This is a genomic window from Streptomyces sp. NPDC026673, assembly GCF_040638135.1.
Taxonomy (GTDB): Bacteria; Actinomycetota; Actinomycetes; order Streptomycetales; family Streptomycetaceae; genus Actinacidiphila.
In genome coordinates this window covers 1-57,671 of the sequence record NZ_JBEZXR010000036.1, presented here as the reverse complement: position 1 = coordinate 57,671, position 57,671 = coordinate 1, and the positions used below count along the sequence as shown (strand labels likewise).

Annotated in this window: 41 protein-coding genes and 3 pseudogenes (1 of these 44 running past the window's edge); 27 read left to right on the top strand and 17 right to left on the bottom strand. The window is 72.6% G+C overall.

Annotated features, from left to right (window positions below):
* A protein-coding gene (locus AB0F62_RS23810) for a SpoIIE family protein phosphatase (RefSeq protein ID WP_361802477.1) crosses the window boundary here: on the top strand, positions 1-2,196 show its 3' portion. Its footprint begins 237 nt before the window's first position; only the last 2,196 of its 2,433 coding nucleotides appear in the window; the start codon falls outside the window, past its left edge; it ends in the stop codon at positions 2,194-2,196.
* Positions 2,197-2,242: 46 nt separating this feature from the next.
* Here AB0F62_RS23810 and AB0F62_RS23805 read toward each other — a convergent pair whose 3' ends face one another.
* Positions 2,243-4,336 (bottom strand): SpoIIE family protein phosphatase, encoded by a 2,094-nt coding sequence (locus tag AB0F62_RS23805; protein WP_361802474.1) that lies wholly within the window; start codon positions 4,334-4,336, stop codon positions 2,243-2,245.
* Positions 4,337-4,636: 300 nt separating this feature from the next.
* Between AB0F62_RS23805 and AB0F62_RS23800 the strand changes: the two genes are divergently transcribed.
* Together AB0F62_RS23800 and AB0F62_RS23795 are read left to right on the top strand one after the other, a co-directional pair.
* A complete protein-coding gene (locus AB0F62_RS23800) occupies positions 4,637-5,596 on the top strand; it encodes a polyphosphate kinase 2 family protein (RefSeq protein ID WP_361802471.1) in 960 nt (319 codons plus the stop codon).
* A 70-nt stretch (positions 5,597-5,666) separates the two neighbouring features.
* Entirely contained in the window at positions 5,667-8,450 is a 2,784-nt protein-coding gene (locus AB0F62_RS23795) for an HAD-IC family P-type ATPase (protein WP_361802536.1), read from the top strand.
* Here the strand turns inward: AB0F62_RS23795 and AB0F62_RS23790 are convergent.
* The 3 genes from AB0F62_RS23790 to AB0F62_RS23780 all read right to left on the bottom strand — a co-directional run bounded on the left by AB0F62_RS23790 (position 8,411) and on the right by AB0F62_RS23780 (position 12,750).
* Positions 8,411-9,511, bottom strand: coding sequence for a histidine kinase (locus AB0F62_RS23790; RefSeq protein ID WP_361802468.1), 1,101 nt, complete (start codon positions 9,509-9,511; stop codon positions 8,411-8,413). The genes AB0F62_RS23795 and AB0F62_RS23790 overlap by 40 nt on opposite strands.
* Positions 9,508-10,173 (bottom strand): response regulator transcription factor, encoded by a 666-nt coding sequence (locus AB0F62_RS23785; protein ID WP_361802465.1) that lies wholly within the window; start codon positions 10,171-10,173, stop codon positions 9,508-9,510. Before AB0F62_RS23785 ends, AB0F62_RS23790 begins: the two co-directional genes overlap by 4 nt.
* Before the next feature lie 726 nt (positions 10,174-10,899).
* Positions 10,900-12,750 (bottom strand): Na+/H+ antiporter NhaA, encoded by a 1,851-nt coding sequence (locus tag AB0F62_RS23780; RefSeq protein WP_361802462.1) that lies wholly within the window; start codon positions 12,748-12,750, stop codon positions 10,900-10,902.
* A gap of 308 nt (positions 12,751-13,058) precedes the next feature.
* Here AB0F62_RS23780 and AB0F62_RS23775 point away from each other — a divergent pair, with 308 nt between their 5' ends.
* The 3 genes from AB0F62_RS23775 (at position 13,059) to AB0F62_RS23765 (ending at position 19,068) form a co-directional block, all read left to right on the top strand.
* On the top strand, positions 13,059-15,671 hold the full coding sequence (locus AB0F62_RS23775) for a Pls/PosA family non-ribosomal peptide synthetase (protein ID WP_361802459.1): 2,613 nt from the start codon (positions 13,059-13,061) through the stop codon (positions 15,669-15,671).
* Positions 15,672-15,816: 145 nt separating this feature from the next.
* Positions 15,817-18,351, top strand: coding sequence for an ATP-dependent Clp protease ATP-binding subunit (locus tag AB0F62_RS23770; protein WP_361802456.1), 2,535 nt, complete (start codon positions 15,817-15,819; stop codon positions 18,349-18,351).
* Positions 18,352-18,456: 105 nt separating this feature from the next.
* Complete coding sequence (locus AB0F62_RS23765; protein ID WP_361802453.1) at positions 18,457-19,068, top strand: DUF308 domain-containing protein; 612 nt, start codon at positions 18,457-18,459, stop codon at positions 19,066-19,068.
* 51 nt (positions 19,069-19,119) lie between these two features.
* On the opposite strand, the gene AB0F62_RS23760 is transcribed toward AB0F62_RS23765, so the two are convergent.
* From AB0F62_RS23760 to AB0F62_RS23750, 3 genes are all read right to left on the bottom strand, one after another.
* The gene (locus AB0F62_RS23760) at positions 19,120-21,402 is read right to left on the bottom strand and encodes a SpoIIE family protein phosphatase (protein WP_361802450.1); all 2,283 of its coding nucleotides are present in this window, start codon (positions 21,400-21,402) and stop codon (positions 19,120-19,122) included.
* Between the two features lie 92 nt (positions 21,403-21,494).
* A complete protein-coding gene (locus AB0F62_RS23755; protein ID WP_361802447.1) occupies positions 21,495-22,715 on the bottom strand; it encodes a PP2C family protein-serine/threonine phosphatase in 1,221 nt (406 codons plus the stop codon).
* Between the two features lie 248 nt (positions 22,716-22,963).
* Positions 22,964-23,545, bottom strand: a complete 582-nt coding sequence (locus AB0F62_RS23750; RefSeq protein ID WP_361802444.1) for a TMEM165/GDT1 family protein — start codon at positions 23,543-23,545, stop codon at positions 22,964-22,966.
* 336 nt (positions 23,546-23,881) lie between these two features.
* On the opposite strand from AB0F62_RS23750, the gene AB0F62_RS23745 reads away from it, so the two are divergent.
* The 5 genes and pseudogenes from AB0F62_RS23745 (at position 23,882) to rny (ending at position 28,910) form a co-directional block, all read left to right on the top strand.
* Positions 23,882-24,076: a DUF3046 domain-containing protein gene (locus tag AB0F62_RS23745; RefSeq protein WP_361802441.1), complete on the top strand. Its 195-nt coding sequence runs from the start codon at positions 23,882-23,884 to the stop codon at positions 24,074-24,076.
* A 152-nt stretch (positions 24,077-24,228) separates the two neighbouring features.
* The gene (locus AB0F62_RS23740; RefSeq protein WP_361802438.1) at positions 24,229-25,404 is read left to right on the top strand and encodes an AI-2E family transporter; all 1,176 of its coding nucleotides are present in this window, start codon (positions 24,229-24,231) and stop codon (positions 25,402-25,404) included.
* A gap of 192 nt (positions 25,405-25,596) precedes the next feature.
* The gene (gene recA, locus AB0F62_RS23735) at positions 25,597-26,730 is read left to right on the top strand and encodes a recombinase RecA (RefSeq protein WP_361802435.1); all 1,134 of its coding nucleotides are present in this window, start codon (positions 25,597-25,599) and stop codon (positions 26,728-26,730) included.
* Positions 26,661-27,329, top strand: a pseudogene (recX, locus tag AB0F62_RS23730) (recombination regulator RecX); the annotation flags it as partial. The gene recA and the pseudogene recX, both read left to right, overlap by 70 nt.
* Before the next feature lie 93 nt (positions 27,330-27,422).
* Positions 27,423-28,910, top strand: a complete 1,488-nt coding sequence (gene rny, locus AB0F62_RS23725; protein WP_361802432.1) for a ribonuclease Y — start codon at positions 27,423-27,425, stop codon at positions 28,908-28,910.
* Between the two features lie 179 nt (positions 28,911-29,089).
* On the opposite strand, the gene AB0F62_RS23720 is transcribed toward rny, so the two are convergent.
* The 5 genes from AB0F62_RS23720 to AB0F62_RS23700 all read right to left on the bottom strand — a co-directional run bounded on the left by AB0F62_RS23720 (position 29,090) and on the right by AB0F62_RS23700 (position 34,193).
* Positions 29,090-30,745, bottom strand: a complete 1,656-nt coding sequence (locus AB0F62_RS23720) for an FAD-dependent monooxygenase (RefSeq protein WP_361802429.1) — start codon at positions 30,743-30,745, stop codon at positions 29,090-29,092.
* Positions 30,746-30,850: 105 nt separating this feature from the next.
* Positions 30,851-31,699, bottom strand: coding sequence for an amino acid ABC transporter permease (locus AB0F62_RS23715; protein ID WP_361802426.1), 849 nt, complete (start codon positions 31,697-31,699; stop codon positions 30,851-30,853).
* The gene (locus AB0F62_RS23710; RefSeq protein ID WP_361802423.1) at positions 31,696-32,343 is read right to left on the bottom strand and encodes an amino acid ABC transporter permease; all 648 of its coding nucleotides are present in this window, start codon (positions 32,341-32,343) and stop codon (positions 31,696-31,698) included. The genes AB0F62_RS23715 and AB0F62_RS23710 overlap by 4 nt, the downstream gene beginning before the upstream one ends.
* Before the next feature lie 113 nt (positions 32,344-32,456).
* Positions 32,457-33,377 (bottom strand): glutamate ABC transporter substrate-binding protein, encoded by a 921-nt coding sequence (locus tag AB0F62_RS23705; protein WP_361802420.1) that lies wholly within the window; start codon positions 33,375-33,377, stop codon positions 32,457-32,459.
* Positions 33,378-33,416: 39 nt separating this feature from the next.
* Positions 33,417-34,193, bottom strand: coding sequence for an amino acid ABC transporter ATP-binding protein (locus AB0F62_RS23700; RefSeq protein ID WP_361802417.1), 777 nt, complete (start codon positions 34,191-34,193; stop codon positions 33,417-33,419).
* A gap of 291 nt (positions 34,194-34,484) precedes the next feature.
* On the opposite strand from AB0F62_RS23700, the gene AB0F62_RS23695 reads away from it, so the two are divergent.
* A complete protein-coding gene (locus AB0F62_RS23695; protein WP_361802414.1) occupies positions 34,485-35,204 on the top strand; it encodes a response regulator transcription factor in 720 nt (239 codons plus the stop codon).
* A gap of 14 nt (positions 35,205-35,218) precedes the next feature.
* Complete coding sequence (locus AB0F62_RS23690) at positions 35,219-36,607, top strand: HAMP domain-containing sensor histidine kinase (protein WP_361802411.1); 1,389 nt, start codon at positions 35,219-35,221, stop codon at positions 36,605-36,607.
* On the opposite strand, the gene AB0F62_RS23685 is transcribed toward AB0F62_RS23690, so the two are convergent.
* The gene (locus AB0F62_RS23685) at positions 36,582-37,349 is read right to left on the bottom strand and encodes a GntR family transcriptional regulator (protein WP_361802408.1); all 768 of its coding nucleotides are present in this window, start codon (positions 37,347-37,349) and stop codon (positions 36,582-36,584) included. The two genes, AB0F62_RS23690 and AB0F62_RS23685, sit on opposite strands and share 26 nt — an antisense overlap.
* 275 nt (positions 37,350-37,624) lie before the next feature.
* On the opposite strand from AB0F62_RS23685, the gene AB0F62_RS23680 reads away from it, so the two are divergent.
* The 5 genes from AB0F62_RS23680 to AB0F62_RS23660 are packed head-to-tail and all read left to right on the top strand — an operon-like array spanning position 37,625 to position 43,444.
* Positions 37,625-38,785 (top strand): ABC transporter substrate-binding protein, encoded by a 1,161-nt coding sequence (locus AB0F62_RS23680; protein ID WP_361802405.1) that lies wholly within the window; start codon positions 37,625-37,627, stop codon positions 38,783-38,785.
* An 8-nt stretch (positions 38,786-38,793) separates the two neighbouring features.
* Positions 38,794-39,690 (top strand): ABC transporter permease subunit, encoded by an 897-nt coding sequence (locus tag AB0F62_RS23675; protein ID WP_361802533.1) that lies wholly within the window; start codon positions 38,794-38,796, stop codon positions 39,688-39,690.
* Positions 39,678-40,511 (top strand): ABC transporter permease subunit, encoded by an 834-nt coding sequence (locus AB0F62_RS23670; RefSeq protein WP_361802402.1) that lies wholly within the window; start codon positions 39,678-39,680, stop codon positions 40,509-40,511. The genes AB0F62_RS23675 and AB0F62_RS23670 overlap by 13 nt, the downstream gene beginning before the upstream one ends.
* A gap of 7 nt (positions 40,512-40,518) precedes the next feature.
* Positions 40,519-41,613, top strand: a complete 1,095-nt coding sequence (locus tag AB0F62_RS23665; protein WP_361802399.1) for an ABC transporter ATP-binding protein — start codon at positions 40,519-40,521, stop codon at positions 41,611-41,613.
* Positions 41,614-41,662: 49 nt separating this feature from the next.
* Positions 41,663-43,444, top strand: coding sequence for an HAD-IA family hydrolase (locus AB0F62_RS23660; protein WP_361802396.1), 1,782 nt, complete (start codon positions 41,663-41,665; stop codon positions 43,442-43,444).
* A 37-nt stretch (positions 43,445-43,481) separates the two neighbouring features.
* On the opposite strand, the gene AB0F62_RS23655 is transcribed toward AB0F62_RS23660, so the two are convergent.
* Together AB0F62_RS23655 and AB0F62_RS23650 are read right to left on the bottom strand one after the other, a co-directional pair.
* Entirely contained in the window at positions 43,482-45,320 is a 1,839-nt protein-coding gene (locus tag AB0F62_RS23655; protein ID WP_361802393.1) for a bifunctional serine/threonine-protein kinase/glutamate ABC transporter substrate-binding protein, read from the bottom strand.
* 115 nt (positions 45,321-45,435) lie between these two features.
* A complete protein-coding gene (locus AB0F62_RS23650; protein ID WP_361802390.1) occupies positions 45,436-46,419 on the bottom strand; it encodes a TAXI family TRAP transporter solute-binding subunit in 984 nt (327 codons plus the stop codon).
* Positions 46,420-46,668: 249 nt separating this feature from the next.
* Here AB0F62_RS23650 and miaB point away from each other — a divergent pair, with 249 nt between their 5' ends.
* The 3 genes from miaB to AB0F62_RS23635 are packed head-to-tail and all read left to right on the top strand — an operon-like array spanning position 46,669 to position 49,235.
* Positions 46,669-48,159, top strand: coding sequence for a tRNA (N6-isopentenyl adenosine(37)-C2)-methylthiotransferase MiaB (gene miaB / locus AB0F62_RS23645; protein ID WP_361802530.1), 1,491 nt, complete (start codon positions 46,669-46,671; stop codon positions 48,157-48,159).
* 25 nt (positions 48,160-48,184) lie between these two features.
* Positions 48,185-48,514 (top strand): hypothetical protein, encoded by a 330-nt coding sequence (locus tag AB0F62_RS23640; RefSeq protein ID WP_361802387.1) that lies wholly within the window; start codon positions 48,185-48,187, stop codon positions 48,512-48,514.
* Positions 48,515-48,539: 25 nt separating this feature from the next.
* Complete coding sequence (locus AB0F62_RS23635) at positions 48,540-49,235, top strand: hypothetical protein (protein ID WP_361802385.1); 696 nt, start codon at positions 48,540-48,542, stop codon at positions 49,233-49,235.
* 106 nt (positions 49,236-49,341) lie between these two features.
* Here the strand turns inward: AB0F62_RS23635 and AB0F62_RS23630 are convergent, their stop codons facing one another.
* On the bottom strand, positions 49,342-49,581 hold the full coding sequence (locus tag AB0F62_RS23630; RefSeq protein WP_361802382.1) for an antitoxin: 240 nt from the start codon (positions 49,579-49,581) through the stop codon (positions 49,342-49,344).
* Between the two features lie 108 nt (positions 49,582-49,689).
* Between AB0F62_RS23630 and miaA the strand changes: the two genes are divergently transcribed.
* The 6 genes and pseudogenes from miaA to hflX form a co-directional block, all read left to right on the top strand.
* Positions 49,690-50,631, top strand: coding sequence for a tRNA (adenosine(37)-N6)-dimethylallyltransferase MiaA (miaA, locus tag AB0F62_RS23625; protein WP_361802379.1), 942 nt, complete (start codon positions 49,690-49,692; stop codon positions 50,629-50,631).
* Positions 50,632-50,730: 99 nt separating this feature from the next.
* Complete coding sequence (locus AB0F62_RS23620) at positions 50,731-51,207, top strand: hypothetical protein (RefSeq protein ID WP_361802527.1); 477 nt, start codon at positions 50,731-50,733, stop codon at positions 51,205-51,207.
* A gap of 16 nt (positions 51,208-51,223) precedes the next feature.
* Positions 51,224-52,102, top strand: a complete 879-nt coding sequence (dapF, locus tag AB0F62_RS23615) for a diaminopimelate epimerase (protein ID WP_361802376.1) — start codon at positions 51,224-51,226, stop codon at positions 52,100-52,102.
* 152 nt (positions 52,103-52,254) lie between these two features.
* Entirely contained in the window at positions 52,255-54,390 is a 2,136-nt protein-coding gene (locus tag AB0F62_RS23610; RefSeq protein WP_361802373.1) for an HD domain-containing protein, read from the top strand.
* A gap of 72 nt (positions 54,391-54,462) precedes the next feature.
* Entirely contained in the window at positions 54,463-55,947 is a 1,485-nt protein-coding gene (locus AB0F62_RS23605; protein WP_361802370.1) for a M1 family metallopeptidase, read from the top strand.
* Between the two features lie 142 nt (positions 55,948-56,089).
* Positions 56,090-57,580 (top strand): annotated as a pseudogene (gene hflX, locus AB0F62_RS23600) (GTPase HflX); the annotation flags it as partial.
* A gap of 7 nt (positions 57,581-57,587) precedes the next feature.
* On the opposite strand, the pseudogene AB0F62_RS23595 reads toward hflX, so the two are convergent.
* A pseudogene (locus AB0F62_RS23595) lies at positions 57,588-57,671 on the bottom strand (Rieske (2Fe-2S) protein); the annotation flags it as partial.

The window sequence follows — 57,671 nt, the reverse complement described above, 5'->3', positions numbered from 1 at the left end:
GAGCTGCGCCGCGGCGACGGCGGGCCGGTCCCGGTGCGGCTGCGGGTGCACCCGATGGCGGCGGGCGGGGGCCTGGTCGTGAGCGCCACCGCCATGCCGGTGGCCGAACGCCGCAAGGAGGACGAGGCCCTGCTCAGGGCGCTCTTCCAGCAGCGGCAGGTGGGACTCGCCATCCACGACCTGGCACTGAAGACCACCCGCTTCAACCTCCGCCCCGGCCTCGACCTGCCCGCCGAGTCCGGCGTCCGCGTGGATCCGACGGACTGGAGCCTGGAGGACGTCCTGCTCCCCAAGGACGCGGCGGCGCTCCGCGAGGAGCTCAGGCACGTGGCCGAGACCGGCGAACCGCTGGTCGACTGGGTGCACAGCGCGCGGCGCCAGGAGTCGCCGGACGTCAAACGGGTGGCGTCCTTCTCCGCGTTCCGGCTGCACGGCACCCACGACCGCCCGGTCGGGGTCGCCGTCATCTTCACCGACGTGACCCAGGAGTACGCGGCCCGCCAGCGCATGGAGCTGCTGCACGCCGCCGCGGAGCGCATCGGCCGCAGCCTGGACGTCTCCAGGGTCGCCCGGGAACTCACCGACGTCCTGGTCTCCCACGGATTCGCGGACCTGGCGGCCGTGGACCTGACCCACAGCGTCCTGATCGGGCAGGAGCCGGGGGAGTTCCGGCTCGGTGCGCCCTTCCGCAGGGTCGCGGTGGCCTCCCCGGACGGTTCGTGGCCGCCGGAGATCCACCCCCGGGGCGCCACCTTCCGCCTGCGCAGCCTGGAGAGCGACCATCTGCGCCGGGGGGCGATCGTCTTCCGGGCGGACCTGACCTCCTGGCGGGAGGGCCTGTCCGGGGACCCCGAACGCAGCCGTCTCCTGCTGCCCGACGCGGCCGAGTCCTTCCTGGCGGTGCCGCTGATCGCCCGCGGCCTGGTGCTCGGCGTCCTGCTGATGTGGCGGACGGCCGAACTCCCGCCCTACGGCGTCGGCGACGTCGGCCTCGCCGAGGAGATCGCCTCCCGGGCCGCGCTGGGCCTGGACAACGCCCGCCGCTACACCCGCGAGCACCGCACCGTCGAGGCGCTCCAGCGCAGCCTGCTCCCCCCGTCGGTCACCGAGACCAGCGCCGTGCTGACCGCGGGCAGCTATGTGCCGGCCGGCACGACCGAGGCCGTCGGCGGCGCGTGGTTCGACGTGATCCCGTTGTCCTCCAGCCGGCTGGCGCTGGTCAGCGGGGACGTCACGGGGCACGGCCTGAACGCGGCGGCCACCATGGGCAGGCTGCGTACGGCGGTACAGACCCTCGCCGACCTCGACCTGCCGCCCGGCGAACTCCTGGCCCACATGGACGATCTCGTGATCAGGCTCGGCGACGTCGCCCCGGAGCCCGGCGAGGAGGAGGACGGCACCCCTCGCACCGGCGCGATCGGCGCCACCTGCCTGTACTGCGTCTACGACCCCGTCGAGGGCCGCTGCGAGATGGCGAGCGCCGGGCACCCCCCGCCGGTGTACGCCGCCCCGGGCGCCCCCGCCGAGGTGATCGGCCTCAAGCCGGGCCCGGCGCTCGGCGTGGACAGCCTGCCCTTCGAGCCCGTCAGCTTCGAGGTCCCCCCGGGCAGTGTGCTCGCGTTCTTCAACGAGCCGCTGATCTCTCATCCCGACGGCTCCGCCGGAGAGCGGATGGGCCGGCTCTGCTCGGTGCTCGCGGCCGACCCCGCCGGGACCCGCACACCCACCCAGACCGGCCGGGCGATCCTCGACGAGCTGCTCGCGGAGCCGCCCGGCGACGACGTGACGCTGCTCGTGGCCCGCATGCGCGACCTGCCGCCCGGCTCCGTGGCCACCTGGGAGTTCCCCGCCGATCCCGCCGTGGTGGCCCGGGCCAGGACCGCGGTGGAGAGCCAGCTGGAGCTGTGGGACCTCAAGCACCTGGTGTTCACCACCGAGCTCATCACCAGCGAACTGGTCACCAATGCGATCCGCTACGGCGGCGCCCCGGTCGGGCTGCGCCTGATCCGCGACGAGACCCTGGTCTGCGAGGTGTCCGACCCGAGCCAGACCCAGCCGCGGTTGCGTCGCGCACGGCTGTCCGACGAGGGCGGCCGCGGGCTCTTCCTCATCGCCCAGCTCTCCAGCCGCTGGGGCAGTCGCTACACCGCGGGCGGGAAGACGATCTGGGCGGAGCAGCCGCTGTCCGAGTCGTGAGCGCCGCCGGGTGCGGGCCGGCACCGGGGTCCCGGCGCTGCTCCGGTCAACCGGACCACGCGGCCGGAATCGCCTGCTCGGTCCAGATGGTCTTGCCGTCCTCCGTGTACCGCGTGCCCCACACGTCGGCGAGCTGGGCGACGATGAACAGCCCGCGGCCGCCCTCGTCCACGGTGCGCGCGTGCAGCAGGTGCGGGGAGGCGGGGCTGCGGTCGCGGACCTCGCAGGTCAGCATCCGGTCGTTGATGAGGCGCAGCCGCAGCGGGGGAATGCCGTAGCGGATCGCGTTGGTGACCAGCTCGCTGACGATCAGTTCGGTGTTGAAGGCCGTGTCGGCGTCCGCCCCCCACGCGGCGAGCCGGCTGCGGACCAGGGCCCGCGCGGTGCCGACCGCCGTGAGGTCGTCCTGGAGCGGCCAGGAGGCGACCCGGTCCGGCGGGAAGCGGCGCGTGCGGGCCAGCAGGAGCATCGGCACACCCCGGTCGACGCCGGCGGGAAGGGTGTACATGATCTCGTCGCAGAGGTCCTGGAGCGGTCGGCCGTCCCCCGGGGGCCTGCCCTTGAGCGGGGTGGAACCGCCCGCCAGGTGCAGGGACAGCACGGGCGAGCTGGTGAAGGCCAGGACGCTGCCGTCCGGGATGTCGAGTTCGGCGGCTGCGAAGGGCGTGTCCCCGGCGGCGCCCAGCCGCGGGCCGTCCGGGATCTCGGGGATCTGGGCGCTGCCGTCCGGCCGTACGATCACCGGCGCCAGGTGACCGGCCCGGGCGACCGTGCATCTGCGGGTCAGCGGGTCGTACACGGCGTAGACGCAGGCAGCGGTGAGCGCCTCCCGGTGCAGCGGGTCGGCGGGCGGCAGCGAGGCGCGCTCGGAGGCCAGGTGCGTCGTGATGTCGTCGAGCCGGGCCAGCAGCTCGTCGGGACCGAGGTCGAAGGCGCTCAGCGAGCGGATGACGGTGCGCAACTGGCCCATCCCGGCGGTGGCGTGGATGCCCTGGCCGGAGACGTCCCCCACGACCAGTGCGGTACGGGCGCCGGACAGCGGGACGGTGTCGTACCAGGCCCCCGACGCGCTCTCCTTCGCCGTCGACAGGTAGGCGGTCTCCAGCGCCGTGTGCGAGACGGGACGGCGGGGCAGCAACTGCCGCTGCACCGTCGCGGCGATGCTGTGCTCCCGGGTGTAGCGGCGGGCGTTGTCGATGCACAGGGCGGTGTGGTCGGCGAGCTGCAGCGCGATCTCGACGTCGTCCTCGGCGTACGGTTCCGGCCGGGCCGAGCGGTACAGGCTGATCAGTCCGAGGACGGCCCCGCGCAGGGACAGCGGCACCGTCAGCAGCGTGTGCGCCCCCGAGGCGCGGATCGCCAGCGCGCGGGCCGGGTCGGTGGCCAGCCAGGGCAGCCCCGCGTGCAGCCGCAGGACGCGCGGCCGCAGGTCGGACAGCGCCTGGGTGTACGGGGTCGGGTCGGGGAGGCTCCGCACGTCCCCCACCGGGTACGCCTGCGGCTGCCCGGGACCGGCGCCGCCGCGGAAGGCGGCCCGCCGCAGCGGGGTCCCCCGGGGCAGCGGCGACATCGGCGGCTCGTCACCGCGGACCACGGCGTCGACGACCTCGACCACGGCGACGTCGGCGAAGTCCGGCACCACGGCGTCGACGAGTTCCTCGCAGGTCACCACCACGTCCAGGGTGCGGCCCACGCGGTCGCGCACCGTGTGCAGAACCTCCAACCGGGCGCGTGACCTCTCCCGCTCCGTCACGTCGACCACGGCCAGCGCGACGCCGAGGACCGTCCCGTGCGGGTCCTCCAGGCGGAACGCGGAGACCGCGTAGGAGTGCCCTTCGCCGTCCCCGGCGACCGGACGCGCGCGCACCACGTCCTCGATCAGGGGAACGCCGGTCTCCAGCACCCGCCGTACGCGCCCCTCCACGTCGTCGGGGGAGACGACGGGATAGGCGTCGCGCAAATGCCGGCCGAGGAGGTCCTCCGCCCGCACTCCGCGCATGGCCGGGGTGCCCATGTTGACGCGGACGACACGCAGGTCGGGGTCGAGCAGATGCAGGCCGACCGGCGACTGGGTGAACAGGGCGTGCAGCATCGCCGTCTCCGCGTCGCCCGGGGGAACGGGCGGGCCGCCGTGCGCCACAGGTACCACCTCCGTCGGCGAACGCGCGATGGGGCACCGGACGGACGCCGCCTACGGTCGTCCTCCCAGGTTTAGTGCGAACCGCCGCACCTGGCGACCCGGGCGGCCCGGATGCCTGACGCCGCCGGGGCGCTGCCGGGGAGCCGCTGGGAGGGCGGTCATCGCGCGGCGCCGGGCCGGTTCCGCAACCCGGCCGGAGGGCCGCGCCGCCCGTTCAGGCGAACGGACCCGGCCCGGTTGACGCGCCCCACAGGGCGGCGGAATGTGACGGATATCCCTTTCCGGAAAGGCCGGTCGGCGATGGCGGACACCATGGCGGGGCGCATAGCGAAGTTCATCGAGCCGCTGCGTGTGAAGCCGGGTTCCACCGTGGACCTGGCCCGTGACTTCGACCCCGGCTACCGGGGGAGCCTGAGGAAGCGGGAGGGCGTCGAACTCCTGAGCACGGGCGTCTCGCTGCTCGCCGAGTACCAGGCGCGGCTGGCCGCCCAGGACACCTACGGGGTGCTGCTGTGCCTCCAGGCACTCGACGCCGGGGGCAAGGACGGCACCATCCGCCACGTGATGAGCGGGGTGAACCCGCAGGGCGTGCGGGTCAGCAGCTTCAAGGTGCCCTCCGCGGAGGAGCTCGACCACGACTATCTGTGGCGCTACGCGAGGCGGCTGCCCGCACGGGGCGAGATCGCGATCTTCAACCGCTCCCACTACGAGGAGGTCCTCGTCGTACGGGTGCATCCCGAGGTCCTGGAGCGTCAGAAACTGCCGGAGCACCCGCGGGGCGCGGGCATCTGGGAGCGCAGGTACCGGGAGATCAACAACTGGGAGCGGTATCTGACCGACAACGGCTTCAAGGTCGTGAAGATCTTCCTCAACCTCTCGAAGGAGGAGCAGCGCACCCGCTTCCTGAAGCGGATCGACCTGCCCGAGAAGAACTGGAAGTTCTCCGCCGCCGACGCAAGGGAGCGCCGTCGCTGGGACGACTACCAGGAGGCGTTCTCCGAGATGCTCTCGGCCACCAGCACACGCTGGGCCCCCTGGTACGTCGTCCCCGCGGACCGGAAGTGGTTCGCGCGGATCTGCGCCGCGGCCGTACTCGCCCACACGCTGATGGAGATCGATCCCCGGTACCCCACGGTCGATGACCAGGCGCGGCGCGAACTGCTCACGGCCCGGCAGGAGTTGCTCAAGGAGGCGCCCGGCGGGGCGCCGGCCGACCCGTACGCGGCCCGGCGACGGGCGAAGGACGCGCGGCAACCCTAGGCCGGCCTGGGACCGGCCCGCCCCGGCGGGCGGGGACGCGGACGCGGACGACCGGATCGGAGGCATGACGATGACGGTGCAGCCCAACCCGGAGGACCGGCGACCCGCGTCCCCGGCAGGCTGGTACGCACGGTCCCCGCAGGACGTTGCGACGGCACTCGGGGTGGACCCGGCCGTGGGACTGTCCGCGGCACGGGCGGCGGAGCTGCTGGCCGCGCACGGGCCGAACGCGCTGCCCGAGGAGAAGCCGCCGCCGGCCTGGCGGCGCTTCCTCGCCCAGTACCGCAGCTACATGCAGATCATCCTGGTGGCCGCGGCCGTGGTCTCGTTCCTGATCGCCCAGTGGGCCACCGGCATCCTCCTCGTCCTGCTCACCCTGCTGAACGCGGTCGTCGGGCTGCGCCAGGAGGGCAAGGCGGAGAGCGCCATGAACGCGCTGAAGTCGATGATGAAGGCCACCGCACGGGTACGGCGCGACGGCACCGAGTCGGAGGTGCCGGCCGAACGGATCGTGGTGGGCGACGTCGTGCTGATCGCCGCGGGCGACCAGGTCCCGGCGGACGGGCGGATCGTCCAGGCCAGCGCCCTGCAGATCGACGAGTCCGCGCTGACCGGCGAGAGCGTCCCCGCCGCCAAGGACGCCGGCACGCTCCCCGCCGGCCCCGGCAGCCCGGGACCCGGGGATCAGACCAACATGGCCTTCATGAACACCCCCGTCACCCATGGGAGCGGGGTTCTGGTCGTCACCGGCACGGGCGCGGGCACGGAGTTGGGCAAGATCTCCGGGATGCTGTCGGCCACCGCCAAGGAGCAGTCGCCGCTGACCAAGGAGTTGGACAACCTCACCCTGTGGATCGCCGCGGCGGCCGGCCTGACGATGGTCGTGATGTTCGCCCTCGGCCGCGCCCGCGGCCAGGACTGGGACGTGCTGTTCGTCAGCGCGGTGTCCCTGGCCATCGCCGCCATCCCCGAGGCGCTGCCGACGGTGACCCAGGTGATCCTCTCGGTGGGCAGTCTCAACCTCGCCCGGCGCAACGCGATCGTGAAGGAGCTGCCCTCGGTCGAGACCCTCGGTTTCACCTCGGCCATCAACTCCGACAAGACCGGCACCCTGACGATGAACCAGATGACCGCCGTCGAGGTGGTCAGCCCCACCGACCGCTACACCGTCTCCGGCATCGGCTACGGCCTGGAGGGCCGGGTCCACCACGCCGCGGGTTCCTCGGCGGGCATCGAGGACGCGATCCTGCCGTACGTCGTGGCCAGCGACGCGAAGCTGGTGGACGGCAGGGTCGTGGGCGACCCCACCGAGGGTGCCCTGCTCGTCCTCGGCCACAAGGCCGGACTGGACATCGACGCCACCAGGGAGCGGTTCCCGCGGCTGGCCACCCTGCCGTTCGACCCCGGCTACAAGCTGATGGCCACCTTCAACGCGGCCACCGACGCCTCGGGCCGCCCGGTCGTGCGGTGTTTCGTCAAGGGCGCGGCACCGGCCGTGACGGCCCGGGCCGTCACCGCCCTGTCGGCCGGCACCTCCATCCCGTGGGACGACGCGCTGCAGCGGCGCGCCCGGGAGGCCGCCGAGCGGATGGGCGGCGAGGGACACCGCGTCATGGCCGCCGCCACCCGCGACCTGGACCCGGACGACTTCGACCCCGGCGGCGACCTCCTGGCCCTGGTCACCGGGCTGCGGATGACCAGCCTCGTCGGCATGGTCGACCCGCCCCGCGAGGAGTCCCGCGACGCCGTGGCGGACGCCCAGGCGGCCCACATCCGGGTCCGCATGGTCACCGGGGACGACGTCACCACCGGGGCCGCCATCGCCCGGCAGCTCGGCATCCCCGGCGAGGCCGTGCTCGGCGCGGACTTCGCCGCGCTGCCGGAGGAGGAACGACTGGCCCGCATCGACGGCATCGGCGTGGTCGGGCGGGTCGCGCCCGAGCACAAGGTGCTGCTCGCCGACACGCTGAAGAAGAAGGGCGACGTGGTGGCGATGACCGGCGACGGCGTCAACGACGCCCCCGCCATCAAGGCCGCCGACATCGGCATCGCCATGGGCAGCGGCACCGACGTCGCCAAGAACGCGGGCCGCATGATCCTGTCCGACGACAACTTCGCCACGATCATGCACGCCGTGGAGGAGGGCCGGAAGCTCTATGACAACCTCACCAAGTACATCCGCTTCGTCCTCCTGCTGCTGGTCACCTTCGTCCTGACCTTCCTCGGCGCCACCTTGTTCAACATCGCCGCCGGCGAGCCCTTCACCCCGGCCCAGGTGCTGTGGGTGCACTTCGTCGTCAACGCCCCCTTCGGCTTCGCCCTGGGCTTCGACCAGGAGAGCCCCGGCCTCATGCGCCGCACGCCGCGCCCCCGCGGGGAGTCCGTGCTGACCAGGCCCGTGCTGATCACCGTCGGGCTGAGCGGACTGGCGATCACCGTGATCCTGCTCGCCCTGATCAAGGTGGGGGAGAGCCACTTCCACAGCGCTGCCGTCGGCAACTCGATGGCCTTCACCGCCTTCGCCCTCTGCCTGATCGTCGCGGCGTTCGAGTGCCGCAGCGAGACCGGATCGGTGTTCACGACCGCCACCTTCGACAGCAAGCAGATGAACTGGGCGGCCCTCTCCGAGTTCGTCCTCGCGGTTCTGGTGACCCAGATGGACGGCTTCCGCCGCGTCCTGGGCACCACGGAGATCAACCTGCGGCAGTTCGGCTGGGCGCTGCTGTCCGCCGTCGTGCTGCTCCTGCTGTGGGAAGTGGCCAAGCTGCCGGCCCGCCGGGCGAGGGCTGCGGAACGGGGCCGGCCGGCGCCGCTTCAGGCGCCGGTGGCCGGCAGTTCCAGCCTGAGCTCGTAGCCCCCGTCGGCCGTGGGGCCCGAGGTGACGGTGCCGCCGAGGAGCGCGGCGCGCTGCCGGAGGCCGACCAGGCCGTAGTGGGCGCTGGGCAGGGGGAGCGCGGGCCGGGTGGGGGCGGTGTTGGTGACCGTGACGCGGACGGTGCCGTCATGGCGGCGGATACGGACGCTCGCGGAGGCTCCGGGTGCGTGCTTGCGCACGTTGGTGAGCGCCTCCTGAACGGTGCGGTACACCGCGCGCTGCACCGTCGGCGGCAGCCCGTCGGGCAGGTCGGGATGGAGCTCGGCCTCGATGCCGCTGCCGCTGACCAGGCGTTCCAGGTCGGCGAGCGAGGGCTGCGGGGTCAGTTCCGTCGGCAGGCCCCCGGAGGCGCGCAGCACGCTGACCATGTGGCGCAGCTCGTCGAGGGTCTGCACGCTCAGCCGCCGGATCGTGGCCGCGGCCTCCTTGACCTCGGCGTCCTGCGTACCGACCTGGAGCGCGCCGGCCCGCACGGCGATCAGGCTGACCTGGTGGGAGACCACGTCGTGCATCTCCCGGGCCAGCTGCGCGCGTTCCTCGGCCAGGACGCTCTGCGCGGTGAGCAGCCGCTCGTGGTCCCGGGCCTCGGAGATCTCGGCGAGCCGCAGCGACAGGTCCCGCCGGGCCTGCACCAGCTGGCCGAGGAAGACCGGGGCGGCGGCCGTCGCGGCGGTGTAGCTCAAGGTGATCAGGGTCGAGGGTTCCGACAGGTCGAACTTGGGCGCGGGCCACGGCGCCATGTCGGCGATCGTGAAGGCCAGCGCGCAGCCCGCCAGCAGCCAGCGGCGCTGGGAGAGCGAGGCGAGGGTGTACAGCGCGGCCAGGGTGGCGAAGGCCGCGTCCGAGACCAGCACCGCGGGCAGCGCCAGCAGGAAGGTGGTCAGCGGCAGCCGACGGCGCAGCATCAGGGCGACGGCACCCCCGAGGGCGCAGCCGAAGCGCACCGGCTCCTCGGGATCGACGTTGACCCAGATGTCGAACAGCGCGACCGCGACGACGACGAGATCCACCACCGTGGGCGACGGACGCCGGAACCTCATCCTCCCTCACCGTCCTGCGGTTGTTTGAGGAGACCCGCGCGTTCGGCGAGCAGCGCGGCCTGTACCCGGCTTCCCACCTGGAGCTTGGTGAGGATGGCGCTGACGTGGTCCTTCACCGTGCCGGTGCCCAGGTGCATCCGCGTGGCGATGTCCGCGTTGGACAGCCCCTCGGCGACCAGGAGCAGGACGGTGCGTTCGCGGTCGGTCAGCCGGGCCACGCCGCGGATCGCCGTATCCTGCGGGCCGGCGCCCAGGTACCCGTCCACGACCGTCCGGGTGACCTTGGACGACAGGACGGCGCCGCCGTCGGCCAGCGTCCGGACCAGGAACGGCAGTTCCTCGGGGTCGGTGTCCTTCAGCAGGAAACCGGCCGCGCCCGAGCGGAGCGCCGTGGCCACGTACTCGTCCATGTCGAAGGTCGTCAGCATCGCCACCACCGGAGGATGCGGCAGCCGCCGGAGCCCGGCCAGGACGGACAGGCCGTCCACGTCGGGCATTCTGATGTCCAGCAGGACGACGTCGGGCTGGGCCTCCTGCGCGGTGCGGATCGCCTGCCCGCCGGGCACCGCCGCCACGACCTCGATGTCGTCGGCCGCGTCGAGGATGCGCTGGAAGCCCGTACGGATCAGGGCCTCGTCGTCGACCACCAATACCCGGATCACGCGTGCTCCACTCGCCACCGGACCACTGTCCGATTCCTACCACGCCGCGGACCGTCCGGCTTGGACGCCGGCCGCGTCCGCCCAGGTGACGGGGTGTGCCGGTCAGGAGGCGGATGCGGTTCCGGACACCTGACGGAGGGGTCGTCGCGGGCGGTTTCCACAACCTTGGAGCACATGACCAACGTAACACCGGGTACGCCGCCGGCAGCGGTACGCGGGGCGGGCCGGTGGGCCGGGCGAGGGAGGTGTCCCGCGGCCGCTCCCTTGCGCCGTTCGCGGCGCCTGCCGGCTCCAGGCCGGTCGTCCTCATCGGCCGGCCGGTGCCGCGGAACGGGCGCTCGGGGCGGTGGGCCAGGGGACGCGTACTGATCCGCTCCGCCGTTCTCGTCGACCCGGGCGCGGCGCTGACATGCCTCGACACGCCGGTCAGCGTGATGCGCGTCCCACGGGCCGGCCCTTCGTCCTCGCCCTGCCGCCGGCCGGCTGCGGGCCCACCCTCTGGCCCTCGTCACCGCGGCGGCCGCGCGCCGGCTGCACGGGGTCATGGCTGCCCCCGCACCCGGGCCCCGTACCTGGGCCAGGGCGCGCGGTCAGCGCCGCGCCGGACCGGCCGGCGTGGCCGCCCCGCGCAGCCGGACGCCCTGGGTGATCACGCGCGGACCGGCTCCCCGGCGACGCGCAGGCGCCGACCGGGACCGGCCGGGACCGCCGCCGCCAGTGCCGCCGCTAGTGGTGGCGGGTCGCCTTGGCGCGTTCCAGGGCGCCGCGGACCACGGCCGACAGGCTCTCGATGTCGTACGCGCCGTAATGGCGGCGGCCGTTGACGAAGAACGTCGGGGTCCCGGACACATTGCTCAGGTCCGCGGACTCGGCGTCCTCGGCGACCCGGACCGCGACGGAGCGGGTCTCGAGGTCGTGCCAGAAGCGCTCCATGTCGAGCTCGATCGCGGTGCCCAGCCGTTCGAGTCCCGGTGGGTCGAGCGCCTGCGGGTGGGCGAAGATCTGGTCGTACATCTCCCAGAAGCGGTCCTGTGCGGCGGCGGCCTCCGTGGCGCGGGCGGCGTGGACGGCGTGGGGGTGGACGTCGGCCAGCGGCAGATGACGCCAGACGTACCGGACGTCACCGAAGTCGGCGAGCAGGTCGCGGATGACCGGTTCGGCCTCGCCGCAGTAAGGGCACTCGAAGTCGCCGTACTCGACGACGGTGACCAGGGCGTCGTGCGGGCCGCGGATGTGGTCCCGCTCGGGGTCCACGGGGGCGGCCAGGTCCTCCAGTTGCTCCGCCTTGCCGAGCAGCGCACGGCGGCGCACCGCGCGGGGCAGCCGCGACAGGACGAGCGTCACGCACCAGGTGAGCAGGAAGGAGAGGAGGACCGCGCCGAGGATGCCGACCTTGGCCTCGGCCAGCCGCCCGCCCTCGAACGCCCGGTCCGCGATGAGCAGGGCGATGGTGAAGCCGATGCCGGAGATGGTGCCCCCGGCCGTCACCGCGCCCCAGCCGACCGCCGGGCGCAGCCGGCCGCGGCTGAGCCAGGTGGTGAGCGCGGAAGCGCCCACGATGCCGAGCGGTTTGCCCACCACATAGGCGACGAGGATGCCCAGGGTGACGGCGGAGGTGAACGCGGCCACCAACTGCGCCGCGTCGATGGTGACGCCGGCGTTCGCCAGGGCGAAGGCCGGGACGATGAGATAGCCGGTCCAGGGGCGGAACAGTTCCTGCAGCCGGGAGTTGAGCGACACCGACAGCGCCAGGCCGCGCCGGGCGCTGCGCTCCAGCCGGGGTGTGGGCTGCTCCCTGAAGCGCAGGTAGAGCGTGCTGGCCCGGCGCAGGTCCGCGCCGCGCGCCGGGTGGTCGCAGGCCATGAGGCCGAGCGCCAGGCCCGTCACGACCGGGTCCACCCCGGAGCCGAGCAGGGCGAACCACACGGCCACGCCGGTGAGCGCGTAGGCGGCGCCGCGGAACTCGCCGCAGGCCCGTACGACGGAGTTGGCGACCCAGATCCCGACGGCGAAGAGGCCGACCGCGACGCACAGTTCGGGCCAGGAGATGCCGCTGGTGTAGGCGAAGGCGATGACGGCGAGCGCGATGAAGTCGTCGACGACGGACGCGGTCAGGATGAACGCCCGTGTCGCGGCGGGCAGCCGGCGGCCGAGCAGGGCGTACAGGCCCAGTGCGAAGGCGGTGTCGGTGGAGATCACCGTGCCCCAGCCCCGCGCCTCGGGCGTGCCGTGGGTGAAGGCCAGGTAGAGGGCGAGCGGCACGAGCATCCCGGCGAGGCCGGCCGTCGTCGGCAGGGTGATCCGGGTCCGCTCGCGGAACTCTCCGAGGTCGAACTCCCTGCGGGCCTCGAGGCCGACGATGAAGAAGAACAGCGTCATCAGCCCGCTGTTGATCCACTCGCGCAGGTCGAGTGAGACCCCGTGCGAGCCCAGGGTCAGCGACAGTTGGGTGTGCCACACGGACTCGTAGTTCTCCGGCGCCAGGTTGGCCCAGGCGAGGGCGATGATCGTGGCGGCCAGCAGGAAGCCGGCGCTCGCCGTCTCGGTGCGCAGGAACCGCAGGCGCGGAGTGGTCACGCCGGGGCGGCGCGGAGTCTGCCCTGTTGCGCTCGGGGACGAGAACGCACTCACCCGCACATCGTGGCACGTGCGCCGGGCGGGGGCCCGTCGCGCGCCCTGCCGGGCCCGGTCACGGGAGACGGCCTCCGAGGGCGCCTACGGACGGTGACCGACCTGCCGGCCGCGTGCCCGGCGGTTGGCGCCGCGGCGCCGGACGTTCGAAACTGCAAGAAGACGACTTCCGCCCGTACGGCCGGAGAAGGGCCCACGACCTCGTGGTGGCCGGCCGCTGGGAAGCGGGTGGTCGTAGACCCTCAGGGGCTCACATGGTGGACAAATCTGCTGGAACCTTCACGCACGATCAGGAGGAGGCTTCGACCACCGGGGGTGATCGTGCCGGTCCCGGGACCGGCACGGAGGGTCTCCTCGCGGAGACCCTGGCCGGCGTCGTCCACACGGAGCAGGTCTCCGTGGACAGCCACTTCTTCGACGACCTGGGCGCCGACTCGTTGGTGATGGCGCACTTCTGCGCGCGGCTGAGGAAACGGCCGGACGCGCCCTCCGTGTCGATGAAGGAGATCTACCGTTACCCGACCGTCCGGAGCCTGGCGGCCGCCCTGGACGAGGCCGCGCCGCCCGCCGCCTCCGCTCGCGCGCCGTCCACGGCCGACGCGGCCGCGGGTGCGGACATGGACGCGACGCCCTCCCGGGTGCGGCGATCGGCGGTGGGGCCGCCGTCCGGCACACCCCGGTACGTGCTCTGCGCGACGCTGCAGCTCATGTTCTTCCTCGCCTACTCCTTCGGGGCCGCGCTCGTCCTGACCAAGGGCGTGGACTGGATCGCCGGGGCCTCGGGCCTGTTCGACACCTACCTCCGGGCGGTCGCCTTCGGCGCTGTGGCCTTCGCCGCGGTGTGCCTGCTCCCCGTCGTCGCCAAGTGGGCGCTCGTCGGGCGGTGGCGTCCCCGGCAGATCCGCATCTGGAGCCTGGCGTACTTCCGCTTCTGGTGCGTCAAGACGCTCATCCGGTCGGATCCGCTGGTGTTCTTCCACGGATCGCCGCTGTACACGCTCTACCTGCGGGCACTCGGCGCGAGGATCGGGCGCCGGGTCACCGTCCTGTCGCGACGCGTGCCGGTCTGCACCGACCTGCTCACGATCGGCGACGACACGGTGATCCGCAAGGACGTGTTCTTCTCCTGCTACCGCGCCGAGTCCGGGGTGATCCGGACCGGCCCCGTCACGCTCGGCAAGGACGTGCTCGTCGGCGAGGTGACGGTGATCGACATCGATACGGCGATGGGCGACGGGACCCAGCTCGGCCACGCCTCCTCGCTCCACGCGGGCCAGCGCGTGCCCGACGGCGAGCACTGGCACGGATCCCCGGCCCAGCCCACCGAGGTCGACTACCGGGCCGTCGGCCCGGCCCGCTGCGGCGCCGCGCGCAGGGCGGGCTACTCCGTGTCGCAGCTCCTGGGGGCGGTCCTGGTGTACGTGCCGCTGGCCGTCGCCGGCACGGTGCTGCTGTTCGCGGCCGTGCCGCAGTTCTCCTCGCTCCTGGAGCCGGGGCCCACGGCGCTGACGACCTGGGCGTTCTACGCCGACGCCCTGATCACCTCGGTCGCCCTGTTCTTCGGCGCGGTGGTGCTCGGCCTGCTGTTCACGGTGACGGTCCCGCGCGTGCTGAACCTGGCCGTCCGACCGGACACGGTCTACCCCCTGTTCGGCTTCCGGTACGGAATGCACCGGGCCATCGGCTTCCTCACCAACCGGCGCTTCTACAAGACCCTGTTCGGCGACAGCTCCGCCATCGTCCAGTACCTGAGCGGTCTCGGGTACCGGTTCTCCGACGTGGAGCAGACCGGGTCGAACTTCGGCACGATCATGAAGCAGGACAACCCGTTCCTCAGCGCCGTCGGCCGGGGGACGATGGTGGCCGACGGTCTGTCGATCATCAACGCCGACTTCTCCAGCTCCTCCTTCTGCGTCTCGCGCGCCACCATCGGGCCGCACAACTTCGTCGGCAACTACGTCGCCTATCCGTCGCAGGGCAGGACGGGGGACAACTGCCTCCTGGCGACCAAGGTCATGGTCCCGGTGGACGGGCAGGTACGGGAGAACGTCGGCCTGCTGGGTTCGCCGAGCTTCGAGATCCCGCGGTCCGTCCTGCGCGACAGCAGGTTCGACCACCTCAAGGACGGCGAGACCTTCCGGCGCCGCCTGGCCGCGAAGAACAAGCACAACGTCTTCACCATGGCGCTGCACCTGTTCGCGCGGTGGATCTTCTTCTTCTGGGTGGCGCTCGTGGTGTCGGTGGCCGCGGACCTGTACGCCGTGCTCGGGGTGTCGGTGATCGCGCTCGCCAACGTCCTCACGCTCGCCTTCACCGTCGCCGACATGGTGGTCTCGGAACGCATCGCCACAGGCTTCCGGGGGCTGCGGCCGCTGTACTGCTCGATCTACGAGCGTCCCTTCTGGCGGCACGAGCGCTACTGGAAGGTCACGAGCGTGACCGAGGCGATCATGGTCTTCAACGGCACGCCCTTCAAGAGCGTCATCTGGCGCTGGCTGGGCGTCCGGATCGGCCGCCGGGTCTTCGACGACGGCTGCTACTTCCCGGAACGCTCCCTGGTCGCCATCGGTGACGAGTGCGTTCTCAACGAGGGCAGCCGGATCCAGTGCCACTCCCAGGAAGACGGCACCTTCAAGTCCGACCACAGCGCGCTGGAGGCCGGCTGCACCCTTGGCGTCGGGGCCCTCGTCCACTACGGCGTGACGATGGAGGAGGAGGCGGTCCTCGCACCCGACTCCTTCCTCATGAAGGGCGAGGAGATGCCGCGCCGGGCCCACTGGGCCGGCAACCCCGCCCGGGAGATGCCGGACGAGCTGCCGGCGCCCCCGCCGCACCGCGACGCCGGGGCCGCCGCCCGGACCGGCTGAGCGGGGCCGCCGCGCCGCGCTCCGTGACCGGCCGGACACTGCGGTGGCACCCGCGTCCGATCGGGCCAACACTGGTGGAGTACGGGCAAATCGACTACGGCGGGCGCCACGCAGCCGTTGTGGGCCCGCCGGACGGGTGGGCAAGGTGACGACTTCCCCCTTCGGGTCCGGCGACCCGTTCTCCGACCTCTTCAACCGCTTCTTCGGTATGAGCCCGGCGGCATCCCCGCCCGCCGTCCAGCGCGTCCCCATAGGGCGCCTGCTCAGCGACTCCTCGCACGAACTCCTGGCGGCCGCCGCGAGCCGGGCCGCCGCCGACGGGGCCGACCTGGACACCGAGCACCTGCTGTGGGCGGCGACCCGCGTCCCGTCGGGCAGGCAGCTGCTGGAACAGGCGGGCGTGGACCCCGACCGGCTGGCCGAGGACGTGGCCGCGATCCTCCCCTCGGGCACCGGCGGCGGGGAGCCCGCACTGACCCCGGCGGTGAAACGCGCCCTGCTCGCGGCTCATGCGCGCTCCCAGGCGTCCGGCGCGTCCTACATCGGTCCCGAGCACATCCTCGCGGCACTCGCCGAAGACCCCCGCTCCGGCCTCGAGATGCGGTCCGAAGGGGCCGATCCCGGTGCCCTCGCCGGCAAGGCCGGCAAGGCGGGCAAGGCGGGCAAGGGAGGCACCCGGGCCGCGCCGACCGACACCCCGACCCTGGACGAGTACGGCCGGGACCTGACCGAGGAGGCGCGCGGCGGCCGGCTGGACCCGGTGATCGGCCGGGCCGAGGAGATCGAGCAGACCGTGGAGGTGCTCTCCCGGCGGACGAAGAACAATCCCGTGCTCATCGGCGAACCCGGGGTCGGCAAGACCGCCATCGTCGAGGGCCTCGCGCAGCGGATCGTGGCCGGGGAGGTGCCCAAGGCCCTGCGGGACCGCAGGGTCGTCGGCCTGGACCTCGCCGGACTGGTGGCGGGCTCCAAGTACCGCGGCGAGTTCGAGGAACGCCTGAAGAAGGTGATCGACGAGGTCACCGAGGCGAAGAGCAGCGTCATCCTGTTCATCGACGAACTCCACACCGTCGTCGGCGCCGGGGCGGGCGGCGAGGGGGCCATGGACGCGGGGAACATCCTCAAACCCGCCCTGGCCCGCGGCGATCTGAGCGTGGTCGGCGCCACCACCATCGACGAGTACCGCAGGTACATCGAGAAGGACGCCGCCCTGGAACGCCGATTCCAGCCGGTGATGGTCCCCGAGCCGTCCGTCGACGAGACGATCGAGATCCTGCGCGGACTCCGCGACTCCTACGAGGCGCACCATCAGGTGCGCTACACCGACGAGGCGCTGGACGCCGCGGCGGCCCTGTCCGACCGCTACATCAGCGACCGGTTCCTGCCCGACAAGGCGATCGACCTCATGGACCAGGCCGGTGCCCGGGTGGGCCTGCGCTCCCTGGGCGGCCCGCAACCCTCGGACGAACTGGAGGAGCGCCTCACCAAGCTGCGCCGCGAGAAGGACGAGGCCGTCAGCACCGAGGACTTCGAACGGGCCGGCGTCCTCAAGGAGCGGATCCGGGAGCTGGAGGGCGAAGTGGCCGCGCTCGGCGCGGAACGGGAGCAGACGCCCAGCGTCACCGCCGACGACATCGCCGAGGTGCTGTCCGTGCGGACCGGCATCCCCGTCGCCCAGCTGACCGAGACCGAGCGCGAGCGGCTGATGAAGCTGGAGGAGGACCTGCACCGGCGGGTGATCGGCCAGGACGAGGCGGTCGACGCCGTCGCCCAGGCCGTGCGCCGCGGCCGCGCCGGCATGGGCGACCCCGACCGGCCCACCGGCAGTTTCCTCTTCCTGGGGCCCACCGGCGTCGGCAAGACGGAACTCGCCAAGGCGCTCGCCGAGCTGCTCTTCGGCGACCCCGAGCGGATGATCCGCTTCGACATGAGCGAGTTCCAGGAGAAGCACACGGTCTCCCGCCTCGTCGGCTCCCCGCCCGGCTACGTCGGATACGAGGAGGCCGGGCAGCTGACCGAGGCGGTGCGCCGCAAGCCGTACAGCGTCGTGCTGTTCGACGAGGTCGAGAAGGCCCACCCGGACGTCTTCAACCTGCTGCTGCAGGTCCTGGACGACGGGCGCCTGACGGACGCCCAGGGCCGCACGGTGGACTTCCGGAACACCGTGGTCATCATGACCAGCAACATCGCGTCCAAGCACATCCTCGACCACGAAGGGGCGATCGACGACATCAGGGACGACCTGATGGCCGAGCTCCAGGCGCACTTCCGGCCCGAGTTCCTCAACCGCATCGACGAGATCATCGTCTTCCACGCGCTGACCCGGCCGGACCTCGTGCAGATCGTCGACCTCCTGCTGGAGCGCAGCCGGCGCAGGCTCCACGCCCAGCAGGTCGGCCTGGAGGTCACCGAGGCCGCCAAGGAGTGGCTGGCCGACCGGGGCTACCAACCCGAGTTCGGCGCGCGGCCGTTGCGCCGCACCATCCAGACCGAACTCGACAACAGGCTCTCCAACATGCTGCTCGACGGCAGCCTCAACCCGGGTGACACGGTGATCGCCGACGTCAAGGACGGCCGGCTGGCACTCGGCCTGAAGGCGAAGGCGAAGGCGGAGGCGGCGGCGGACGAACCGCCGAAGAAGGCGAAGGGGGAGAAGGAGGAGGCGGCGTCGGACGGTTGACGCCGATCGGCGGGGGCGCCCACGGGAGGACACCCGTCACGGGCCGGTGCGCGGTACCGGCGGCACCGCGCACCGGGGGCGGCTCCGGTGCTGCCGGGAGACACCATGAACGCACCGTACGACCACAGGGCGGCCCCCGGGCCGGCCGACCCCGACGAGGTGCTGGGCAAACTGGGCGGGTCCTGGGGATGGTCCCTGGGGTACGCCCTGGCGACCCTCGTGGCGGGTGTCATCGTGCTCGTCTGGCCGGACGAGACACTGCACGTGCTGGCGGTCGTGATCGGCCTGTATCTGCTCGTCGCGGGTGCCTTCCGCTTCGTGACGGCGTTCTCCCGTCCCGACGGCGGGAGCAGGGTGACAGCCGTGATCGTCGCGGTGGTCGGCGTCCTCGCGGGGGTGCTGTGCCTCCGGCATCCGCTGCAGACCACGGCCGTGCTCTCCCTCGTCCTCGGCGCCTACTGGCTGGTGTCGGGCCTGCTCGTGGGATTCGTCGCCGTCGGCGGACGGGACATGGCGCACCGGGGCATGGCCTTCGCCGTGGCCGCGCTCGGGATCGTCGCCGGGATCGTCGTGCTCGCCTTCCCCGTGGAGTCGGCCGTCGCACTGGCCCGGCTGGTCGGGCTGTGGCTCGTCCTGCTGGGCCTGGCCGAGGGGGCGTTCGCGCTGGCGTTGCGCTCCCTGGCGAAACGGCCCGCCCCGGCCCGTCCTGCCGTGTGACCCCGGGCCGTCCGTCCGGGCCCGCCTGGCCGTGCTCCTGTTCCTGTCCCGTCACGGCCCGGCGGGCGGCGCCTGGAGCGTCTGCTCCGCCCAGATCGTCTTCCCCTCGGCGTGGTACCGGGTGCCCCACTGGTCGGCGCAGCGGGAGATGATGAACAGGCCGCGCCCGGTCTCGTCGAGGGTGCGGGCGTGCTTCAGGTGCGGGGCGCTGGCCCCCGCGTCGCTGACCTCGCAGGTCAGCGTGGCGTCCAGGACGAGCCGCAGTTGGAGGGGAGGCGCCCCGTACCGCACCGCGTTGCCGACCAGCTCGCTGACGATCAGCTCCGTGGTGAAGGCCGTCTCCTCGTCGACCCCCCACTGTTCCAACCGCCGACGGGCCATCGACCGCGCGATCGGCGCGGCCTCGGCGTCGTTCGGCAGCGGGCAGGTCAGCACCCGGTTGCCGGGGAACGCCCGGGTGCGGCCGAGCAGCATGAGTACGTCGCCGGGCTGGCTGCCGTTCTTGATGGCGTACGCGAAGGCGTCGCTGAGCTCCTGCAGCGGGCCCCGCCCGTACCGCTCCAGCAGGCCGCGCAGGGACCCGGAGTGCGTGTGGAGCCGTTCCGTCAGCGTGGAGGTGCCGAACAGCAGGGTGGTGTCCTCGGGAAGGGCGACCGTGGTGGCGGTGAAGGGGGCGTTCCCCGATTCCGCCAGCAGCGGCCCGGGGGAGACGGGCAGCGACTCGATCGCTCCGTCGGGGAAGACCGCGATCGGCTGCGGGTGGCCCGCGAGGGCGATCGTGCAGGTGAGGTTCAGCGGGTCGTAGACGGCGATGACGCACTCCGCGGTCAGCGGCTCGCGGTGCAGGGGATCCCCCGCGGGCAGCGCCGCCCGCTCCTCGGCCAGCCGGGTGGCCGTGTCGCTCAGCCGTGCCAGCAGCTCCTCGGGCTGCAGGTCCAGCGCGGCGAGGGAGTGGATGACCGTGCGCAACTGACCCATGGTGGTGGCGGCTTCGACGCCCCGCCCCTTGACGTCGCCGACGACCAGGGCCGTCCTCGCCCCCGGCAGCGCGATCACGTCGAACCACGCCCCGCCGCCCTCCACGCCGGGCAGATGGAGATGGGACGTCTCCAGCGCGATCCGTGACGCCGGCCGCTGCGGGAGCAACCTGCGCTGCACGGTCGCGGCGATGGTGCGCTCGCGGGTGAAGCGCCGGGCGTTGTCGATGCACAGCGCGGCGTGGGTGCAGACGTCCAGCGCCAGTCGGATGTCGTCCTCGTCGAAGAGGTCCTCGTCATCGTGCCGGTAGAAGCTGACCAGCCCCAGCGCCTCACCGCGCAGCGCCAGCGGCGCCACGATCAGGCAGTGCACGTTCTGCAGGCGGATCGCCTCCGCCCGGGCGGGGTCGGCCTCCAGCCACATGCTGTCCTCGTCGACCGGGATGAGCCGCGGCTGCAGATCGGCCATCACACGGGCGAACGGGGTGCCGTAGGGCAGATGGCGGACGTCCCCGACGGGGTACGCCGACACCTTGCCGCGGAAGGCGGCCCTGCGCAGCGGCACGTCCCGGTCGACGGGGACCAGGGGTGGCACCTCGCCCCGCACGACGTCCTCCACCACCTCCACCACCACGATCCCGGCGAACGCGGGGACCACCGCCTCCGCCAGTTCCTCGCAGACCGCGATCACGTCCAGCCGCTGCCCGACCCGTTCGCGCACCGTGTCCAGGACGGCCATCCGCCGGCGGCTCGTCTCCCGCTCGGTGACGTCGGAGGCCGCGACCAGCAGCCCCAGCACCTCGCCGTGCGCGCCCTCGAGCCGGAAGACGGAGGTGAGGTACATGCGTCTGCACGGCTGGCCCGCGCTCAGCGCGCCGCGCACCAGGCGGTTCAGCACCGGCTCCCCGGTCTCCAGCACGCGCCGGGCGACCTCCTCCTCCGCCGCCGGGTCGGCCAGCCGGAACACCTCGCTGAAGTGCCGCCCCGGGCGCAGCTGCACATCGGGGAGCGCCCGTGTCGCGCTGTTCATCCGCACCAGACACAACTGGTCGTCGAGGACGTGCAGACCCACCGGCGCCTGCGTGAACATCACCTTCAGCAGCGCCGTGTCCCGGGCGCCGAGGACCTCGCCACGCGCCCGCACCTCCCACATCACGGAGTCGCCGGACAGCACCGGCCTGACCAGCAGATCGGGTCGCCGGCCGAGAGCGGACCCCGGCCGGCGCACGAGGTCGGCCATCGGCCGCCCCACGGCCTCGTCGGCGGACAGCCCGAAGAGCTCCTCGGCCCTGTGCCGCCATTCGGCCACCCGCCCGTCCTCGTCGACGAGCAGGAGGACGTCTCCGCCACCCGCCATCCGCACGCACCTCCCACCTCACCCTCTCCCACCCCACCAACCCCCGCACCCTGGCGTTTTCCGCCGGGGGACGGGCCGGCCCGCGGCGGCGGTCAGGTGGCGAGGAGCCGCTCGTCGGACGGGGCGGGGGAGGGTGCGGGGAGCTCGCCCCCGTACTGCACGGCGATCATGGCGATGTCGTCGTCGAGCTTCATGCCGCCGCCGCCGACGTGGAGGGAGAGCCCGTCGAGCACGTGCTGGAGCAGCTCCTCCGGGCGGGAGCCGGGCCAGGTGGCGACGTGCGCGCCCAGGTCGTAGAACTGGCCGGCGTCGTTGCGGGCCTCGATGGCGCCGTCGGTGTAGAGCAGGAGCGTGGCCCTGCGGCAGAAGGGGAAGGTGTCGACGACGTAGTCCTCGGCGTTCAGGCTGCCCAGTCCGAGCGGGGGCGAGGGCGTGGCCGGGGACAGCAGCGAGGTGTCGGACCGCTGTGCCATGTAGGGCGGGGGATGCCCGCAACTGACCATGTGGATCTCGGCGCAGTCGTCCGGCACCTCCAGGACCAGCGCGGTGATGAACCGCTCCACGGCGTCGGCGTCGGTCCGGCCCGTCTCCTCGAAGTGACCGCGCACCGCGTGCTCCAGATCGGCCACGAGCTCCGGAAGGGAGCCGAACTTCCGGGCCGCTCCCCGGAACGCCCCCAGCAGCGCCTCCGCGTCCTCGACCGCCGGCAGCCCCTTGCCCTTGACGTCCCCGATGAGGAAGCGCACCCCCGCCGGGCTCCTCGCCACGGCGTAGAGGTCTCCGCCGATCAGGGCGTACGGATGGGAGGCGTGGTACACCGCCCGGACGTGCAGCGGCCCGATGCGCGGGGGCAGCGGGCGCAGCAGGACGCGCTGGATGGTGTCGGACACGATCCGCACCTCCATCAGCTCCCTGACGCTGCGGTCGCGGATGCTGCGGGAGGCGATGACGAAGGCCGAGACGAGGAGGATCTCCAACTGGTGCACCGCGGGGATGGACGTCCCCAGCAGGTTGTCGTGGACGTCCAGCACAAAGGCGGCGGCGCAGGACAGGGCAGCGCTCAGGGTGGTCGTCCCCGGCCCCGCCAGCACGGCCGTGGTGGCGGGGACCACCACCATCAGGGAGGCCAGGTGCTCGGTGGGCGGCAGGATGAACCCGGTGACGACGATGGACCCGATCATGAAGAGTGCCAGCGCCAGCGGCCCGTGCCCCTGCGTCACCTGCATCACCCAGGAGGGACCGGGCCTCGAGCCCGGCGCGACCGCACGCCGCGCGGGCAGCCGCCGCAGGCGGTGCGTGAGGCTGTCCTTCATCGCGGCTCCGGGTCCCTGCCGGGGCCTGGGGCCGGGGCGCGGAGCGGGATCTCCTCCTGCGCTGGCAGTCGCATACACCGAATGTACGCCCGGCAAACTTCCCCGGTCATCGGAGCGCCTCATGGCCGCGTTCGGGAAAAGCGGAGGAAGGGCGGAAGAAGACGGGCCCCGAGGTCCGTCCCGAGGTGCGTTCCCGGGGCCGCCGGGGGCCGGGCGCCAAGGGTCCGGGCGCCAGGGGCCCGGGCCCGTCACGCCGTGAGGGCCTCGACCAGGGTCCAGACGGCCAGCCCCGCCATGCAGACGCCGCCGACCCGCTGCACGGTCTTCAGCGGGACCCTCTTGGCGATGAAGCGGCCCACCACCAGGGCCAGGGCCGAGACCGACATCAGGGCCGCGGCCGAGCCGATCGCCGTCGGCAGCCAGCCGTTGGTGGCGGCGAGGTTGGCGGTGGTGATCTGCGTGAGGTCGCCCCACTCGCCGATGAACACGGCCGTGAACGCGGTGGAGTACACCGGCCAGAAGCCGGTCACGGTCTTGCCGGCCTCGTCGTGGTCGTCGTCGCCCCCGCTCCGCAGCAGCATCACGGCGCCGACGGCGAACAGCGCGGCGGAGACCAGCTTCACCGCCGTGGTCGGCAGCAGGCCGAGCAGACTGCCGGCGCCCACCGCGATGGCCACATGCACGATGAAGGCGGTCGAGGTGCCGAACCAGACGTACAGCGGGCGCATCCGCGTGCCCATCGCCAGCGAGGCGAACATCGTCTTGTCCGGGAGTTCGGCGAGGAAGATCAGCCCGAAGGCGGTGACGAGCGCCAGGGGGTCGAAGGTCATTCCGGGTGCTTTCTGCTGGGGCCGGACCACGGACCTCGACGGCACCCAGGGGGCGACGGGAAGCGCCATCGGCCCGGCACGACGGAGCGGCCCGCACGGGTGGTGCGGACCACGTCTTGCCTTGGCCGAAGGTCTCGTCCGCCCCCGCACCGAGTGCGGCGGCCCGATGGCCGGGACGTCCACGGACGTCCAGTGTGTCGACCAGCCGGTATTGCGGGACTACTCCCCTTCGCTTCACCCAGTGTACCCACCCCCCGATCGGGCCCGCCGCCGCGCGTCCGGGGTGCCCGTGTGCGACGCCCGTTCGTTCGGGTGGCGGCGCGGGATACTGGGCACATGAAGCTGACGGTGTTCTGGGAACGGATGCGCGCGCACTTCGGCGAGACGTACGCCGACTCCTTCGCGCGCGACCATGTGATGTCCGAGCTCGGCGGCCGGACCGTGCACCAGGCACTGGACGAGGGCTGGGAGACCAAGGACGTGTGGCGGGCGGTGTGCGCGGCCGTGGACGTACCGGCCGCGAGCCGCTGAAGACGGGCGGGGCCGGGAACGTGGCGGGAAGCGACGAGACGATAGCCGAGGGGGCCGCGGGGTCCGGGTCGCCGGGTTCACCGGGTTCGCCGGGGGAACCCCGGGATCCGGGGCGGGGTCCGGGGACCGGGGAGGGTACGGGGGGTTCCGCGATGCCGCGCTGGTTGCCCAGGGCGATGCTGCTGGCGTTCGCGCTGCTGGCCGCCTTCCAACTGGCGAACTGGGCGTTCCACCAGGTCATCGGCTTGCTGGTGAACATCCTGCTGGCCTTCTTCGGCGCCCTGGCGATCGAGCCCGCGGTGGACTGGATGGCGGCCCGCGGCATGCGCAGGGGCTGGGCGACCGGCCTGGTGTTCCTGGCCGTGTTCGCGGCCGGCGGGATCTTCGTGGTGCTGCTCGGTTCCCTGCTGGTGGACCAGATCACCTCGATCGGCCGCAATCTGCCGGAGTACGTCGACGACGTGGTCCTGTGGGTCAACCACACCTTCGGCACCGACCTGTCCGTGGGCAAGCTGCAGGAGAACGTGCTGCACTCCGACTGGCTGCGCGACTACGTGCAGCGGCAGGCGGGCAATGTGTGGGGCCTGTCGGCGACGGTTCTCGGCGGCGTCTTCCAGGTGCTGACGATCAGCCTGTTCACCTTCTACTTCGCCGCCGACGGGCCCCGGATGCGCCGCGCGGTGTGCTCGGTGCTGCCGCCCGCCCGGCAGGCGGAGGTGCTGCGGGCCTGGGAGATCGCGGTGGCCAAGACCGGTGGCTACCTGTACTCGCGGGCGGTGATGGCGCTGATCTCCGGTGTGGCCCACTACGTGCTGCTCGTGGCCATCGGAGTGCCGTACGCGCCCGCGCTCGCGATCTGGGTCGGTGTGGTCTCGCAGTTCGTGCCGACGGTCGGCACGTACCTGGCGGGGGCGCTGCCGATGCTGGTCGCGTTCACCCAGGATCCGTGGGACGCGGTGTGGGTGCTGGGCTTCGTCGTGGTCTACCAGCAGTTCGAGAACTATGTGCTGCAGCCGCGGATCACCGCGCGCACCGTGGACATCCATCCCGCCGTGGCCTTCGGATCGGTGGTCGCCGGCACCGCGCTGCTCGGGGCGGTGGGCGCGCTGGTGGCGATCCCGGCGACGGCGACGTTGCAGGGCTTCCTCGGGGCGTACGTGAAGCGGTACGCCGTCACGGACCCGCGGGCGCACGGACCGCAGCGGCGGCCGCTGTTCCGGTGGCCGCCGCGCAGGCCAGGCCGGGGGAGCCCGCCGGAGGGCGGGCCGGACGGGGGATCCGGGGGCGGACGGGACGGACACGACGGGCCGGACGGCGGGGGCGGCTGAGGTTCGCGTGTCGCTTGACACGGAAATCGAACATCCATTCTCATGGGTGTTCCGGGCCGGATCCCGCAAGGGTTCTCACGGACTTCCGCGGGGTTGTCCACAGGCCGGGGGCGGCGTCGGGACGCATTGTCAGTGGCAGGCAGTAGCGTCATGGACGTGAAGCGATCGACTCAGACACCCAGGGTGGAACCCATGGCAGGAACCGACCGCGAGAAGGCGCTCGACGCCGCGCTCGCACAGATTGAACGGCAGTTCGGCAAGGGTGCCGTCATGCGCCTCGGCGAGCGGCCGAACGAGCCCATCGAGGTCATCTCGACGGGGTCCACCGCCCTGGACGTCGCCCTGGGCGTCGGCGGTCTCCCGCGCGGCCGCGTGGTGGAGGTGTACGGCCCGGAGTCCTCCGGCAAGACGACCCTGACCCTGCACGCGGTGGCGAACGCCCAGCGGGCCGGCGGCAAGGTGGCCTTCGTGGACGCCGAGCACGCCCTCGACCCCGAGTACGCCAAGCGCCTCGGCGTGGACGTCGACTCCCTGCTGCTGTCCCAGCCGGACAACGGCGAGCAGGCCCTCGAGATCACCGACATGCTGATCCGCTCCGGCGCGCTGGATCTCATCGTGATCGACTCCGTGGCGGCGCTCGTGCCGCGGGCCGAGATCGAGGGTGAGATGGGCGACTCGCACGTGGGTCTGCAGGCCCGTCTGATGAGCCAGGCGCTGCGCAAGATCACCGGTGCGCTCAGCCAGTCCAAGACCACCGCGATCTTCATCAACCAGCTCCGCGAGAAGGTCGGCGTGATGTTCGGCTCGCCGGAGACCACCACCGGTGGCCGCGCGCTGAAGTTCTACGCCTCCGTGCGACTGGACATCCGCCGCATCGAGACCCTCAAGGACGGCACGGAGGCGGTCGGCAACCGCACCCGCGTCAAGGTCGTCAAGAACAAGGTCGCGCCGCCCTTCAAGCAGGCCGAGTTCGACATCCTCTACGGCCAGGGCATCAGCCGCGAGGGCGGCCTGATCGACATGGGCGTGGACCACGGCTTCATCCGCAAGTCCGGCGCCTGGTACACCTACGAGGGCGACCAGCTCGGCCAGGGCAAGGAGAACGCGCGCAACTTCCTGCGCGACAACCCCGACCTCGCCGACGAGATCGAGAAGAAGATCAAGGAGAAGCTCGGCATCGGCGTCCGGCTCGACGCGGGCGAGCAGCCCGGCGACGATGCGGCCGCTTCCGCCGCGGCGGCCGACCCGGCCAAGGCGGACGGCGCCGCGACGGTCCCGGCGCCCAAGGCCGCCAAGGCGACCAAGGCCGCGGCCGCCAAGGCCTGACGGTGGCATCCGGGCACAAGGATCGCGGCGGCTCTTTCCCTCCCTCCTTGCCCGCCCTCGGGCAGGAGGGGGCCAGGGCAGAGCAGGAACGCCCAGTCGACCCCGTGGAGCAGGCGCGGGCACTCTGCCTGCGCCTGCTCACCGGGACCCCTCGTACCCGCAAGCAGCTCGCCGACGCCATGCGCCGCCGGGAGATCCCGGAGGCGGCGGCGGAGCAGGTGCTGGAGCGGTTCGAGGACGTCGGGCTCATCGACGACCAGGCGTTCGCCCATGCCTGGGTGGAGTCCCGGCACCACGGCCGCGGCCTGGCCCGGCGCGCCCTCGCCCAGGAACTGCGCACCCGGGGCGTGGACGCCGAGGCGATCGGCCATGCCGTGGGGCAGCTCGACGCGGAGCAGGAGGAGGCGACCGCCCGCGCCCTCGTCGACCGCAAGCTCCGGGCCACCCGCGGCCTGGAGAAGGAGAAGCGGATCCGCCGGCTCGCCGGGATGCTCGCCCGCAAGGGATACGCGGAGGGGCTCTCCCTGCGGGTGGTCCGCCGTGCCCTGGAGGAGGAGGGCGAGGACCCGGAGTCGCTGGAGCGGTATCTGCCCGACTGAACCTCCGTTGAGGTTCCTTGACCGTGCCTCTGAGTCGACTTAGCCTCACAACGGGTGAGGGAACGCGTCCTCAGAGATACGGGAGTTGGTGCCATGGGCATCGCGCTGGGGACCGGATCCGTGCTCACGGTCGTGGCCGTTGCCGTCACTGTGGCCGTCGCGGTCACCGCGGGCCTGCTGCTCCACCGGTTGCGTGCGGAACGGGAACAGCTCAGGGCGGCGGCCGAGCATGAGGCCCGGGAGATCCGGGCCGCCGCCAAGGAGGAAGCCCGGGAGGTCCGGGCCGACTTGGAGCGGCGTGAGCAGCGGCTCGCGGACCGGGAGGCCCGCATCGACGCCGAGTCCGAGCAACTCCACCGGCGCCGGCGGGAACTGGCGGAGGAGCGCGAGGAGCTGGAGCGTCGCCGCGCCGAGGCCAACCGGCTGGAGGACGAGCGGCGCGCCGTTCTGGAGCGGGCCGCCACCTATACCGCCGCGGAGGCCCGGGCCGATCTCGTGCGCTCCGTCGAACAGCAGGCCAAGCGCGAGGCCGCGGTGATCGTCCGCGACATCGAGCGGGCCGCCCGTGACCGGGGCGAGGAACGGGCCCGCAGGATCGTGGCCGGTGCCATCCAGCGAGTGGCGACCGAGCAGACCGCCGAGTCCGTGGTGTCCGTGCTGCAGCTCCCCGGCGACGAGATGAAGGGGCGGATCATCGGCCGCGAGGGCCGCAACATCCGCGCCTTCGAGGCCATCACCGGGGTCAACCTCATCATCGACGACACCCCCGAGGCGGTGCTGCTGTCCTGCTTCGACCCGGTGCGCCGCGAGGTGGCCCGCCTCGCCCTCGACGCGCTCGTCACCGACGGCCGCATCCATCCGCACCGTATCGAGGAGGTCTACGAGCGCAAGCAGTCCGAGGTGGAGCAACTCTGCGTGCGCCACGGCGAGGACGCGCTCACCGAGATGGGCATCACCGACATGCACCCCGAACTGGTGACCCTGCTCGGGAGGCTGCGTTACCGCACCTCCTACGGCCAGAACGTGCTCGGCCACCTCCTGGAGTCCGCGCATATCGCGGGCATGATGGCCGCCGAGCTCGGCATCGAGCCGGCCGTGGTGAAGCGGGGCACGCTGCTGCACGACATCGGCAAGGCCCTCACCCACGAGGTCGAGGGCAGCCACGCCCTCATCGGCGCGGACCTGGCGCGGCGTCACGGCGAGGCGGAGGACGTCGTCCACGCCATCGAGGCCCATCACAACGAGGTCGACCCCCGGACCGTGGAGGCGGTGCTGACCCAGGCCGCCGACGGCATCTCCGGCGGCCGCCCCGGCGCACGGCGCGAGTCACTGGAGAGCTATGTGCGCCGTCTGAAGCGGCTGGAGCAGATCGCCGCCGCGCACGCGGGCGTCGCCAAGGTCTTCGCCATGCAGGCCGGACGCGAGATCCGGGTGATGGTGCGTCCGGAGGACGTGGACGACATCCAGGCGCAGGTCATCGCCCGCGACGTCGCCAAGCAGGTAGAGGAGGAGCTGACCTACCCCGGCCAGATCCGCATCACGGTCGTCCGCGAGTCCCGCGCCACGGAGTTCGCCCGCTGAGCGGCCGGGCCCCGGGCCCGGCCGCTTCCCGCACGGGGCGACGGCGTGCACCGGCCGGTCGCGCAACGCGGCGCCACCGTCGGGTCGCGCAGCGCGGCGCCACCGTCGGGCCGAGCCCGAGCCCGGGCCGGAGTCCCCTGAGGCACCGGGCCCGGACCGGCGAAGCCCGAGGCCGTCCGTCAGTGCGGCACGCGGTCCTGGACCGGGCTCGGCGGGCCGCCGCGTGCGAGATCGGCGTAGGCGTAGAGCTCGGTCGGGCGGCAGCCGGTCATCACCGTCACCAGATGGCCGTCCGGACGGATCAGCAGCACGCTGTGCGCCGTCGATCCCGGATACGCCTCCGTGACCAGCAGTTCCGCCCGGGTCGGCAGGGCCGCCACCGCCTTGGCCAGCCGGGGCATCAGTCCCGCGGTGAGCCAGTGCCGGCTCTCCCACACGCCGGTGCCCGGTGCGACGAGGACGACCAGCAGGTCCCGTCCGAGGCGTTCGTACAGCCGGGCACCGGAGCCGTCGAGCGCCGTGACCGGGACGTCGACGACCGCCCCGCCCGGGGGAGTGGCGCAGGAGCCCAGCAGCGGCGAGGGCGCGGCCGCCGAGGAGGCCGCGGCGGCGGCGCCCGCCCCGCGGGGCGCGGGCAGGGCGAGCGGCGAGCGGGCGTAGACCGGCGGCGCCCCGAGCGGGCCCCGGCCCAGATGGCCGTCGGTGAGCAGTTCGGCGTACCGGCGGGCGGAGCCGGACAGCACGGAGCGTCGCACCGTGTGCCAGACACCGCTGGCCCGCAGCAGCGGCAGCACCTGGTCGGTGGCCCGCAGCCGGGCGCCGACCGCGCCCCGCCGTTCGGCCTGGTAGCTGTCGAGCAGGGTGTCCGAGGCCCCGTGGTGCCAGGCCAGGGAGAGCTTCCAGGCGAGGTTGTCGGCGTCGCGCAGCCCCTCTTCCAGGCCCTGCGCGCCCAGGGCGCCCATGAGGTGCGCCGCGTCTCCGGCCAGGAAGACCCGTCCCGCGCGCCAGCGCCGGGCCAGTCGCTGGTGTACCGGGTACTCGGCGGAGCCCAGCAGTTCGTACGACGGGACGTTCCCGCACCAGGCCGTCAGCGTGCCGCGGATGCGCGAGACGAGTTCGTCGGAGGTGAGCGGCTCGCCGCGCGCGGGCAGCAGCCAGTCCAGCCGCCAGACCCCGTCCGGCAGCGGACGGGCCGTCACCTCCGGCCCGGCGCCCGGGCCGGGCGGTTCCCGGTGCAGCAGCGCCACGTCCTCGTCGGGCAGCGCGACGCGCAGGGCTGCGACGGCGTGCCGGTCGACGGCCGTGCGGCCGGGGAAGCGGACACCCAGCAGTTTGCGCACGGTGGAGCGCGGCCCGTCGCAGCCGATCAGGTAACTGCCGCGCCACCAGGTGGCCTTGGCGCCCTTGGTGCGGACGCTGACTCCGTGGTCGTCCTGCTCGACCGCCTCGACGCGGGTGCCCGGCACGATCCGTGCCAGTGCCTGCTCGGCGAGCGCCCCGCGCAGCCCGTGCTCCAGGCGCTCCTGCCCGATGTGCACAGGGGAGGGGCCCTGGCCGCCGGATGCCCGGTCGCCGAACTCCACGCGGACGGTCTCCTGCCGACGGCGCAGCGTCCGCCACGCGTCCCAGGTCGCGCCGGACTCGTAGAGCCGGTGGTGGCCGAGCCGGACCAGCAGCCCGGCGGTCTCCGGGCTCAGCACGGCCGTGCGTTCCGTGGAGAGGGCGGGCGGGTGGTCGTGCTCGTCGAGGACGATGCTCGGCACGTCGTGCCGGGCCAGGCAGAGCGCGAGGGCGAGCCCGACCGGACCCGCCCCCGCGATGATCACCGGGTCCACGGCGCGGTCCCGGGAAGTTGTGCAGTCACATTGCGTATGCAACCCACTGGGCGTGCGTGCGTCAAGTGACCACACCTGTCGCGCGGTGGTGCGCCTGGCGCACCGTCACTCCGCCGCGGCCTCCACCGCCTTGATGTCGCCGGCCTTCGGCGGCGCGCCCTTGGGGCTGCGCCGGCCGCGCCGCTCGATCCAGTTGGCCAGCGTGCTGAGCGCCAGGCACATCAGGATGTAGATCGGCGCCACGATGATGATCATCGGGATGAAGGGGAAGCCCGCGCTGTTCTTGGCGATGAGGTTGCCGAGGTAGAGCAGCTCCTCGTACGTGATGATGAAGCCGAGCGAGGTGTCCTTCAGGGTGACCACCAGCTGGCTGATGATCGAGGGCAGCATCGCCCGGGTCGCCTGCGGGATCAGTACGAAGACCATGACCTGCGTCTTGCGCAGTCCGACCGCGTAGGCGGCCTCGCGCTGGCCCTTCGGCACGGCGTTGATGCCGGCCCGGAAGATCTCGGCCTGCACCGAGCCGTTGTACAGGGTCAGGCCGATCACCAGCGCCCACAGCGGGGCCGAGGTGAAGACGCCCACGTACAGCGCGAAGATCATGATCAGCAGCGGCATCGCGCGGAAGAACTCCACGACGACGGTCGCCACCCACCGCACCGGGGCGTGGTCCGACAGGCGGCCCGCGGCCAGCGCCGCGCCCAGTACCAGCGAGAAGACCGCGGCCAGCGCGAAGGCCTTCAGGGTGGCGAGCAGGCCGTCGACGAGGCGCTGCTGGATGTCGGTGTACTGGAAGGGCTCCCAGAGGTACGAGGCGAACTGCCCCGAGTCGTCGAGCCGCCGGTAGACGAAGTACAGCAGCGCGAGGATCGCCAGGGAGGCGACCGCGCCGACGACCCGGTTGCGGACCCTGGCCCGGGGGCCGGGGGCGTCGAAGAGGACGTTCGCGCTCATCGGGCCACCGCCAGCCGGTTCTCGAGCAGTCGGAAGACCGCACTGATGGAGAGGGTGAGGACGAGGTAGGCGAGTGCCACCCAGATGAAGGTCGCGAAGACGCTGTAGCCCACCTCGCCGAGCTCCTTCTGCACGCTGAACAGCTCGGTGACGCTGAAGCCACCGGCGATCGCGGAGTTCTTGGTGAGCGCGATCAGGAGGCTGCCGATGGGCGGCAGCACGGTCCGGGTGGCCTGCGGCAGGATGATCAGCCGCAGGGTCTGGGTGAAGGTCATCCCCAGGCTTCGGGCGGCCTCGGCCTGCCCGAGCGGGACGGTGTTGATGCCCGAGCGCACGGCCTCGCAGATGAAGGCCGAGGTGTAGCAACTCAGGGCGAGCACGGCGAGCCGGAAGAAGGTCCAGGTGTTCAGTCCCAGCTTGGGCAGCACCAGCACCGCGATGAAGAAGAGCAGGGTCAGCGGGGTGTTGCGCAGCAGGGTCACCCACGCCGTGCCGAAGGCGCGCAGCGGCGGCACCGGGGACACCCGGAACGCGGCCATGATCACCCCGAGCACCAGGGCGATCGCCCCACTGAGCGCGGTCAGCTCCACCGTGCCGAGGAACCCCTCGCGGAAGAGCGCGAAGTTGTCCAGCAGTACGTTCATCGATTCTCCGAAAGGGGTGCGCCGACGGCCGCTCCTGGCCGCCGGCGCACCAGGCTCGGGCTGTGCCGGGGAGGGGGGGGACGGGACCCGGGTCAGGCCGGGTCCCGCCGGTTTCAGGACTCGAGCTGCGGGATCTCGGCGGTCACGCCGGACTTGCCGAGCGTGGCGTCGTAGGCCTTCTTCCAGTCGCCGTTGTCCTCGTGGTTCTTCAGGGCGTTGGTGATGGCCTTCTGCAGGACGGTGTCGTCCTTGAGCAGGCCGACGCCGTAGTTCTCCTCGGAGAACGGCTTGCCGACGACCTCGAGGTTGGCCGGGTCCTGGGCGGCGTAGCCCTTGAGGATGGCGTCGTCGGTGGTCACCGCGTCCACCTGGCCGGAGAGGAGGTTCTGCACGCACAGCGAGTACGAGTCGTACTCGACCGGCTCGGCGCCGTAGCCGCCGTCCTTGATGCGCTGGATGGAGGTGGAGCCGGTCGCCGAGCAGACCTTCTTGCCCTTGAGGTCGTCCGTGCTCTTGATGGCGCTGCCCTTCTTGACCAGGAGGTCCTGGCCCGCGACGAAGTACGGGCCGGCGAAGGAGACGGACTTCTTGCGCTCGTCGTTGATGGTGTAGGTGCCGACGTAGTAGTCGACCTGGCCGCCGGAGATGGCGGTCTCGCGGTTGGCCGACTGGATCGTCTTGAACTCGATCTTGCTCTCGTCGAAGCCGAGGTCGGCGGCGATCATCTTGGCGATCTCGATGTCGAAGCCGGAGTACTTCTTGGTGCCGAGGTCCTGGTAGCCCAGGTTCGGCTGGTCGGCCTTGACGCCGATGACGAGCTTGCCGTCCTTCTTGATCCGGTCCCAGGTCTTGGAGCCGGCCAGGTCCACACCGGTCTTGACGGTGTAGGTGGGAAGTTTGGCGGCGGTCGAGCTGCTGGAGTCGCCTCCGGGGGTCTTGGAGGAGGAGGGCGAGCCCTCCTTGCCGCACGCGGTGGCGGTGGCGGTCAGCGCCAGAACGGCCAGAGCGGCGGCGGCAGTGGTACGGATCCTCATCGTGATCATCCTTAGGTCGGCGAACCGTCGGTGTCGCTCTCAGTGGTGAAGGATCTTCGAAAGGAAGTCCTTGGCCCGGTCGCTCCGGGGGTTGCTGAAGAACTGGTCGGGCGTCGCCTGCTCGACGATCCGCCCGTCCGCCATGAAGACGACGCGGTTGGCGGCGGACCGGGCGAAGCCCATCTCATGGGTGACGACGACCATCGTCATCCCGTCACGGGCGAGCTGCTGCATGACCTCCAGCACCTCGTTGATCATCTCCGGGTCGAGCGCCGAGGTCGGCTCGTCGAAGAGCATGACCTTCGGCTCCATGGCCAGCGCCCGGGCGATCGCCACGCGCTGCTGCTGGCCTCCGGAGAGCTGCGCCGGGTACTTGTCCGCCTGGCTGCCCACGCCCACCCGGTCCAGCAGGGCGCGGGCGCGTTCCTCGGCGGCCTTCTTGCCGGCCTTGCGCACCTTGATCTGGCCGAGCGTGACGTTCTCCAGGACCGTCTTGTGCGCGAAGAGGTTGAAGGACTGGAAGACCATGCCGACGTCGGCGCGCAGCCGGGCCAGTTCCCTGCCCTCCGCGGGCAGCGGCTTCCCGTCGATCGTGATCAGGCCCGAGTCGATCGTCTCCAGGCGGTTGACGGCCCGGCACAGCGTCGACTTGCCCGACCCCGAGGGGCCGATGACGACCACGACCTCGCCGCGGCCGATGCTGAGGTTGATGTCCTGGAGCACGTGCAGAGCGCCGAAGTGCTTGTTCACGTCCTTCAGCACGACCAGGTCGTCGGCCGCCGGAACGGCGTCCTCGGTCACCGGGACTTCGGTCATCGGCGTGTGCTCCATCCTCGTCGGTTGACCAGACCTTGGCGATCACCCTATTGACGCTTGGGAAACCGAGTCATCACATCTGAGCGGAACTTGAGCATTACGATCCGGTCACTGGCTGAGACAAATCCGGCACTGTGGGTGAGCCCCGTCGGGGTGTGCAGCGTACCGGCTCCGTAACAGTCGCCACACAGGACCGGACGGTGCTTGACGCGTGCCCGGCCCATCGGCGTGTATTCGGTGGTAGAGCATGATTGCGGGAGTGCGAAGGCCGATCCGCGGGAGGTGAACGGGATGAGACTGCTGCTCGTGGAGGACGACCACCGGGTCGCCGCCGCACTGTCGGCCGTGCTGGCCAAGCACGGACTGCAGGTCACCCATGCCCGCAGCGGCGAGGAGGCGCTGCACGCGCTGCTGCCCGACCACGGGCCCGGTTTCGACGTGGTCCTGCTCGACCTCGGCCTGCCCGACCGGGACGGCTTCGAGGTGTGCAGCCGGATCCGGTTGCGCACCGCCATCCCCGTGATCATGGTGACCGCCAGGGCCGATGTGCGTTCCCGCATCCACGGCCTCAACCTCGGCGCCGACGACTACGTGGTGAAGCCGTACGACACGGGGGAGTTGCTGGCCCGCATCCACGCCGTCTGCCGCCGCAAGGCCCAGGAGGCGCCCGCCGGGACCGGGGCCGAGGGCGAGGCCGCGGAGGCCGCCGGCGGCGGTGTCATCGGGCTCGGCCCCGTCCGGGTGGAGCTGGCCACCCGCAAGGTCACCGTGGACGACGAGCCGGTCGCGCTGACCCGCAAGGAGTTCGACCTGCTCGCGCTGCTCGCGCAGCGGCCCGGTGTGGTGTTCCGCCGTGAGCAGATCATCAGCGAGGTGTGGCGGACGAGTTGGGAGGGGACCGGGCGCACTCTCGAGGTGCATGTGGCGTCCCTGCGGTCCAAGCTGCGCCTGCCCTCCCTGATCGAGACCGTGCGCGGGGTCGGCTACCGCCTCGTCGTGCCCTCCGGCTAGGGGGCCGTTCCTCCGTGCGCACCCGGCTGCTGCCGCTGCTCATCGTGCTGATGGCCGGTGTGCTGCTGGCCCTCGGCTTCCCGCTCGCCGCCAGCCTGGCCGCCGCCCAGCAGCAGCGCGTCGTCGTCGACCGCATCGACGACACCGCGCGCTTCGCCGCGCTCGCCCAGTACGTCAGCACCGACGGCAGCGGCGAACGGGTGAGGACGCTGCGGACGGAGCTGCTGCAGTACCACGACGTGTACGGGATCCGGGCCGGCGTCTTCGATCGCGACGGCGAGCCGATCGCCTCGGCCCCGGAGGGCTGGACGCTGCCCACCGGCGGTGAGGCCTTCACCGCGTACAGCGAAGCCCTGGCCGGGCGGCGCAGCCACGACCCCAAGCAGATCTGGCCCTGGCAGCACCGCTCGCTGTCGGTCGCCTCCCCGGTCGTCCGGGACGGCGACGTCGTCGCGGTCGTGCTCACCGAGTCGCCGACCGGCGCCATGCGCTCGCGCATCCTGCGCGGCTGGCTGCTGCTCGCGGCCGGGGAGCTGGCCGCCATGATCGTGGCCGTCATGGCCGCCTTCCGGCTCACCGGCTGGGTGCTGCGGCCGGTCCGGGTACTGGACCGGGTCACCCACGACATCGCCACCGGACGGATGAAGTCCCGCGTGGCGGTGTCCGGCGGGCCGCCGGAACTGCGGCGCCTGGCACGCTCGTTCAACGAGATGGCCGACAACGTCGAAGAGGTCCTCGACCAGCAGCGGGCCTTCGTCGCCGACGCCTCCCACCAGCTGCGCAACCCGCTGTCGGCGCTGCTGCTGCGGATCGAGCTGCTGGGCCTGGAACTCCCCGAGGGCCACGAGGAGATCGCCTCCGTCCGGGAGGAGGGCAAGCGCCTCGCCTCGGTCCTGGACGACCTGCTCGGCCTGGCCACGGCCGAGCACGCCGAGGCCAACCTCGCCCTCATCGACGTCGCCGCACTCGCCGCGGAACGGGTCGAGGCCTGGCGGCCGCTCGCCGACCGCGACGGCGTGGAACTCGCCTACGAGGGTGCCGCCGCCGTCACCGGCTGGGCCGACCCGGTGGCGCTGTCCAGCGCCCTCGACGCGGTGATCGACAACGCCCTGAAGTTCACCCCGAGCGGGGAGCGGGTGCGGGTCGGTACGGCGCTGCGTGGCTGCCCCGGCGCGATCGAGGTGACCGTCGCCGACGGCGGACCCGGCCTCACCGAGGACGAACTCGCCCGTATCGGCGACCGCTTCTGGCGCAGCCCGCGGCATCAGAACGTCGACGGCTCGGGCCTGGGCCTGTCCATCGCGCGGGTGCTGCTCACCCAGGGCGGCGGCGGTATCGCCTACGCCCCGAACGAGCCCCACGGGCTGCGGGTCACGCTCACGGTGCCGCGAGCGGCTCCCTGAGCCCGGGGCCGGCCTGGCGGGCCAGCGGGTTGGAGCCGATCGAGTTGTGGATGCTGAAGTTGACCGCGTCCGAGCGGTAGCGGTCGTCCGACCACTCGACCGGGCGGCCCTTCTGCGTGGTGGTGACCCGGCGCACCCGCAGCAGCGGGCTGCCCCGCCGCACGCCCAGCAGCGCGCTGTCCCGGGTGCCGGCCGCGACCGCGTCGATCAGGTGCTCGCCGTAGGCGAAGACCAGCCCCATGTCGTCGTAGAGCCGCTGCGTGACCGACTCGCACTCCGGCTCTACGCGCAGCACCGCCGGGGCGATCCAGTCGGCGTAGACCGTGCGTTCCACCAGGACGCGCTCCCCGTCCAGGCCGCGTACCCGCAGCACGTACAGCACGTCCGTGCCCGGGCGCAGGTGCAGCCGTGTGGCGTCCTCCGCGGTGGCCGGCCGGGTCTCGGTGCGGACCACCGTGCCGGAGGCGGCTCGGCCCATGGCGCGCGCCCACTGCGCGAAGCTGCGCAGCTCGGCGAAGCTCTGGCTGCGCCGGCTCGCCAGCACCACGCGCCGGGCGCCCTGGCGGGAGCCGATCAGGCCCTCGGCGGTCAGCGCCGCCACGGCCTGGCGCACCGTGCCGCGGGAGACGCCGTACCGGGCGGCCAGTTCGGTCTCCGGGGGCAGCAAGGCGCCGACCGGGTACTCCTCGTCGTCGATGGCCCGCCGGAGCTCCTCGGCGATCTCCTCGTGCCGCGCCGCCACCGCGCCCCCTTCCGTTCATGAACCGTCTGCGCACAACTCCGCTCAGCGTAGACGAGCCGGGCGCCGATCGCGCGCACGGGTTTCCGGCATCCCGGGCCTCTCACCAGGTGCTTGGCCGAAAAGGGACGACTGCCCTCTGCAAGCTTGCCGAGGTTTTCCCGCTGTTTACGGAAAGGCCATTGACGCACGGCCTACTGAAGGCCAACTTGTTCGGACAAGTTGAAGCGCTCCCCGACCTCCCTGCCCTCAGGACAACTTCCCTCCAGGAGACTTCCGTGCCCGCGTCCCTCCCGAAGGCGGCCGCTCTTGCCGCCGGCCTGGCCGTGACCGCGCTGGCTCTCAGCGCCTGCGGTTCGGCCCCCACCACGCAGACCTCCGCCGACGGCAAGAACGGCAAGAGCGCGGCCACCGCGACCTCCGCCGAGGAATTCGGCGGCATGGACGCCCTGATCGCCGCCGCCAAGAAGGAGGGCACGCTCAACGCGATCGCCCTGCCCCGCGACTGGGCCAACTACGGCGCGCTGATCGACGGCTTCACCAAGAAGTACGGCATCAAGATCCAGAACGAGACCCCGGACGCCTCCAGCCAGGACGAGATCAACGCCGTCACCTCCCGCAAGGGCCAGGACCGCGCCCCCGACGTCCTCGACCTCGGTGCGGCCTTCGCGATCAGCGGAGCGCAGCAGGGCCTGTTCGCCCCCTACAAGGTCGCCTCCTACGACGACATCCCGGCCGCCCAGAAGGACGCCCAGGCCCGCTGGTACAACGACTACGGCGGCTACGTCTCCATCGGCTGCGACGCCAAGCGCGTCAAGAACTGCCCGACCACCTTCGCGGACCTGCTCAAGCCCGAGTACAAGGGCCAGGTCGCGCTGAACGGCAACCCGACCAAGTCCGGTTCGGCCTTCGGCGGCGTCTACGCGGCGGCGCTGGCCAACGGCGGCTCCTTCGACGACATCCAGCCCGGTATCGACTTCTTCGGCAAGCTGAAGAAGAACGGCAACTACAACCCCGTCGAGTCCACCCCGGCCACGGTCGAGAAGGGCGAGACCCCGATCAGCATCGACTGGGACTACCTCAACGCCGGTTACGCCGAGGAGTTCGCCAGCAAGGGCGTGGACTGGAAGGTCGCCGTCCCCAGCGACGGCGAGTACGCCCAGTTCTACGCGCAGGCGATCAACAAGGACGCCCCGCACCCGGCGGCCGCCCGCCTGTGGCAGGAGTACCTCTACAGCGCCGAGGGCCAGAACCTGTGGCTCGCCGGCTTCGCCCGCCCCGTCCTGATGCCCGCCATGGACAAGGCCGGCACGCTCGACAAGGCCGCCGCCGCCAAGCTCCCCGCGGTCAGCGGCACCCCGTCCTTCCCGACCGACGACCAGCAGAACAAGGCCAAGGGCGTGCTCGCCCAGGGCTGGGGCAAGGCCGTCTCCGGATGACCGACCCGATGACCGCCACCGCGGCGCCCGTCGCCGCCGCTGCCGGGGCCACCGCCCCGGCGCGGCGGCGCTCGGCCGGCTGGCTCGCGGTGCTCCCGCTGCTCGTCTTCGTGGCGATCAGCTTCGGGGCCCCCGCGGTCGCCATGATCAACGGCGCCTTCACCGTCAAGGACCCCGCGACCGGGGCCTCCTCGTACACCACGGCCAACCTGACCACCTCCCTGCAGGGCGCCTACCTGACGGCCCTGTGGGGCAGCGTGAAGCTGTCCGGGCTCTCCGCCGCCATCGGCGCGGTGCTCGGGCTGCTGCTCGCGCAGGCCGTGGTGACCTCGCGGTTCCGCGCGCTGCGCGAAGCCGTGCTCACCGCTTCAGGCGTGCTCGCCAACTTCGGCGGGGTGCCGCTGGCCTTCGCCTTCGTGGCGACCCTGGGCAACGCGGGCGTCCTCACCCGCCACCTGGGTCTCGCCGACCACGGCTGGAGCCTCTACAGCTTCTGGGGCCTGGTCATCGTCTACCTCTACTTCCTCATCCCCCTCATGGTGCTCACCGTGACCCCGGCACTGGAGGGGCTGCGCGTCCAGTGGCGGGAGGCCGCCCAGAACAACGGCGCCACCACCGGCCAGTACTGGCGGCACGTCGCCCTGCCCGTGCTGGCCCCCTCGCTCCTCGGCGGCCTGGTCCTGCTCTTCGGCAGCGCCTTCGCCGCCTACGCCACCGCCGCGGCGATGGTCGGCAGTTCGGTTCCGCTGATCACCCTGCAGATCGCCGACGCCATCTCCGGCAACGTCCTGGTCGGGCAGGAGAACGTGGCGCTCGCCCTGAGCCTCGACATGATCGTCGTCGCCGGCCTGGTCATGGCGGTCTACCTGCCCCTGCAACGACGGAGCGCGCGATGGCTGGTCTGACGGACACACGGATCCGGCCCTGGCGCGGCATCGTCCTCGCCGGTGCCGGCCTCTACTTCCTGGTGCCGCTGGCGGCCTCCGTGATCTTCACCGTGGACGTCCCCGGCCAGGGCATGACCTTCGACGCGTACGGGCAGATCCTCAAGGCGGAGGGCTTCACCTCCAGCCTGCTGCTCTCGCTGGAACTCGCGGCAGCCACCATCGCCGTCGTCCTGCTGCTGATGGTCCCGGCCATGGTGTCCCTGCGGCTGTCCGCGCCCCGGCTGCGCCCGCTGGTCGAGGTGATCTGCTCGCTGCCCCTGGTCGTGCCGCCGATCGCGCTCGTCGCGGGGGTCAGCAGCGTGCTGCGCTGGGGCCCCGAGCACCTGGCCACGACGCCCTTCTTCCAGACCTTCGTGGCCATCCAGAACCCCTCCTTCCCGGTCGTCCTGGTGCTCACCTACGTCGTGATGGCGCTGCCCTTCGTCTACCGCGCCCTGGACGCCGGACTGCGGGCGGTGGACGTTCGTACCCTCGTCGAGGCCGCCCGCTCCTGCGGCGCGAACTGGCCCGCCGCCCTGATCCGGGTGGTGCTGCCCAACCTGCGCGGGGCGCTGCTCAACGCCTCCTTCCTCACCCTCGCCCTGGTCCTCGGCGAGTTCACCGTCGCCCAGCTGCTGGGCTTCCAGCCCTTCGCGGTGTGGATCGTCACGGTCAGCGGCTCGCAGGCACAGCTGTCCGTCGCCGTCTCGGTGCTCAGCCTGCTGGTCACCTGGGTGTTGCTGCTCATCCTGGCCGCCGCCGGCGGACGCCGCCCGACCTCATCCGCCTCCCGGAAGTGACCGACAGATGACCGACACCTCCCCCGCCCCGGTCGCCGATGCCGTGACCGCCGCGAGCAGCGGCGCCACCGTCGAGTTCCGGGCCCTGCGCCGCTCCTTCGGAACCACCACCGCCCTCGACGGGCTGGACCTCACCGTCCGGCCCGGTGAACTCCTCGCCCTGCTCGGCCCGTCCGGCTGCGGCAAGACCACCGCGCTGCGGATGCTCGCCGGCTTCGAGCACCCCGACTCCGGCCAGGTCCTGGTCGACGGCAAGGACGTCACCAAGATCCCCGCCCACCGCCGCGACGCGGGCATGGTCTTCCAGTCCTACAGCCTCTTCCCGCACCTGAGCGCCGCCGACAACGTCGCCTTCGGGCTGCGCATGCGCAAGGTCGGCGCCGCCGAGCGGCGGACCCGCGCCGCCGAACTGCTCGAGCTCGTCGGGCTGCCGGACCACGCGAGCCGCTACCCCCACCAGCTCTCCGGCGGCCAGCAGCAGCGCGTGGCCCTCGCCCGAGCCCTGGCGCTGCGGCCGCGCGTCCTACTGCTGGACGAGCCGCTGAGCGCGCTGGACGCGAAGGTGCGCACCAACCTGCGCGAGGAGATCCGCCGGCTGCAGCGCGAACTCGGCATCACCACGCTCTTCGTGACGCACGACCAGGAGGAGGCACTGTCCATGGCGGACCGCGTCGCCGTCATGAACTCCGGGCGGCTGGAGCAGTGCGCCGCCCCCGCCGAGCTGTACGACCGCCCGGCCACCGCCTTCGTCGCCGAGTTCGTCGGCACCAACAGCAGGCTGCCGGGCCGGCTGACCGACGGCGGCCAGGTCGAGGTCCTCGGCCGGCGGCTCCCCGCCCAGGGCGAAGTGCCCAACGCCACCGAGGTGGACGTCCTCGTCCGCCCCGAAGCGGTGCGCGTGGCGGCCGACGCCGAGGGCGACGCCCGCGTGGTGGCGACCGCCTTCCTGGGCGCCGTCACCCGGGTGACCGTGGCGCTGCCCGACGGCACCACCGTCAAGGCCGACCTGGCCAGCGCGGACGCCGCCGCCCTCCCGCCCGGCGCGACCGTCGCCGTGACCCTGCCCGACCGGCCCGTCCTGGTCACCGCGCGCGCCGTCTGACCCCGACCGCACCTCCCATCCCCCCACACCCCCGATGAAAGAGAGCCCCGTGACCCATCCCCCGCACCACCCGCTCCAGGCCGTCCTGTTCGACATGGACGGCACCCTCGTCGACACCGAGGGACTGTGGTGGGAGGCGGTCGCCGAGGTGGCCGCCGGGCTGGGGCACGTACTCGGCGACGCGGACGTGACCGAGGTCCTCGGCCGCGCCGTCGAGCACACCGCCGCCCACCTGGCGAGCACGACCGGGACGGCGACCGGCGCCGACGAGCTGGCCGCCGTCCTGCACCGGGAGTTCGCCGAGCGGGTCCGCGCCCGCACGGTGCCGCGCCCCGGGGCGCTGGAACTGCTGGACGAACTCGCCCGGAACGACGTGCCCATCGCCCTGGTGTCGGCGTCCCCGCGCGAGGTCGTGGACATCGTCCTGGGGGTGCTCGGCCGGGATCGCTTCGCCGTCTCCCTCACCGCCGACGACACCCCCCGCACCAAGCCCGCCCCCGACCCCTACCTCGCCGCCGCCCGCGCCCTCGGCGTGGACCCCGGGGCGTGCGTGGCGGTCGAGGACACCCCGACCGGTGTCGCCTCCGCCGAGGCCGCCGGCTGCCGGGTGCTCGCCGTGCCGTCCCTGGCACCCATCGCCCCCGGCGCCGGGCGCGCCGTGCTCGGCAGCCTCGAGCGGGCCGGCGTCTCCGTGCTGCGGGCCCTGGTCGCCCGGCCGCCGTCCTTCCTCGTGCCCGCCTTCACCAGCCGCCGCGCCCGCGTCGGCGAGCCGTTCCGCGCCACCGTGGCCGGACTGCTGCGCGGCGCCCCCGTGACGTACGCCAAGAGCGCCGGCCCGGACTGGGCGCGGGTGTCCGCCGACGGCACGGTCACCGGCACCCCCGACGTGCCGGGCGACGCCGAGGTCGCCGTCACCGCCACGGACGCCGAGGGGCGCGCCGACACCGTCACCGTGCGCGTGCCGGTCGTCGCGGCAGGCGAGCCCATGGTGCGGGAACTGCGCGTCATGAGCTGGAACCTGTGGCTCGGCGGCACCCGTGTCGACGACCACCGCGACAAGCAGCTGCGGATCCTGCTCGACGCGGACGTGGACGTCGTCGGCCTGCAGGAGACGGCCACCCACTCCGCCAAGGAACTCGCCGAGGCGCTGGGCTGGGACCACCACCAGGCGGGCGACAACCTCGGCGTCATCAGCCGCTACCCGGTCGTCTCCCGCCACGGACTGCCCGCGAGCCCGTTCTACGGCGGCCTCGGCGCCACCGTCCGGCTCGACGAGGGCCACGACGTCACGCTGTGGAGCGCGCACCTGAACCACACCCCGTACGGCCCCTACGACGCACTCCACGACCGCCGGCCGGTCGAGGCGCTCCTCGAGCACGAGGCCGCCTCGGGGCGCCTGGCGCAGATCCGGGAGATCCTGGGCGACATGGCTGGCGACCTCGCCGCGCGCGACACCACCCCGGTGGTGCTCGTCGGCGACTTCAACGCCCCGTCCCATCTGGACTGGACCGCCGAGGCGGCACCCCTGCACGGCGGTTACGGCCCCGTGCCCTGGCCGGTCACCCTCGCCACCGAGGACGCCGGGCTGCGCGACTCCTACCGTGAGGCCCACCCGGACCCGGCGCGCGACCCGGGCAGCACCTGGTCCCCGGTCAACCCGGAGCCCGAGCCGCAGGACCGGATCGACTACGTGCTCTACGCCGGGCGGGGCCTGCGGGTGCTGGACGCCACGACCCTGGTCACCGGGGAACCCCGTCCCGAGCCGCACGTGGCGGGCAACGAGTGGCCCTCCGACCACGCCGCCGTGGTCACCACCTTCGCCCTGGACTGAACGGGCGGGCCCGCGCGACCGGTCCGGTCGTGCGGGCCTATTCGCACTCGCTCATCTCGTCCGGGCGCGGGCGCTGGTCCGCCAGATTCTGGGAGGCCAGCGGCTTGAGGTGCTTGACGTACGACGCGCGCCAGGCGCCCGAGGAGATGTCCTCCTTGATGGCGTCGCATATGGCGTGCTTCAGCTCGGGCTCGTTCTGTTGCAGCCCCACGCCGTACTCCTCGGTGCCGAAGGGGACTCCCAGCAGGCGCAGTTGCTTGGTGTGCTGGGCGCGGTAGCCGGCCAGGATGATGTCGTCGGTGGACACGGCGTCGACCTTGCCCTTGAGCAGTTCGTCGACGCAGAGCCCGTACGAGACCTGCTGCTCGGTCTTTATCTGCGGGTACTGCGTGCGAAGCCGTTCCGCCGGCGTCGAGTCGGTGACGGTGCAGACCTCGCGGCCGAACAGGTCCTGCACGCTGTTGACGGAGGCGTCGCTACGGACGAGGAAGTCCTGGCCGGCTTGGTAGTAGGGGCCGGCGAAGGCGACCTCCTTCTTGCGCTGCTCCGTGATCGAATAGCTGGCCACTATGTAATCGACGTAGCCGGCATTCAGGAAGTACTCGCGGGACTGGGTGTCCACGACCGTGAACTGCACCTTGTCGAAGCCCAGATGCCGGGCGATGGCCCGAGCGAGGTCGATGTCGAAGCCCTCGTAGCCGTCCTTGGCGGTACCGGACTCCTCACTGAGGCCCGGCTGGTCCTTCTTGACTCCCACGATCAGGTAACCGCGTTCGCGCGCCGTCCTGATGGTCGCCGAGGCCGAGAGGTCCGGTCCCTCGTCCCGCATCCGGTCGACGGTGAACCAGCCGCCCGCCGCCAGGATCGCGAGGGCGACACCGCCCGCCGCCAGCGTGTACCAGCGACGGCGCCACGTCCGTGTCCCGGGCCCGTGCAACGGCGGCGGAGCGGCGCCGGGGTCGGTGGGACGCGGCTCGGGCAGGGCGCTCGCGTCCGTCTGCGTGGCGTCGGGGTCGTAGTCGGAGTGGACGCCGACCGGGAACTGCGGGGTCTCCTGCGCCACATGCTGCAGCAACTGCTCGGCGCGCTCCGCCGACAGCCGCGCCTCGGGGTCCTTGACCAGCAGCCCGACGATCAGCGGGCGCAGCGGCCCCGCGTGACCCATCGGCGGCGGCTCTGCCGTGCGGACCGCCTCCAGCACCTCGTACGGCGTCGGGCCGCGGAAGGGGGCCCGGCCCTCGACCATCTCGTACAGCGTGACGCCCAGCGACCACAGGTCCGCGGCGGGCGTCGGCGTGAGCCGGTTGGCCAGTTCCGGCGCGAGGTACTGCGGGGTGCCGACGGTCTCGTGCAACCGCGTCACCTGGGCCGCGCCCTCGAAGGTGGCGATCCCGAAGTCCATCAGCACCGCCCGCCCGTCCCGGCGGAACAGGATGTTGTGCGGCTTCACGTCACGGTGCAGGACCCCCGCCGCGTGCACCGCGCGCAGCCCGCGCAGCACCTCCAGGCCGATCCGCGCCGCCTGCAGCGCCGGAATCCTGCCGTGCTCGCGCAACTGGTCGGCCAGGGAGTGCGGGTTGACCTGCTCCATGACGATCCAGACCTGGCCGTCGGCCTCGATCACGTCGTGCACGGCGACCACGTGCTCATGCCCGATCCGGGCGATGGCCTGCGCCTCCCGGCGCGCCCGCTCCACCCACTGGGCCTGCGTCTCCGGGTCCAAGGCGCCGCGGAACAGCAGCTCCTTGACGGCGACCTGGCGGCTGAGCCGGTTGTCGTACGCCTCCCACACCACGCCCATGCCGCCGCGCCCCAGCTGCCGGCGCAGCTCGTAGCGGTCGCCGATGAGGGTGTGCGGCATACCCCCAGAACTCATGCGTGTTCCCCCATAGGTACGTGGTCCGCTACAGGTTAGGGGGCTCTGACCGGGATGAACATCGTCCCCGGGACGGGAGCGGATCACATGTCGGGCGGAACGTCCCGTACCGGCCCTAAGGCTTCACGGATCGGTAGTAGCGCTCGGCGCCCGCGTGCAGCGGCAGCGGATCGGTGAAGACCGCCGTCCGCAGGTCCACCAGCTGGGCGGCGTGCACCTCCTGCCCGATCCGGTCACGGCTGTCGATCACCGTCCGGGTGAAGCGGTCCACCAGGCCGGTGTCCGTCCGGTCGGTGGTGATCAGCAGGTTGGCCACCGCGATCGTCTGCACGACGCGGCCGCCCTGGATCATCGGGTACGCGTCCGCGGGCATGACCGCCTGCCGGTAGAACGTCGACGCGTCGCTCTCCGCGTGCAGCCGGGCCACCAGGTCGCCGAGCTGGACCAGCTTCACATCGGTGGTCTCCGCCAGATTCGCGATGGTCTTGGTCGGCAGTCCGCCCGACCAGAAGAACGCGTCCAGCTTCCCCTCGCGCAGCATCTCGGGCGCGCGGTCGATGCCCACCGCCCGGCGCCGCACGTCCCCGGGCTCCCCGAGGTCCGCGGCCTCGAGCAGCCGTTGCGCTATCAGGTTCACCCCGGAGCTCGGCTGGCCGACCCCCACCCGCAGCCCGCCCAGGTCCTTCGCCGACCGCACCGGGGAGTCGGCGGGCACCACGAGCTGCATGTAGTCGTCATAGAGCCGGGCGCAGGCACGCAGCCGCTCCGCGCCCGGGCCGTCGTAGTCGGCGACGGCGTCGGCCGCGGCGATCGCGAAATCGGCCTTGCCGGTCGCGACCCGCCGGACGTTGTCCACGGACCCCTCGGACCGCACCAGGCGTACCGGCACCCCGGGCAGGTCCGTCCGCAGATAGGGCTGCAGCCGCTTCCCGTACGTCTCGTACACGCCGTTGCGCGCACCCGTGGCGAAGTCGATCCGGTCCTTGGGGTACGAGGGCCCGTCGGAGGGCAGCACCCACCACAGCAGCAGCGCGACCGCCGCCGCCACCGCCAGCACGGCCTGCACGGCCCGGCGTCTGCCGATACGGGGGAGCTCCATCACCGCGATAGTGCCAGGCCCGGCGCCGCACTGGCCAGCGTCGTCCGGCCGCGCCCGGCTCCCGGACGTCCCGGCCCGTCCCACGGTGGACACCCGCCCGGGGGCGAACCCCTGCGCCGGCGGCAGACCACGCCGCCCCGGGGACCGGACGGCGGCTGCCGCCCGATGCCGCCCGCGCGGGGGCGGGCGGGGGCACGGGTGCGCGCGGCGCGCCCTTACCCTGGATGGGTGCAGCGTGAAGAGCAGGGTGTGAAGAGCTACGAGATCCGCACCTACGGGTGCCAGATGAACGTCCACGACTCCGAGCGGCTGGCGGGCCTCCTGGAGGCGGCCGGCTACGTCCGCGCGCCCAAGGGCGAGGACGGCACGGTGTCCGCAGATGTTGTCGTCTTCAACACCTGCGCGGTCCGGGAGAACGCCGACAACCGCCTCTACGGCAACCTCGGCCGTCTGGCGCCCCAGAAGGCGGCCCGGCCGGGCATGCAGATCGCCGTCGGCGGCTGCCTGGCGCAGAAGGACCGCGACACGATCGTCAAGAAGGCCCCCTGGGTCGACGTCGTCTTCGGCACCCACAACATCGGCAGCCTCCCGGTGCTGCTGGAGCGCGCGCGGATCGCCGAAGAGGCGCAGGTCGAGATCGCCGAGTCGCTGGAGACCTTCCCCTCCACGCTGCCGACCCGGCGCGAGTCGGCCTACGCGGCCTGGGTGTCGATCTCGGTCGGCTGCAACAACACCTGCACCTTCTGCATCGTGCCCGCGCTGCGCGGCAAGGAGAAGGACCGCCGCCCCGGCGACATCCTCGCCGAGGTCGAGGCGCTGGTGGCCGAGGGCGTCATCGAGGTCACCCTGCTCGGCCAGAACGTCAACGCCTACGGCTCCGACATCGGCGACCGCGAGGCCTTCAGCAAGCTGCTGCGCGCCACCGGGAGGATCGACGGCCTGGAGCGCGTGCGCTTCACCTCGCCGCACCCCCGCGACTTCACCGACGACGTGATCGCGGCCATGGCCGAGACCCCGAACGTGATGCACCAGCTGCACATGCCGCTGCAGTCCGGTTCGGACGCGGTGCTGCGCGCCATGCGCCGCTCGTACCGGCAGGACCGCTACCTCGGCATCATCGAGAAGGTGCGCGCCGCCATGCCGGACGCCGCCATCTCCACCGACATCATCGTGGGCTTCCCCGGCGAGACCGAGGAGGACTTCGAGCAGACGCTGCACGTGGTGCGCGAGGCGCGTTTCGCGCAGGCCTTCACCTTCCAGTACTCCAAGCGCCCGGGCACCCCCGCCGCCGAGATGGAGGGACAGGTCCCCAAGGCGGTCGTCCAGGAGCGCTACGAGCGGCTGGTGGCACTCCAGGAGGAGATCTCCTGGGCCGAGAACAAGAAGCAGGTGGGCCGCACCCTGGAGGTGCTGGTCGCCGAGGGCGAGGGCCGCAAGGACGACGCCACGCACCGCCTGTCCGGCCGCGCCCCCGACAACCGCCTGGTGCACTTCGCGCCGCCCGCCGAGCCGGTCCGCCCCGGCGACGTGGTCATGGCGGAGATCAGCTACGCGGCGCCGCACCATCTGCTGGCCGAGCGCCCGGCCTTCGGCGTCCGCCGTACCGCCGCGGGCGACGCCTGGGAGCGGCGCACCTCGGCCGCCGCCGCCAAGCCGGCCGGTGTCATGCTGGGGCTGCCGACGATCGGCGCACCTGCGCCGGTGCCGGCGGCGGCCGCACCAGGGTGCGGCCTGGACTGACCGGAGCGGGAGCGGGGGGACGTACATGGCGCGTTGGGGGCTGTTCGTCGAGGAGACCGTGGGCAGCGGCGAGGGCAAGCACTGGGAGTTCGAGCTCCTCGGGCATGCCGACGGCACGCGCGAGGAGGCGCTGCGCACGCTGGAGGAGACGGCGCTGGCCTACCGCCCCCGCAAGCCGTTCAAGGTGCGGCGCAGCCGGCTGTACCGCTCGGGGGAGGGATTCGTGCAGGTCAACGAGGGCGTGACCACGACCTACCTCTGCCGTTTCACGGTGGCCGAGCTGATCCGCGACAGCAAGGACCCGAAGGTCGCCGCCATGGCCGAGCCCTGGGACCGCGTGCCCGAGGGCTTCTGAGGCGGCGGACGGTAGGGTTCCGATCATGCTGGTCGCCGCCGCCGTCTGCCCCTGTCCGCCGCTGTTGGTGCCCGACGTCGCGTCGGGCGCCGCGCCGGAACTGGACCCGTTGCGGGCCGCCTGCGCGGACGCGCTGGCCGTCCTCGCCGCCGCGCGCCCCGATCTGCTGGTCGTGGTGGGCGCGGGGGAGTCCGCGCACGTCTGGGAGGGCGGCGGCACGGGCACGCTGCGCCCGTACGGGGTGAACCTGACGATGCGGCTGGGCGACGGCCGGGACCCCGAGCCGCTGGCGCCCTCGCTGACCGTCGCGGCCTGGCTCCTGGAGGAGGCGCGCTCCGCCGCCCCCCTGCACGCCTGTGCCGTGCCCGCGCACGCGCCCGCGGCCCGGATGCTGGAGCTGGGACGGGGCCTGGCGGAGCTGGCCGACCGGGTGGCGCTGCTGGTCATGGGCGACGGCAGCATCTGCCGTACGGTCAAGGCGCCGGGCTACCTCGACGAGCGCGCCGAGCCCTTCGACGCCTCGGTGGCGCGCGCCCTGGGCGCCGCCGACGCCGGAGCGCTGGCGGCGCTGGACGCCGACCTCGCGGCGGAGCTGGGGGCGGCCGGACGGGCCCCCTGGCAGGTGCTGGCGGGAGCGGCGGAGGACGCCGGACTCGGCGGCGAGCTGCTGTACGACGAGGCGCCCCTGGGCGTCGGCTACTTCGTGGCGGCCTGGTCCTAGCCGTCCGCGGGACGGCCGCCCCGGCGTCCCGCGCCCGGGCGCGCAGCCGCGGGCCGCGATGGGGAGGAGCGGGGCCCGGTCCCGGCCGTGCGGCCCGGTCCCGTCCTCAGGGCGTGTCCTTGGTGCCGCCCTCCTTGAGGTGCTCCATGGCGTCCTTGGTCTTGTCCACACCCTTGTGGATCTTTCCGCTGTACTTGTGCTTGGTCTTCTCGTCGACCGTGCGCGCGACCTTGTCCAGCCGGGACCCGATCGCCTCGCCGTGGTGCTCCATGAAGTCCCCGGCCTTGGCGCCGGCCCTGGCCTTGGCGTGCTCGGCCTTGGCCTTCAGCGTGTCCTTGAGGCTCATGCGTCACCGTCTCCCGTGGGTGCCTTTGCCGGAAATAACCCGTTTCCCGTAAAGATCTTACTCGTCCACCGGTGAATCCGCGCCGCCGGGATTTGCGAAACTGTGGACGTGAAGAACGACGTCCCCCACGTGATCGCCGTCGTCGGCCCCACCGCGGCCGGCAAGTCCGATCTCGGTGTCGCCCTGGCCCACGCCCTCGACGGCGAGGTGATCAACGCCGATTCCATGCAGCTCTACCGCGGCATGGACATCGGCACCGCCAAGCTCACCGAGGAGGAGCGGCAGGGCGTGCCGCACCACCTGCTCGACATATGGGACGTCACGCAGGCCGCCAGCGTCGCCGAGTACCAGCGGCTGGCCCGCGCCGAGATCGACCGGCTGCTGGCCGCCGGCCGCACCCCCGTCCTCGTCGGCGGCTCCGGACTCTACGTCCGCGCGGCCATCGACGCCCTGGACTTCCCCGGCACCGATCCGGAGGTGCGCGCCCGGCTGGAGGCCGAGCTCGACACGCTCGGTTCCGGGCCGCTCCACGCCCGCCTCGCCGCCGTGGACCCGGAGGCGGCCCGCGCGATCCTGCCCAGCAACGGCCGGCGGATCGTCCGCGCGCTGGAGGTCGTGGAGATCACCGGTCGCCCCTTCACGGCGAACCTGCCCGGTCACGACTCCGTGTACGACACCCTCCAGATCGGCGTCGACGTTCCCCGCCCCGAGCTGGACGAACGGATCACGCTGAGGGTCGACCGCATGTGGGAGGCCGGGCTGGTGGGCGAGGTGGCCGCCCTGGAGGCGTCCGGACTGCGCGAGGGGCGCACGGCCTCGCGGGCGCTCGGCTACCAGCAGGTGCTCGCCTCGCTGGCCGGGGAGTGCACCGACGCGGAGGCGCGCGCCGAGACCGTGCGCGCCACCAAACGCTTCGCGCGCCGCCAGGATTCGTGGTTCCGCCGGGACGGCCGGGTGCACTGGCTCACGGGCCGCGGACGGGAACTGGTCGACCAGGCGCTCGCCCTGCCGGGCCCCGCCCGGTCGGGCGGTCACAGCCTGATCACGTGATGGCATCGGGACGCCCCAGCGGCACTTGACGCCTCTTCGACCGTGCCATCATCGAGCATCAGAGCTACGGTGTCGGACTTCTTGGGAGGGCGCGTGGCGATGGAAGCCGGCCCTCGCAGCGGACCGCAGCCGGAACGCTCCGAGCGCACCTCCGGCGAGGAGCCCGAGTCGCGCGACCAGCTCGTGGTCGACGGCCCCCTGGAGGACCCGCTGGACCCGCAGACCCTCGTGGAGGAGGAGCAGTCCTTCCGCGAGCTGCGCCCCGAGCGGCGTCTGCGCGTGTGGCAGCTCGCCCCGATCGTCGCCCTCGGTGTGCTGGGCTCGCTGATGTTCGCCTTCCCGCTGGCCTTCGAGACCGGGGACGGCGGCGCGGTCGTCGCCATGCTCGGCCTGCTGCTGGGCTGCTGCGCCGCGGGCTGGGGCATCATGGCCGCCCGCCGGGTCGGCTACACCTGGCCGGGGCTGCCCGCCCGCGGTTCCGGGCGCCGTCCCGACTGGCGCTTCGTCGCGCTGTACACGGCGGTCACCGTGGTGCTGGCGCTGCTCGCCTTCTGGCGGGTCGCCCGCCTGCGCTGACCCGTAGACTCGGCGCATGACCACCGCGGTACCGCAGGGCCTGCCCTTCCTCAAGGGTCACGGCACGGAGAACGACTTTGTGATCATCCCCGACCACGACGGGGTCCTCGACCTGACCGCGGAGGCCGTCGCGCGCCTGTGCGACCGCCGCGCCGGGATCGGCGGCGACGGGGTGCTGCGGGTCGTGCGGTCGGCCAGGCACCCGGAGGCGGCCGCCATGGCCGCCGAGGCCGAGTGGTTCATGGACTACCGCAACAGCGACGGCAGCATCGCGGAGATGTGCGGCAACGGCGTACGGGTCTTCGCCCACTACCTCGAGCGCGCCGGGCTGACCGGCGCGGGGGACCTGAACGTCGCGACCCGCGCGGGCGTACGCCGGGTGCACATCGACAAGGACGGCGACATCACCGTCGACATGGGCCGCGCGGCGCTTCCCGCGGGCGAGGTCGAGGTGGCGGTCGGCGAGCACCGCTGGCCGGCCCGCAACGTGAACATGGGCAACCCGCACGCCGTCGCCTTCGTCGGCGACCTCGCGGACGCGGGCAAGCTGGTGGACCCTCCCGCCTGGGCGCCCGCGGCCGCCTACCCGGACGGCGTGAACGTGGAGTTCGTCGTCGACCGCGGCGAGCGCCACGTCGCCATGCGGGTCCACGAGCGCGGCTCCGGCGAGACCCGGTCCTGCGGCACCGGGGCCTGCGCGGTCATGGTCGCCGCGGCCCGGCGCGACGGCCGCGACCCGGCCGTGACCGGCAGCCCCGAGACGTACCGGGTCGACCTGCCGGGCGGCACCCTGGTGATCACCGAACGTCCCGACGGCACCGTCGAGATGACCGGACCCGCCGTGATCGTCGCCGAAGGCGTCATCGATCCGGCCTGGCTCGGCGAGCGCGGCTGAGGATACCCCCTCCAAGGGCCCGGTATTCGCTCGAACGGGTGATGCCGATCACGCTGGGCGAGAGTGTGGCAGCGGCACGTGATGGGCTCGGTAGCATCAAGCACCGGCACGGAAGCCATCCCGCCGGTGGGTGACGCTGCCGGAGGTGCCGCATGAGACCGGACAACGCAGTGGAGACCGCCCCGGGCGCCGCAGCACGCAGGCGCATCCCCCGGACCGCGGATCTGCGCCGGCTCGGACGCGCGGCCCTGCTGGGCCCCGGCGGCCGCGCCGGCCGGCTGCCGGACGCCATCGAGCACATCGCCAAGGTGCACCGCGACCGACATCCCGGCGCGGACCTCGCCATCCTGCGCAAGGCGTATGTGCTCGCCGAGTCCTCGCACCGCGGGCAGATGCGCAAGAGCGGCGAGCCGTACATCACACACCCGCTCGCCGTGACCCTCATCCTCGCCGAACTCGGCGCCGAGACCACCACGTTGACCGCCTCGCTGCTCCACGACACCGTCGAGGACACCGATGTGACGCTCGACCAGGTCCGGGACGAGTTCGGTGAGGAGATCCGCTTCCTGGTCGACGGCGTCACCAAGCTGGAGAAGGTGGACTACGGCGCCGCCGCGGAGCCCGAGACCTTCCGCAAGATGCTGGTCGCCACGGGCAACGACGTCCGCGTCATGTCCATCAAACTCGCCGACCGGCTGCACAACATGCGCACCCTCGGCGTCATGCGCCCCGAGAAGCAGGCGCGCATCGCCAAGGTCACCCGGGACGTGCTGATCCCGCTCGCCGAACGCCTCGGCGTCCAGGCGCTGAAGACCGAGCTGGAGGATCTGGTCTTCGCGATCCTCCACCCCGAGGACTACCTCCACACCACCGAACTGATCCTGGAACACGCCGCCGTGCCGGATCCGCTGGCCGCCGTCGCCGAGGACGTCCGCAAGGTGCTCCGCGAGGCCGGCATCAGCTCCGAGGTCGAGGTGCGGCCCCGGCACGTGGTCTCCGTGCACCGGGTCCGCCTCAAGCGCGGCGGCGCGCAGCCCGGCGGCAGCGATTTCGGGCGCGTGCTGATCCAGGTCGCGGAGGACGCGGACTGCTACGCCGTCCTCGGCGAGCTGCACACCTGCTTCACCCCCGTCATCGCGGAGTTCAAGGACTTCATCGCCGCGCCCAAGTTCAACCTGTACCAGTCGCTGCACACCGCCATCCGCGACGGCGACGGACGCATCGCCGAAATCCTCATCCGCACACGGCAGATGCACCATGCCGCCGAGGCCGGGGTCATCGCGCTCGGCAACCCGTACGCCACCGCCGCCACCGCCGACTGTGCGGACGGCGAGGAGGGCGAGCGCGCCGACCCCACCCGGCCCGGCTGGCTCGCCCGGCTGCTGGACTGGCAGCGCGAGGCACCCGATCCGGACTTCTTCTGGAGCACCCTGCGCGACGAACTCGCCCAGGACCGCGAGATCACCGTCTTCTCCGCCGACGGCGGCACCGTGGGCCTGCCCGACGGGGCGACCTGTACCGACGCGGCCTATGCGCTGCACGGCGAGGGCGCCCACGCCTGCGTCGGGGTACGCGTCAACGGCCGCCTCGCGCCGCTCGGCACCCTCCTGAGGGACGGCGACACCGTCCAACTGCTGATGACCGACGCCACCGACGGGGACGGCTACGGGCCCTCGCCCGAGTGGCTGGAGCACGCCCGCACCCCGGCCGCCCGCATCGCCATCGCCCGCTGGCTGGAGGCCCACCCGGCCCCCGCCGCCGAGGACGAGCCGGCCGCCCCGGCCGTCCGCGCCGCCGCGATGACCGCGCGCAGGGCCGCGGAGCCGCTCGCCGACACCGATCCGCCCGGCGCCGCCGTCCGCATGGCCCGCTGCTGCACCCCCGTGCCGCCGGACGGGATCACCGGTTTCCCCATTCGCGGCGGCACCGTCGCCGTGCACCGCAGCCAATGCCCCGTCGCCGCCCGCATGGCGGCCTCGGGCCGCGCCCGGGCCGCCGTCCACTGGCGCTCCGACGCCCCCGCGACCGGCCACCGGGCCACCCTCTACGCCGAGGCGCTCGGCCGGCCCCGACTGCTCGCCGATCTCACCGAGGTGATCGCCACCGAGGGCGTCGCCATCGTCTACGCCGCCGTGGAGCCCCCGCAGGAGCACCGCGTACGCCACACGTACACCGTCGAACTCCCCGACCCGGGAGCGCTGCCCGCCCTCATGCGCGCGATGCGCGCCGTCCCGGGGGTGTACGACGTGTACCGCGCCCAGGAGCCCGTGGCCGCCGCGCAGCCGTAGCGGAGTACCCGATCGGGTGGGGTGCTGACGCGCCGCCTTCGGGCGGGCACGGTGCGCTGATAGCGGTATCCCATGATCGGATCCTTTGTGCGCCGTGCCGGCATCACCGCGGCGGCCGTGGTCGCGCTCGCCGCGGCCGCCCTGCCCGGCGACACGACGCCCGCGGGGCTCGGTGACCGGCTCTACCCCGACCTCGGCAACCCCGGGTACGACGTCTACGACTACGACATCTCCTTCACCTACCGGGGCAACGACAAACCCCTCGACGCGGTGACCCGCGTCGACGCGCTCGCCACGGACACCCTGGACCGCTTCCACCTCGACTTCCGCGGCGACGTCCGGTCCGTCGAGGTCAACGGCCGCCGTGCGGCCTTCACCACCTGGCGCGAGGAACTGGTCGTCACCCCCGCCGTCCCCGTCCCCCGGGGCGACCGCCTGCGGGTGACCGTCGTCCACACCAGCGACCCCGTGGTCAAGGGCGACACCGGCTGGATCCGCACCAAGGACGGACTGGCCATGGCCAACCAGGCCGCCGCCGCCCACACCGTCTTCCCCTGCAACGACCACCCCTCGGACAAGGCCCGTTTCGCCTTCCACGTCACCGCCCCCGGCGATCTCACGGTCGTCGCCAACGGCCTGCCCGAGACCGCCGTCCGCAAGGGGCCCATGACGACCTGGAACTACCGCACCGTCCATGTGATGGCCACCGAACTCGCCCAGGTCTCCATCGGCCGCTCCGCGATCCTGCGCCGCACCGGCCCGGGCGGCCTCCCGCTGCGCGACGTCGTCGGCGCCGCCGACCCCGACCGGGCGAAGCTGGAGAAGCGCCTGGCGATGACCGCCGGCCAGATCGCGTGGATGGAGGAGCAGGTCGGTCCGTTCCCGTTCGAGACGTACGGCATCCTCAGCGCCGACACCGTCACCGGATTCGAGCTGGAGACCCAGACCCTGTCGCTCTTCGAACGGCGTGTGCTGCTGGCCCGGGAGGCCGACGCGGCGCCCGTGATGGTGCACGAACTGGCCCACCAGTGGTTCGGCGACAGCGTCTCGCCCGCGACCTGGTCCGACCTGTGGCTCAACGAGGGCCACGCCACCTGGTACCAGTGGCGCTACGCCGCAGAGCACTACCGCGAGCTCACGGTGGAACGGCTCGCCAAGGCCGCCTACGGCGCCGATGCGCGCATGCGCCGCGACGGCGGTCCGCCCGCCGCCCCCAAGCCGCCCGGCGCCGACGGCAAGCTCGGCATCTTCCGCGGCAACGTCTACTTCGGCGGGGCGCTCGTCCTGTACGCGCTGCGCCAGGAGATGGGCGCCGACGCCTTCCAGCGACTGGAGCGGGTCTGGGTCGTCCGGCACCGCGACGGCGTCGCCTCCACCCGGGACTTCATCGCCCTCGCCTCCGAGACCGCCGGCCGCGACCTGGGCGGCTTCCTGCGCGCCTGGCTCTACGGGCCCACCACGCCCCCGATGCCCGGCCACCCCGACTGGAAGCGTTCCGTACCCGCCAAACCGGTGCACGGTCACGCGCACCGGCGCACGGCGGGGAAAGTCGCGTGACCGGGCGGCGACGGGCGTGCGACCATCTACCTACGGCGACGGCGCGGCCGGACCGGGGGAATTCTCCGGACCCGCGCGGCGTTGTCTCCGTACGAGGGGCCGTGTGCCCCCGTTCCCGTCGATCTTCCGAGCAAAGGATCCAATGACCTCCTCTTCCTCCTCTTCTTCTGCCCGCAGCCGCCAGCGCCTCCCCGAGAGCCTTCGGGCCGACGCCCTGATGGAAGAGGACGTCGCCTGGAGTCACGAGATCGACGGAGAGCGTGACGGCGAGCAGTTCGACCGCTCCGAGCGAGCGTCGCTGCGCCGCGTCGCGGGCCTCTCCACCGAGCTCGAGGACATCACCGAGGTCGAGTACCGCCAGCTCCGCCTGGAGCGGGTCGTGCTCGTCGGGGTGTGGACGGACGGCACGGTCCAGGACGCCGAGAACTCCCTCGCGGAGCTCGCCGCCCTCGCCGAGACCGCCGGCGCCCTCGTCCTGGACGGCGTCATCCAGCGTCGCGACAAGCCGGACCCGGCGACCTACATCGGTTCCGGCAAGGCCCAGGAGCTGCGCGACATCGTCATGGAGAGCGGTGCCGACACCGTGGTCTGCGACGGTGAGCTCAGCCCCGGCCAGCTCATCCACCTCGAGGACGTCGTCAAGGTCAAGGTCGTCGACCGCACCGCGCTGATCCTCGACATCTTCGCCCAGCACGCCAAGAGCCGCGAGGGCAAGGCCCAGGTCTCGCTCGCGCAGATGCAGTACATGCTGCCGCGGCTGCGCGGCTGGGGTCAGTCGCTCTCCCGGCAGATGGGTGGCGGTGGCTCCGGCTCCTCGGGCGGCGGCATGGCCACCCGTGGTCCCGGTGAGACCAAGATCGAGACCGACCGGCGGCGCATCCGCGAGAAGATGGCCAAGATGCGCCGGGAGATCGCGGAGATGAAGACCAGCCGCGATCTGAAGCGCCAGGAGCGCAAGCGCCACAAGGTGCCCTCGGTCGCGATCGCCGGCTACACCAACGCCGGCAAGTCCTCGCTGCTCAACCGGCTCACCGGAGCGGGCGTCCTGGTGGAGAACGCGCTGTTCGCCACCCTGGACCCGACCGTGCGCCGGGCCGAGACCCCCAGCGGGCGGCTCTACACCCTCGCGGACACCGTCGGATTCGTCCGGCACCTGCCGCACCACCTGGTCGAGGCGTTCCGCTCCACCATGGAGGAGGTCGCCGAGGCCGACCTCATCCTGCACGTGGTGGACGGCTCGCACCCCAACCCGGACGAGCAGCTCGCCGCCGTGCGGGAGGTCTTCCGCGACGTCGGCGCGCTGGACGTGACCGAGATCGTGGTGGTCAACAAGGCGGACGCCGCCGATCCCGTGGTGCTGCAGTCCCTGCTGCGCCGCGAGAAGCACTCCATCGCCGTCTCCGCCCGTACCGGGCGGGGCATCGCGGAGCTGCTGGCCATGATCGACGAGGAACTGCCGCGGCCCGCGGTCGAGATCGAGGCCCTGGTGCCGTACACCCGCGGCGCGATCGTCGCCCGCGTCCACGCGGACGGCGAGGTGCTCTCCGAGGAGCACACCGGCGAGGGCACGCTGCTCAAGGCACGGGTGCACGACGAGCTCGCGGCCGAACTGGAGCCGTACGCGCTCGCCGCACGCCGGCCGACACCGGCACGCCGCCGAGCTCGACACGCTTGGGCGTGTCCTCCTCGAGCTCGCTCAGCGCGCAGGCGCGGACGAAGCCTTC

Coding starts and splice junctions, on each gene's coding strand:
- AB0F62_RS23800 (WP_361802471.1), top strand. CDS start 4,637: ATGGCGGACACCATGGCGGGGCGCATAGCGAAGTTCATCGAGCCGCTG.
- AB0F62_RS23795 (WP_361802536.1), top strand. CDS start 5,667: ATGACGGTGCAGCCCAACCCGGAGGACCGGCGACCCGCGTCCCCGGCA.
- AB0F62_RS23790 (WP_361802468.1), bottom strand. CDS start 9,511: ATGAGGTTCCGGCGTCCGTCGCCCACGGTGGTGGATCTCGTCGTCGTC.
- AB0F62_RS23775 (WP_361802459.1), top strand. CDS start 13,059: ATGGTGGACAAATCTGCTGGAACCTTCACGCACGATCAGGAGGAGGCT.
- AB0F62_RS23765 (WP_361802453.1), top strand. CDS start 18,457: ATGAACGCACCGTACGACCACAGGGCGGCCCCCGGGCCGGCCGACCCC.
- AB0F62_RS23760 (WP_361802450.1), bottom strand. CDS start 21,402: ATGGCGGGTGGCGGAGACGTCCTCCTGCTCGTCGACGAGGACGGGCGG.
- AB0F62_RS23755 (WP_361802447.1), bottom strand. CDS start 22,715: ATGAAGGACAGCCTCACGCACCGCCTGCGGCGGCTGCCCGCGCGGCGT.
- AB0F62_RS23750 (WP_361802444.1), bottom strand. CDS start 23,545: ATGACCTTCGACCCCCTGGCGCTCGTCACCGCCTTCGGGCTGATCTTC.
- AB0F62_RS23745 (WP_361802441.1), top strand. CDS start 23,882: ATGAAGCTGACGGTGTTCTGGGAACGGATGCGCGCGCACTTCGGCGAG.
- AB0F62_RS23740 (WP_361802438.1), top strand. CDS start 24,229: ATGCCGCGCTGGTTGCCCAGGGCGATGCTGCTGGCGTTCGCGCTGCTG.
- recA (WP_361802435.1), top strand. CDS start 25,597: ATGGCAGGAACCGACCGCGAGAAGGCGCTCGACGCCGCGCTCGCACAG.
- rny (WP_361802432.1), top strand. CDS start 27,423: ATGGGCATCGCGCTGGGGACCGGATCCGTGCTCACGGTCGTGGCCGTT.
- AB0F62_RS23715 (WP_361802426.1), bottom strand. CDS start 31,699: ATGAGCGCGAACGTCCTCTTCGACGCCCCCGGCCCCCGGGCCAGGGTC.
- AB0F62_RS23710 (WP_361802423.1), bottom strand. CDS start 32,343: ATGAACGTACTGCTGGACAACTTCGCGCTCTTCCGCGAGGGGTTCCTC.
- AB0F62_RS23705 (WP_361802420.1), bottom strand. CDS start 33,377: ATGAGGATCCGTACCACTGCCGCCGCCGCTCTGGCCGTTCTGGCGCTG.
- AB0F62_RS23700 (WP_361802417.1), bottom strand. CDS start 34,193: ATGACCGAAGTCCCGGTGACCGAGGACGCCGTTCCGGCGGCCGACGAC.
- AB0F62_RS23695 (WP_361802414.1), top strand. CDS start 34,485: ATGAGACTGCTGCTCGTGGAGGACGACCACCGGGTCGCCGCCGCACTG.
- AB0F62_RS23675 (WP_361802533.1), top strand. CDS start 38,794: ATGACCGCCACCGCGGCGCCCGTCGCCGCCGCTGCCGGGGCCACCGCC.
- AB0F62_RS23670 (WP_361802402.1), top strand. CDS start 39,678: ATGGCTGGTCTGACGGACACACGGATCCGGCCCTGGCGCGGCATCGTC.
- AB0F62_RS23665 (WP_361802399.1), top strand. CDS start 40,519: ATGACCGACACCTCCCCCGCCCCGGTCGCCGATGCCGTGACCGCCGCG.
- AB0F62_RS23655 (WP_361802393.1), bottom strand. CDS start 45,320: ATGAGTTCTGGGGGTATGCCGCACACCCTCATCGGCGACCGCTACGAG.
- AB0F62_RS23650 (WP_361802390.1), bottom strand. CDS start 46,419: ATGGAGCTCCCCCGTATCGGCAGACGCCGGGCCGTGCAGGCCGTGCTG.
- AB0F62_RS23640 (WP_361802387.1), top strand. CDS start 48,185: ATGGCGCGTTGGGGGCTGTTCGTCGAGGAGACCGTGGGCAGCGGCGAG.
- AB0F62_RS23635 (WP_361802385.1), top strand. CDS start 48,540: ATGCTGGTCGCCGCCGCCGTCTGCCCCTGTCCGCCGCTGTTGGTGCCC.
- AB0F62_RS23630 (WP_361802382.1), bottom strand. CDS start 49,581: ATGAGCCTCAAGGACACGCTGAAGGCCAAGGCCGAGCACGCCAAGGCC.
- AB0F62_RS23620 (WP_361802527.1), top strand. CDS start 50,731: ATGGAAGCCGGCCCTCGCAGCGGACCGCAGCCGGAACGCTCCGAGCGC.
- dapF (WP_361802376.1), top strand. CDS start 51,224: ATGACCACCGCGGTACCGCAGGGCCTGCCCTTCCTCAAGGGTCACGGC.
- AB0F62_RS23610 (WP_361802373.1), top strand. CDS start 52,255: ATGAGACCGGACAACGCAGTGGAGACCGCCCCGGGCGCCGCAGCACGC.
- AB0F62_RS23605 (WP_361802370.1), top strand. CDS start 54,463: ATGATCGGATCCTTTGTGCGCCGTGCCGGCATCACCGCGGCGGCCGTG.